The organism is Sulfuricurvum sp. (assembly GCF_049277495.1).
GTDB lineage: Bacteria > Campylobacterota > Campylobacteria > Campylobacterales > Sulfurimonadaceae > Sulfuricurvum.
Window position 1 is genome coordinate 1 of the sequence record NZ_JBASYM010000069.1, and the last position, 57,671, is coordinate 57,671.

Genomic DNA, 57,671 nt, shown 5'->3' on the forward strand with positions numbered 1-57,671 from the left:
GTTGCAGGGAGCGACACAGTTCGAAATACATTTGATTGAAGGACCGGTTCGTGTATCAATAAGATCGCGCAGATTGGTGCGTACCCCTCGCGCCGGATAACCGACGGGAGATTTCATCAGGGTAATATCTTCTTCTTTGGCGTCCATAAGGACTTGTTTGAAGTTTTCATGGGCATCACACTCATACGTACCGATAAAACGGGTCCCCATCTGTACACCCAAAGCACCGAGCTCCATCATGGCCTCAATATCCTTTTTGTCCCATATACCGCCTGCAGCGATTACAGGAATATTTCCCCATAGAGCCGCCTCTTCGACAACAGGACGAACAAGGTTTTCGAGCTGATATTCTTCCATTTCGCACTGTTCGTACGTAAAGCCCTGATGTCCGCCGCTTTTCGGTCCTTCAAGTATGACCGCATCCGGAAGGCGATTGTAACGTTTTTGCCAGCGTTTACAGATGATAGAGAGCGCTTTAGCCGATGAGACGATAGGGACAAGAGCAACATCAGGATAATCGGCGGTGAACTCCGGCATATTCGTCGGCAGCCCCGCACCCGTAATAATGATGTCGATACCGGCTTCACATGCATCATGCACGACACGGCCATAATCATTGATCGCATACAAGACGTTACACGCGAGCGGAGCACTTCCGCATATCTTGCGTGCATTCTCTGTGATTGCGATCAATCCTTTTTTCGAATAAAAGTTTTCGGCATCCAACGGTCGATTCGCAACCAGTTTATCCGCATACGCTTTATCACCGTAATATCCCGTACCTACAGAGCTGATAACACCCAGCCCTCCCTCTGCAGAGACGGTCCCTGCCAATTTATCCCAGCTGATTCCGACACCCATACCTCCCTGAACGATAGGGATTCGTACCGTATGTTTGCCGATTTGAAGTGGTTGAAAGTTCATTGGGTTACCTTTAATCGTGCAAATTTTCGTTTTCCAACTTGGAGGATGTATTCACCCCCATCCAATTGGTATTGTTCATCGCTTAGTTTATTTTGGTCGATTTTAACAGAGCCTTGCTTAATCTCCCGACGGGCTTGAGAGGTAGATGGACTAAGGGCACAATCGACAAGCGCTTTCGCAATCCAGATCGGCCCTTCAAGGGTAAATTCGTCCATTTCAGTCGGTATTTCACTTTGTGCATGCACCCGTTCAAACTCTGCTTGAGCCGTTAGTGCCGCTTCATGCGAATGGAATCTTTCAATGATTTCCAAAGCTAATGCTTCTTTCACTTTTTTAGGATGCAATGTTCCATTCTCAACACCGGTTTTCAATGCTTCAATCGCATCGAGACTTTGGGCGCTCAGCAACTCATAATAACGCCACATCAACGTGTCGCTGATGCTGAGTATTTTGCCAAACATTTCACCCGGAACATCCGCAACGGCGATATAGTTGCCTAATGATTTGGACATTTTTTGGACACCGTCAAGACCTTCCAAGATCGGCATCATCAATACCGATTGCTCTTTCCCGATCTCATAAACCCGCTGCAAGTGGCGGCCCATCAAAAGATTGAATTTTTGATCCGTTCCTCCGATTTCAATGTCACTCTTCAAATGGACACTGTCATACCCTTGAAGCAACGGGTACAAAAACTCGCTGATGGAAATCGAAATACCCGCTTTGTGCCGTTTATCGAAATCATCCCGTTCCAACATCCGTGCCACACTGAATGTCGTCGTAAGTTCCAGCATCCCGGCTGCACCGAGGGGATTGATCCAATCGGCATTAAACACAACCGTCGTTTTTTCAGGATCAAGTATTTTAAAGACCTGATCTTTGTAGCTTTGGGCGTTTTGTTGGATCTGTGCCGGGAGAAGTTTTTTGCGGGTTTCACTTTTGCCGGTAGGATCTCCGATCTGCGCCGTAAAATCCCCGATCAAAAACTGAATATGACCGCCGAACTTTTGAAAAATTGCCAATTTTTGAAGCAATACCGTGTGCCCCAAATGCAGATCGGGAGCGGTGGGATCAAATCCGGCCTTGACCGTGTATCCCTCCCCTTTTTCATAAAAGTTTTTGAGAAGTGTTTCGAGACGTGCTTCATCAATGATTTCGGCACATCCCCGTCTGATTTCTCGTAAGGCTGTTTGTATCATGGTTTATCCTTGGTTTCGGTACGCATCATCGGTCCGAAAAAATTGTATGATTTTCCCTTTTTTCTCCAGTTTGGAGCGAAGCCGATTGATATCGGCCTCCAGAGTTTGGAACTCCATCTCACAGTATTGAGTATGTTCAGATTTCTCTTTACCCAATTCGATACTGTTGATATCGGCACCCATTTTTGCCATATAGGTAAGCAGATCGGCCAGTGCCCCCTGAGCGCTTTGCATACTGATAATGAGATGGTATCGGTAATAATGTTGTGCTTTCCATCGTACAAATACCATCGGTTCACGCCGATCAATCATCCCTGCGGCATTTTTACACATCTTGTGATGTATATGGGCTTTGCCGTCTTGCAAAAAGGCAACGATTTCATCCCCGGTTTTAGGATGGCAGCAATAATCAAATACCGCATCGTTGACACTGCTGTTTGCGTACACTTCCAGCGAAGCAAAAACATACGGTTTGAGCCGGAAACGGTTGCGGGACAAAAATGCGCTGAATCGATTACTCTCACGAATTTCCTGAGTAAATCGGTTGATTGTCTCTTTGAGCAAATCGAGTTCACTCGGAATACGGCTCCGCTGCTCTTCTAAATGGGTTTGAGCGAATAACTCTTCCGTCCGTTCGGAGGCTAAATTAAAAATTGTCGACAGTATATTGATCCCTGTCTCGGTATCGATGGCACGGATACGCTGATTACAGTTAGCCCGCATACTGGCTTTTGCCCGTGATGTTTTAACGGCATCGATCCAGCTGCAGCGGTTGATTTTTTTAGAGGCTGTCGTAATTTTGACAATATCTCCATTGTGCAGTTCGCTGAGCAACGAAGCTTTCTCTTTATTAATCAAACATCCCTCGGCACTGTCTCCGATTTCAGTATGTACCGCATAGGCAAAATCAAGAGCCACCGCACCGCGAGGAAGCGTGAACGGTTTCCCTTTTGGAGAAAAAACACTGATGTCTTCACTGAAAAGGTCATTTTTAATCAACTCATAAAACGCTTCGACCGACTCGTTCTGATACTGAAGATTATGGAGCCAGTCCAGGCTTATCGGGTTATTCCCGCCGCTTTTATATTTCCAATGTGCCGCAACACCGAGCTCTGCGGTTGTGTGCATTTCATAGGTACGAATCTGTACTTCAAAAATCGCCGTAGAATCAAAAACAGAGGTATGGAGTGTCTGATAGCCATTCTCTTTTGGGATAGCGATATAATCTTTAAACCGCGAGCTGAGCGGCTGAAAGTTTAAATGCACCATCCCGAAAACACGATAGCAGTCGAGCGGTTTTTTGACCAATATCCTGACCGCCAGAAGGTCAAGAATCTCATCGATACTGATCCCTTTTCGCTGCATTTTAAGATAAATGGAATAGTGATGCTTGACCCGGCTGAGGATTTCAAAATCATCCTGACAAAAACCGTTTTCGAGCATCATTTTGGTCAATTTTTCGCAAAAATCACTTAAACGTGTATTGATTGAGCGAAAATTTTCTTCCATATACAGATCGATGGCACGTTTCTCTTCCGTAAAAAGATATTGAAAACTCAAATCTTCCAAAATATTCTTGAGGTAAGAGATTCCCAAACGATGGGCAACCGGTGCATAAACAACGAGAGTCTCTTCGGCAATGCGGTGCTGTTTTGCAGGAGCCAATGCACCCAAGGTAAGCATATTATGGAGACGGTCGCATAGTTTAACGACCAACACCCGGACATCTTCAATAGAGGCAACCAACATCTTCCGGAACGATAACGCCGATGCGACCAGTTTTTCATCCGAATTAGAAGGAATAAGCTGTGCATCGCGAATCGTATCGATTTTGGTGAGCCCCTCAACCAAATGAGCCACATCATCACCGTAATCACGTGCAATCTCTTCAATCGTTATATGGGTGTCTTCCACGACATCATGCAGCAAGGCCGCAATGACCATTGCTTCGTCTCCGGTGATATTAGCGACAATCGATGCAACTAAAACAGGATGGACGATATAGGGTTCACCGCTTTTACGAAACTGATTATGATGAGCTTGTTGTGAAAATGCAAGGGCGTTTTGGATAGCGCTGGAGGTACTGATATGGGTAAAGAGGTGTGCAATTGCACCCTCAACATCATTGATCCCGGTTACTTTTTCTATGTCGATGGCGTTCAATGATGCAACTTTAAAATAAAATTAGTCTCGGTCTACGAAACCTTTGATAGTGATGTGCCCTTCAGCAATCTCCATCAAAGCGATATCAGCTGTTTTAGCTTTCTTCACATCTACATTCAACTTTGTCGTTGCTCCGTTTAAAAGCTCTTCTGAGCGTTTTGCTACAGCGATAGCCAATTGGTAACGGTCGATATTTGCAGTTTCAAGTGCTTTTGCAGTTAATTGTTCGAGTCTCATTTATTTTCCTTTTGAGAGATTTATTTTACGATAGAGCAACGAGTGAGGTTACCCTGAATGATTTCAAGAAGATTACCCGGAGTGAACATATCACACACGATAATCGGAAGCTTATTCTCTTTTGCCAAGGCAATCGACGTATCGTCCATTACTTTGATATGGTCTTGCAACGCCTGCTCATAGCCGAGGCTAGGAAGCTTGATCGCATCATCATATTTTTTAGGGTCTTTATCGTAGACACCGTCTACTTTGGTCGCTTTGATAATAACTTCGGCACCGATTTCAATCGCACGCAGCGTGGCCGCAGTATCGGTCGTAAAAAACGGATTTCCGGTTCCCGCCGCAAAAATAACGACACGGCCGCGTTCTAAATGACGGGTTGCACGGCGGACGATAAACGCTTCCGCGATTTGTTCCATCTTGATAGCACTTTGAACGCGAACCAGCATCCCTTCGTGTTCACAAGCTTCTTGCATCGCGATTGCATTGATTACGGTCGCCAACATCCCCATATAATCGCCCGAAGTACGTCGGATGATTCCATCCGCCGCAGCGGTAACACCTCGGATAATGTTTCCGCCGCCGATAACGATACCCACTTCAATTCCTGCATCGACGAGAGTTTTAATCTCTCCTGCAATAAATTTGAGAATTTTCGTATCGATGCCGTGACCGTTTTCACCGGCTAGCGCCTCACCGGAGAATTTTACCAAAACGCGTTTATAGCCCATACAACTCCCTGTAAAGCATCTCTGATGTGCCTTTTAAATTACGCGCATTATACTTTATCGTCGCTTTAAGGTTGCTTTGATTACACTTAATACTTAATTTTACCGATTGGCTAAAGGAAACGCAGAGGTGGAACTCTTCGAAATGATCAAAGCATGGTTCAACCCGGTAGCGATGCATCGCGTTCCGCGCTATGGGAGGGGTACTCATGCACTTCCGAACCCTGAAGAAAAAGAGTTGTTCGATCGTGCGTCAGACGCACTGATACGTGGTGATATTTTGAGCGGATATGAGTATTTTTTATCCTCATTAATCCACCAAGACAACACTTTTCCCACTGCGCATCTGACGATCGAACGTTCTGAAGAATCCCTAAGATTTTCTCTTTATCAAGGCTATGCCCTCATCAAAGGTTTCGTCACCCCGACCTCTTTGGAAGCGTATGCCGATATTGCACTGAGCGAGACACTTCATGTTGCACTCAAACGCCGTTTTTTAGAACGCGATTTTCAACTTACCTATTGCCGTTTTAGTGATGAATCCGGAGTGATCAAACTCTCAATACGGTTGGATAACGCAACGATTACTCCCCAAAAAATCTTTTTTCCGCTCCGGGAAATTGCGCTGAATGCCGATTTTGAAAAAGAATTTATTGCCGGAGAATTTGATGAATCCGCTCTTCTCGACACGGAACATCTCCTCCCTATTGCTACTGCAAAAATCGATTCCAATTACGCTTTTATGCATCAATGGATACACGACACCAAACAGAGTCTGATCGGCCTGCTATCCAATGATAATACAGGAATGGCTTCGTTCAGTTATCTCTCTTTGCTCCTCCAAATCGACTATCTTTTCCTTCCGCACAAAAAAATGGCCAAAAATATCAGTGAAAAAATTAATGGCTACTTTATGGAAGATGAGAAACTGACCGAAGACAAAAATGCCGATTTGGAAAAATATCTGCATGACCTCGAAGCTATGGACAAAGAGTCATTTGCAACACAGTTTTACAATTCGGCCTATACATTCTCACCTTTTGAACAGGCGATGCACGAAGAGGTTGCTTTGTTTATCGAAGAGTCATTAAACAAAGTACGCTGGTACAAAAACAACCGTTCCAACTACGTCATCCCGGTTATTTACCGATACATTGCCCTCTACCTTCTTTACAATTACGGGCTTCATCCTTCGTTGCGTGCATTGCTGCATCTGCATGTCGAAGTCTATGCATACGATTTTTTCCAATCGGAGGGAGAAGTGCCCTTATATGATCCGATTAGCCAAACCTTTAAACAAAATCTCATTGCTAAACGTATCCGTGAGGCGATAGAACCGTATATGGACCGGTACAAAGGACTCCGCAATTTTTCCGATCTCATCAACTACAGTGATTTGGATCATTTCAGCCAAAGCTTTTATCTCCAAGTCAAAAATCTCGATTATACGGAAGACTAAACGTGAATACAGCTACTCAAAAAATGGTCGAGCAAACGATCGAAAGCATCGTCCAGATTACCAATCCCTACGGGAGCGGAAGCGGATTTCTGATCGATGAGCTTATTATCACCAACTCACACGTGGTCAGCGGGCTAAAAGAGGTTCTGATCAGTACCAAAACTCTTCCGAAAACGATAGGAACTGTTGTCTATGACGATCCGGCCTTTGATCTCGCCTTTATCCGCTCCCCGCTTCCGATTGAACATAAAAATTCTTTGCTTCTCTCCTCTCTCCCCGTACAAGACGGTGATGGAGTTATCGCCATAGGGCATCCCTACGGGCTAAACTACTCCACAACGGAGGGTATCGTCTCTAAAGCATCCCGCCTTCAGGGGGAAGTCGAATACATTCAATTTGATGCCGCCATCAATCCCGGAAACAGCGGGGGGCCGCTGCTCAATGACTCGGCAGAGGTGATCGGTGTTAATACGTTTATCATCCAAAACTCTAATAATCTGGGATTTGCCCTCCCCGCGTATACACTCAAGGAAGCATTAGAACAATTTCGTGCACTTCATAAAGATGATATTATCCGCTGTGTATCGTGCAAAAATCTCATCCATGAACCAACCATTCAAAATGATTATTGTCCTAAATGCGGTATCAAACTTGATGTCGCAAAACGCCGTCGTGAAGGGTATAAACCCTCCGGTGTCGTAGCCTTGATTGAAAAGATTTTAGAGCAGCTCGGGATCAATGTCACATTATCACGCCGCAGCCAACGCAGCTGGCGGTTTGAGACAAAAACGACCCGCATTGATATCAATTATTATGATAATGGGATCATTATCGCCGATTCAGCGCTCTGCCGTATTCCGCAGGAGAATATCGATGCCTTGTATGATTACCTGCTGCATGAAAACGGTTCATTGGAACGGTTACAGTTTTCGATCAATGAGAATACTGTCTATCTTTCCTACATTGTTGTAGATTCTTCCCTGAGTGAGGAATACGGGACTTCCGCCTTACGTAACCTTTTCACTAACGCACCGCGATATCAGACCCTCTTACTGGAAGAGTTTAAAGCGCTTGAGCCGAAGTTCGATGAGTTTGAATAAGTGCAGAAACATTCTCTTTTTGAGCGAAATCGGCACCCATACTGATAATAAAAGATGATACTTCCTGCAAGTTTAACGATGTTTTTTTAATCAGGGATTCATCTACCAATACCGTATACCCGCTTGTAGGATTCGGAGAGGTCGGGATAAACAATACGCAGATATTTTCATGGCGATTGAGCAGATACGCCGGAACCCATAGCCCCTCTTTTGGGTACTCGACGAGTACAACCTCTTTTTTTGTCCCGTCTTCGCCGCCGCTGAGCATGGCTGCGAGTTTTTTCGATACCGAATAGACCGAACGGATGGCCGGGATTTTTTCAAACGTACTGTCAATCATCGAAACGAAAATGGAACGCCCGTATTTTTCAATGGAAAAACCGAGCAATGCGAACACCGCGATAACCCCTGCCATCAACCCCAATGTCAATTCAAACGAATCGGTATAATCATGCAATGACAGATAGGCACTGATTCCGAGATTTTTCAGATAATTGACAACGACGATTACCAGAATCAACGGGAATAAAGATAACGCCCCAACAAAAATAAAACGAAGCAGTAATTTAATTTTCGAACTCATAAGATAAACCTTTATAGTATGACAAATTGTCGAATTATAGAATACTTTTTGAAACTCTTTACTACAATAACACAACTATAGGAGAAACTATGCAGCCTTTTGCCGATTTTAAACTCAATTTAGAGACATTTATCTCTGATTTGAACACCCTGATTGCAATTAACCACCAAACCATTACCGATTTGTTAGCCGTTACCGACAAAACCTATGCTAATTTTGTCCGTCCGTTTGATTTGATGGAAGAAGATTTGGAGCTTTTATTTACCCCGCTTTCCCATATCAATGCCGTTAAAAACTCCGAAGAGAGCCAAAAGGTCTATGCGGATGCCCTTCCGATCCTTACCGACTATTCAACATTTGTCGGACAAAACCTCGCTATTTATGAAGCATTCAAAGTGATTAAAGAGAATGAATACGATGCTCTCAATACCGAAGAACAACGTATTCTGGATCTTAACATTCTCCATTTTGAGCTTGCGGGAGCCCACCTCGATGAAATATCCAAACAACGCCTTTCGGAAATAAACCTCCGCAAAAGTACCCTTACGAACGACTTTTCCCAAAATGTTTTAGATGCAACAAATGCCTATGAAAAAATCATAACCGATAAAGCCGATGTAGAAGGGATTCCCGAAAGTGATTTAGAAAATGCCCGTTTTGAAGAAAATGGGGTCATTCACTACCGTTTTACCCTCCAAATGCCCTCCTATATCGCCTACATGACCTATGGGCCCAACCGTACTATCCGCGAGGAGCTTTACCGTGCCTACACAACCCGTGCGCCTCAAAACAGTGCGATTATCGATGAGCTTATGTCACTTCGTCAAGAGAGTGCCAAACTTTTAGGATTTGAAAACTATGCAGAATATTCTCTTGCTTCCAAAATGGCACCGAGTACCCAAAGTGTTTTGACCTTTTTAAACGGACTTGTCGAAGCTTCCCGAAAACAGGGAATGCGTGAATTGGATGAATTGCGGGCTATCGCACCGGATATTGAACTGCAAAGCTACGATACCGCCTATTACGGTGAAATTCTCAAAAAAGCCCAATACGATATTGACGAAGAAGAGTATCGTCCTTATTTCGAACAGCGCAGCGTCATGGAGGGGATGTTTACCTTTTTAGAAAACCTGTTCGGTCTCCGTTTTGTTCGTCAAAACATCGAGCTATGGGATGAAAAAGCAACCGTCTATGATATTTATGATGAGGACACGCTCACGGCTCGGGTCTATTTCGACCTCGAAGCCCGAAAAAATAAACGCGGCGGTGCGTGGATGCATAATTTTCAAACCCACCACTGTGACAGTGAGGGATGCATCCATCTCTCCAGTGCTTTTGTCGTCTGCAATTTTCCCCCTTCTTCCGAGACTTCACCGTCGCTTCTTCGGCATGATGACGTCGTCACCCTCTTTCATGAAATGGGACACACCATTCACCATCTTCTAAGCCGTGTCAAAGAGCATGGTGTGAGCGGTGTCAACGGTGTCGAATGGGATGCCGTGGAATTTCCTTCCCAATTTTTGGAAAACTTTGCGTATGAACCGAAAGTTCTGAAACTGTTTGCAAAACATTATCAAAGCGGAGAGATTCTCAATGACGACATGATCGCCAAACTGATTCGTGCGAAAAATTTCCAAAGCGGTATGTTTATGTTACGGCAGATCGAGTTTTCACTTTTTGATTTCGAGCTTCATTCAAAGCTCTATCAAGGAGAGGAGATACAAAACCTTTTGAATAGTATCCGGGCAAAAACTGCGCTGATCAAACCGCCTGAATACAACAAATTCCAAAACGGATTCAGCCATATTTTCAGCGGAGGCTACAGTGCCGGATATTACAGCTATAAATGGGCAGAAGTCCTCAGCGCCGATGCTTATTATGCGATTGTCGATGAGGGAGTATTCGGCTCTGAACTTGCGCGCAAATACAAAGAGATCGTCTTGGCCAAAGGAGGATCGCAAAGTATGCAGGAACTCTTTGTCGAAATGATGGGACGTGAATGCGACAGTAAAAATCTTCTTCGTCTGAGCGGAATAGAATAAATGCGATTTTTATGGCTATTGTCATTAATGATGTCACTTTTAGGAGGAGTCGAAGTGAAAATAGCAACTTATAACGTCGAAAATCTATTTGATATGAATGATGACGGCAATGAATATGAAGAGTATATCCCTAACGGTACCTGGGGATGGGACGAAGCGATGTATCGAACCAAACTGCGTCACACCGCAACAGTTATACAGGGCATCGGTGCCGATATTATCGGCCTGCAGGAGATCGAATCCGAGAGTGCCCTCAAAGACCTCAAAGCGGAGCTCAATCGCCAGGGAATCTATTACCCTTATTATGCCTTTGCCCGAGGTAAAAATTCTACCGTCAATACCGCATTGCTAAGCCGTTATCCCATCCAAAGTGCCCTTAAAATTCCGGTGAGTTACAATCGAAGATACCGTGATATTTTAGATGCCAAAGTCAATATTAACGGTACCTTTTTACATGTATTTGTCAATCACTGGAAATCAAAAAGCGGGCCGGAGAGTGAACGGATTTTATCGGCGAAACGGCTCATGCTTCGCTTGGATGAACTCCCCGCCAACGAGCCGTTTGTATTGATCGGTGATTTTAACTCCCATTTTGAAGAGTACAGAACCTTTCTCAAGAGCCGCAAGCATAACGACACTGAGGGGATTACAGGGATCAACCATATTCTTAAAACGATCGATACCGACGGGAATCCCGTTACCTATACATCTTTGCAAAATCACAGTGGGTACCTCTATAATCTCTGGTATGATCTGCCCGAAGAGAAACGCTGGAGCCACCGGTACAAAGGACATGGCGAAGGGCTTGACAATATCATCATCTCGCCGGCTTTAGCCGATGATCAAGGTTTGGAGTATGTCCAAGGAAGCTTTGCGCGTTATGATCCGCCCTATCTCTTTCAAAAAGGGAAAGTCTTCCGCTGGCAGCAAAGCCGGAAATATCCGAAACATCATCTTGGCGAAGGGTATTCGGATCATCTTCCGATTTATGCGGTATTTGAAATAAAACCCTGAATGGCTATAATACTTTTATGCAGCTGTCACCTTTAACCAAATATCTTACGTATCAGGTTTATCAAGCACTTCTTATGGTGCGAAAAATCGGACCGGATGAAGAAATCAGCTATCTGCACCAATTTCGTGTAGCACTTCGCCGGGTACGATCCTTACAAACACTCTATCTGCCCGATTCTTTTTCCTTTCCCCCTGAGCTTAAAACATTTCTAAAAACAACCAATCCTCTGCGCGAGTTTGATATTTTTTTACTTTCGGTTGATCCGAATATTCATAAACACTCCTTGAAAGAATTACGATCGATCCGTTATCAGCAATACGAAACTGCCGTTACCAAAGAGTTTAGACTCAAACTGTATACGCTGCTGAATACTTTTTACGATTCACTCATCCAATCCAATCCTGCTATCGATGAATTTCAGTGTGAACAAATGACGCAAGATCATTACCGAGTGGGCTTGGAACGCTATTTTGCCCTTTCTGAAAAATCAACAAGAAAAGAGCTTCATAAAGTACGAATTCATTTCAAAACATCCCGATATGCACTTGAATTTCTCAATGAAGCTTTTCTCAAAAATGAAGCAAAAAAAATCGATGAATGTAAAAAGATCCAAGACAAGCTCGGGAATATTCATGATCTTTATAACCAGGTCGAGTGGCTCAAAATACTCTGCCGTGAGCATCCCCAAAAAGAGTTCAAACAGCTTCTTATGGAACGGAAAAAGGCACTCAAAAAGATCAGAGGCACCAGCTAATCGGTAAAATACTATTTTCCTGCAAATAAGCATTCGTTTGCGAAAATGGCTTAGAACCGAAAAATCCCCGATATGAAGAAAGCGGAGAAGGATGCGGTGCTTTTAAAACCAGGTGTTTACGGGTATCGATCAGTGCCTCTTTTTTCCCTGCAGGAGCTCCCCAGAGGATAAAGACGATATGTTCTCGCTGCTCGCTTAGCGCTCGAATAACCTGATCGGTAAAACGTTCCCATCCCTGCTCTTTATGGGAAAACGGCTCACCCGATCGGACACTTAACAGAGTGTTTAGAAGCAATACTCCCTCTTTGGCCCAATGGCTCAAATCACCGCTTTTAGGATAGGGACATCCGATATCGCTTACCAGTTCTTTAAAAATATTTTGAAGGGAGGGAGGAAGAGGCGTTCCGTGTTGAACCGAAAATGAGAGTCCATGCGCCTGACCGGGGCCGTGATAAGGGTCTTGCCCTAAAATAACTGCTTTGACGGAGGAAAAAGGGGTAGAGTTGAAGGCATTGAAAATATTGCTTCCCTGTGGAAAAATCGTATGATTTTTTTTCTCTTCCACCAAAAAGGCTTTAAGTTTTTCCATATAGGGGTGAGCGAATTCGGCATGCAGTGCCTCTTCCCAGCTTTCATGAATATTCGGATGGACGCTCACACTATTACTTTAGAATATCATCTTCAAAAATGACCATCTCATAAATACTTCGTTTCGTGACCAATGATTTTTCAGGCGGCACTCCGGAACTGCTGCGGATACGTGCGACTTCCATTCGAAGTTCAGCAAGCTCATTTTCCATCATTTCCATTTTGTCCTTGAGACGCATCACGACGTCTACTCCGGCTAGATTCACGCCCAATTCACGTGTGAGACGGAGAATCGTTTTGATTTTTTCGATATCACGCTGAGAATAAAGGCGAATGCGGCCATCCGAACGCGATGGTGCGATCAGATTTTCCCGCTCATACTGTCGAAGGGTTTGAGGATGAATATCCAGAATCTTCGCTACGATGCTGATCATGTAAACCGGTTCGTCAAAATGGTGCATCTGTTACTCCTGCGGCAGTGATTTTTTCATTTGCTCAACTAAGTCTGCATCTATTTTATCAACAGCAGGGAGCACAATATTCGCTTTGAGGTACAAATCCCCGCGTACATTACTCTGGCGGTTCACGACTCCCATCTCTTTCAGGCGGAAACGCTGTCCATTTTTAGTATTTTCGGGAACTTTTAGAGTTACCTCTTTTTCCAAGGTCTGAATCACCACTTTCCCCCCGAAAAGTGCCGCATAGAGAGGAACATTGAAAGTTTTGACGAGATTGTCCCCTTCGCGCTCATATTCACTATTAGGGGAGATATCGATACGCAGGTACAAATCACCCGCTTGATTTCCGGCACGTTTTCCTTTGCCGCGAACGCGGAGTTTCTCACCGTTTTTGATCCCGGCCGGGATTTTGATGTCGAAACTCTCACCGCTGAGGCTGATCGAATGCTTACCGCCCAATACCGCAACCGCAAACGGAATCGTAACATTGGCATCAATGTCAAGATTCATTCCACCGCCGAAACCGCCGCCCCCGAATCCGGATTGTCCGCCAAAGCCGCCGAAGCCGCCACCCCCAAATCCGCCGCCGCCTTGGCCGAAAATATTACGTAAGATATCATCTAAGTCAACATTTCCGCCCTGCCCTCGCGCAAAATCATGGAAGTTCTGTCCGCCGAACATTGAATCGCCGTACTGATCATATTTGGAGCGTTTTTCTTTGTCACTGAGAACTTCATAGGCCGCATTGATCTCTTTGAATTTTTCTTCGGCTTTGGGATCTTTATTAACGTCGGGATGGTACTGTCGGGCAAGTTTGCGATAAGCTTTTTTAATCTCTGCTTCGCTTGCTCCCGGAGCAACTTCAAGTGTTGTATATAAACTTTTAGACATTTTTCAATCCTGTTACAATCATAGTTAATTATTTAGCAAAGATTATAGCACTAAGTTTGAGTCAATGTCAATCAAGGTTAAAAAGGAAATCGCGGAGTATAGGGGTATAAAGAGAATTAGAACTTGCGTCTACCAGACGCAAGCAATTTTAGTGGAGAAAGTGACGAATTCCGGTAAAATAGAGAGACATACCATGTTCATCCGCCGCTGCGATAACTTCTTCATCACGCACTGAACCACCCGGCTGGATGACGGTTTTAACTCCCGCACCCGCCGCCGCATCGATAGAGTCACGGAACGGGAAGAATGCTTCTGAAGCGAGCGCTGAACCGCTCACATCCAGACCCATTTCTTCTGCTTTTTTAAGCGCACAGCGTGCCGCATCGACGCGAGACGTCATGCCCATACCGACTGCTACCATCGCGGCGTCTTTGACGTAAACGACACAGTTGGATTTGGTCAATGAAGCTACTTTATACGCGATCTCCGCATCTTTCATAGCCGCATCGCTCGCAACATGCTTCGTCACGAGTTTCGCATTTTTCACTTCATCCGCACCGACACGGTCGGCATCTTGGAAAACGAATCCGCCGTCGATATGTTTGAAATCGATCGCGTCATTGCTTAGTGCAATACGGTCGGCTCCGTATTCGAAAAGCTTAAGACGTTTTTTCGGCTCGAACACCGCACGCGCTTCGTCATCAATGCGTCCTGCAATGATCACTTCGAGAAACATCTCGTTCATTTTCTCTGCAAGCTCTTTGGTCACAATACCGTTAACCGCTACGACACCTCCGAATGCCGAAATAGGATCGCATTTAAGTGCTTCGTTATAGGCATCAAGGAGATTATCACGGATTGCAAAACCGCACGGATTTCCGTGTTTGACGATACAGATAGCATTTTCGTCCCCAAATGCCGCCGCGATTTTTACCGCACCGCTGATGTCGGTAAGGTTATTGAAGCTCGCTTCCCCTTTAAGGGTTTTGAAGTTTTTGCTGAAGAAAGTGTCAAACTCGTATAAACCACCCTTTTGGTGAGGGTTTTCGCCGTAACGAGTATCCATCACTTTGTTTCCGACGATGAACTGCTTTGCACCCATGCCGTTGTTGAAACGTTTGTTCATATAGTTGGCAATCATTGAATCGTATGCCGCGGTATGCTCATACGCTTTGATCATCAAATCGCGACGAAACTCCATCGTGTTTTCACCGTTGGCAATCGCATTGAGAACCAAAGAATAATCTGAAGGATCCGTAAGAATAATAACGCTATCGAAGTTTTTCGCCGCAGAACGCACCATCGCAGGACCGCCGATATCGATGTTTTCAATGATCTCTTCAAAATCATCCGTTTTTTCGATCGTCGCTTTGAACGGATAAAGGTTCACACATACCAAATCGATCGCTTCGACACCGAGTTCGACCGCCTGATCAAGATGCGATTGTTTGTCACGTCGGTGCAAGATACCGCCATGAATATACGGGTTCAATGTTTTAACACGCCCTTCGAAACATTCCGGAAACTTTGTTACCTCATCAATCTCGATGGCACTTACACCTGCATCACGCAGCATTTTGTACGTTCCGCCCGTAGAGATGATCTGATAATCCAAACCGATAAGAGATTTGGCAAACTCAACGATATTGCTCTTATCGCTGACACTGAGCAGTGCACGCTTCATGCAGTTCCTTTGATTGGGTTTCAACCCAGAATTAATGGCGGAATTGTAACAAATGATGGTTTAGGGGAAGGTAAATTGAGGTAAAATTATTCCATGCAACCCTACATCCACCCCTTTCCACCCATTCTCGATCACAATACTCGCATCCTGTTTCTCGGAAGTTTCCCCAGTATCGCCTCGTTTGAGCAGTCATTCTATTATGCCCATCCACGCAATGCCTTCTGGCCGATCCTCGAAGAGATCTTCAATGTACCTTTGGGCACCAATGAAGCCAAAAAAGTCTTTTGTCTGGAAAAAGGGATCGGGCTATGGGACGTCATCGGCTCATGCGAACGGAGCAATTCGAGTGATACCAATCTCAAAAACTGTATACCGAATGATTTTGAAAAGCTATTAGATGAGTATCCCAATATCCGGGCACTCGGATTTACGGGGAAAAAAAGCCATGATCTGTTTATGAAGTATTTTAAGGGTTTAGACGTTGAAAAAGTGTTGCTTCCCTCCACTTCACCTGCACATGCGGCGATGAAATTTGAAGAGAAAAAAGAGATTTATAAAAAGTTTTTGGATACCTTTTTAACTGTTTAAAACCTGTTCAAAAATACTTTTTGCCGTCTTCCATCGATCCCCTTTGGCATTCATCATCACGATAACGCAGTCTCGCCCGTCTTTTTTCGCGCGTGCAATCAGACATGGTCCCGCTTTGGCGGTATATCCCGTTTTTACTCCGACTGCATATTGGTAACGGTTAAGGAGACGATTATGCGTGTAGGCATAAAATTTCCGATGCTTATTAAGAGAATAATAGGTATGTTCGTTCAATCGGCTGATATCGTTAAATTTTTTATTTTTAATGGCGTACTCCGTCATTTTCAGAAGATCTTGGGGAGTCGAATAATGTTTTTTATCGTCATATCCGCAGGGATTGGTAAAATGGGTGTGCTTCATGCCGATTTTTTTAACTTTTGCATTCATCATCTCGACAAAATGCTCTTCAGTTCCTCCGACGGTAATCGCAATTGCCATTGCCGCATCATTGTCCGATTTGATCATCGCCGCTTTGACCAGATCTTCCATAATTATGACATCACCGCGTTTATATCCGGCAATCGTCGGTTCTACCCGCAGCATCTCACGTGTAATTGTTACCGGAGTGTTTAGACGGCCATGTTCAATTGCCAGCATCACGGTCATCACTTTGGTAAGACTTGCCGGGCGAAGCTCTTTAAACGGTTCTTTCGAGTAAAGCATCTTCTTGGAATTCATATCTTTGACCAACAATGCTTCGATGTCGAGTTTATTTAATTTTTCTTTATCAATATTGGCAAAAAGACTCACGGAACCGATCAAACATAAAGCAGCTATTTTTTTTATCATAGGAAATACCTTCTCATTTTTCTATCGCAATTTTGTCAATTCTAGCAAACCCTATACCAGAACATGCTTTATCTCTGTTATTTATACTTCAGGCATACGATCGGTGAGACATTGTTCATATTAAAGACCAAATCACATTTTGCAATAAATTTTCGTTACAATAGAGTATGCAAAGTTCAAGATATGCTTCTATTGAAATTGTTCAAGACGGTTCTCATACGCTATTACAGTGCAGTGGGTCATGGACTTTACCGTATTTAAGCCATATCGCCGGTTTGCTGGAAACATTTCATCCCCAATCTTCGGTTACATGGGATGTATCCAAGGTAAGTGGAATCGATTCCGCCGGCGTAGCACTGTGGCAACTCTATCATAGAGCCTTTGAAAAAGAAAAAATCACGTCCAACCTCATCGGGGCGAATGCAGAACAAGGCAAACTCTACCAGCTCCTTTATTCACATCCGCTTGAAATACCGAAACCGCCGAAAAAACTTTCATGGCTCTATCTACTGGGACGTGAAACCCATCATAACGTGCAGGGAATAAAAGCTTTTTTAGCTTTTTTTGGAGAGGCGTTTGTCCTCTTGTTCTATACCCTTCTTCACCCTACGCAGATCCGTTACCGCTCCATCACTGCCCATATTTTTGCAACAGGGGCCAGTGCTTTGCCCATTATCGCATTAAGTGCTTTTTTAATCGGGGTTGTTGTAGCCTACCAAAGCATCGTTCAACTGCAAAAATTCGGAGCTGATATCTTTATCGTCGATATGATCGGTATCTCACTCACCCGTGAGCTTGCTCCGCTCATCACGGCTATCGTTGTAGCAGGACGGAGCGGTTCGGCATTTACGGCTCAAATCGGAGCCATGAAAATGACCCAAGAGATCGATGCGATGAAAACGATGGGATTTGATCCCTTCACGTTTCTCGTGTGGCCACGGGTCATCGCATTGATGATCGTCATGCCTCTGCTCATCTTTTTTGCCGATATCATCGGAATATTCGGCGGGATGGTGATCGCACAGGCTCAATCTCACTTGAGTTTTAGCGAATTCATCCACCGCCTTCAGGGAGCATTGCCCATCAAACATTACATCATCGGTATTGTTAAAGGGCCATTTTTTGCTTTTTTAATTGCAATGGTAAGTACTTACCGAGGGTTTCAAGTCTCTTTAAATACGGAAAGCATAGGCCATTACACAACCAAAAGCGTCGTCAATGCCATCTTTTTAGTGATCGCATGTGATGCAATCTTCTCAGTTCTCCTCACCGAGTTGAAACTATGAATAATATCATTATCGAAGCACGCGATATCGTTTCCGTATTCGGGGAAAATATCATCCATGATCATATCAGCTGCACTATTCGTGAAAATGAGATTTATGCATTATTAGGTGGGAGCGGATCGGGGAAATCAACCCTTCTTCGGGAGATGATCCTCCTCCAGCGCCCTCAAAGCGGAAGTTTAAAAGTACTAGGATTTGATTTAGAAACGATTACCCCTCTACAAGCGCAAAGTCTTCGACGCCAGTGGGGAGTATTGTTCCAATCAGGTGCCCTGTTTTCTTCACTTACGGTCGGGGAGAACATCGCGATGCTCTACCGCGAGTATACGGATATTCCTCCCAAACTTATCGACGAACTCATCGCCATTAAAATTGACCTTGTCGGTCTGCCGGCACATGCACGCTTTCTCTACCCCAGTGAACTGAGCGGCGGAATGATCAAACGTGCCGCCCTGGCGCGGGCTTTGGCACTTGATCCGAAATTGCTTTTTTTAGATGAACCGACTTCCGGCCTTGACCCGTTTAGTTCACGGCAGTTCGACACACTGATCCGGCAACTGCGTGATCTCTTAGGGCTTACGGTCGTTATGGTGACACATGATTTGGATACCATACATCATAGCATCGATCGTTTCGCATTACTGGGGGACAAAAAGATAATTGCCGAGGGGACATTGAATGAAGTCCTACAGATCGATCATCCGATTGTCGATTATTTCTTCCAAAAGGGGTCTTATGGAATCCAGGGTTAACTACACAGTCGTAGGGATTTTTGTCCTGTTCTTAGCTTCATCTCTTATCGCTTTTGCATTTTGGCTCGGCAAATACAATCAAGACGACGGAAACTATCACCGTTACCGTACTTTCATCACCGAGTCGGTCTCAGGCCTTGCTCCCGAAGCAGCCGTAAAGTTTAACGGAGTCGACGTCGGAATGGTCGAATCGATCCGCATCAATCCGCGCAACAGCGAAGAAGTGGAACTCATCCTCAAGATCAAAAAAGAGACCCCCATTAAGACCGATTCCAGAACCGTCCTCAAATTTTACGGGATAACAGGTCTGGCATTTATCGAAATCATCGGAGGCAGTAAAAATGCATCTCTCCTGAGTAGCGATACCAATGCCATCGCAACAATTCCCGCTTCCCCATCACTGATCACGCGGCTGGATGAATCATTAAGCAATGTTGCTTCCAAACTCTCTGTCACGTTGGATCGCGCCGATCGTCTTTTCAGTGACCAAAATGTAAACAATATCGCACAATCCTTAGAGCACTTACGCTCACTCACGGCACAAATAGACGGCTATCAGCAACAGGTGAAACAACTGTTGAAACAAAGCAGAGTACTTGAGAATAATGCAACCGAATCATTAATAGCCATGAAAGAGGCTGCCGGAAGCGTCAAAAACAGTTCTGAAAACTTTAACACCCTGATTCAGACTAAAATGTCGTCTACCCTCGAATCACTCACGGCCACATCCCGTGAAAGCCATACCCTCATCCGTAAAATCGAAGATTCCATCGACCGCGGTGATTATAATCTCCAAACAATTGCATCTCCCGCATCCAGTGAACTGGGTGATCTTATCTCTCAGACACGGGCTCTTACAATCGAAATGGAATCTACGCTGCGCAGTCTTCGGGAAAGTCCTTCGGATCTGCTGTTTAAAAAATCGGCTCCCAAGCCCGGACCAGGAGAATAACCATGCGCCACCTCACCCTAATAATCCCGACAGCCCTGTTGATACTCGGATGTTCGACGGCAATGACCCCGCCCATCCAGGAATATACGATTTACCCATCAGTTGAAAGTTCCGCCGCACTCACCGTACGTTCACCCAAGACGCTTCGTATTTCATCCACGAAAACGATCCCCTCATTGGCCTCTAAAAATCTTTATTATCTCCGGAGCAAAGGGGAAAGCGGCAGCTATCTCTACAGCCGATGGAGTGATAGCCCCGCGATCTTCATCGAACGTTCTCTCACCGCCGCTTTGGAAGAAAAAAAGATGTTTACGGCTCTGCTGACTCCGCTCTCCACCGCCCATGCCGACTGGATTCTCGAAGCGGATTTAAGTGCTTTTTATCACCGAATTGAGCAAAATGATAAAAGTTCAGGGGTCATTGACATCACTTACCGGCTTATCGATACCAAAACCAAACTTCCTCTGGCTTCTAAACGCTTTATCATCACGGTTGAATCAGCAAGCGCGGATGCAGCCGGTGGAGTCAATGCCTTAACCAATGCAACACAAGAGCTGACGGATCAGTTGATCCAGTGGCTCAATATCCAAATTCAGGAGAAAAAATGAAGCAAAAAATAGCCATCCTCTGCTCCGGAGGCGATGTATCGGGAATGAACCCTGCCCTCAAACGGTTTGTCGAATACGCCTATGCCCGCGATCTTCAACCATACTTCGTCCATAACGGATTCGAAGGATTGATCGACAACAATATTACTCCGGCCGATTATCATGATGTAGCCGGGATCATTACCCGAGGCGGTACGAAAATAGGCTCGGCACGCTCCAAACGATTCATGGAAGAGTCTTTTCGCGCAGTAGCGGCTGATAACTTAAAATCGCGAGGCATTGACCGATTGATCGTGTTGGGGGGAGACGGAAGTTTTCGGGGGATGGAACGTTTTTATGCCGAAACCGGGATTGCATTTTGCGGGATACCTTCCACGATCGACAATGATATCAACGGCACTGATTATTGTCTGGGAGTGGATACGGCATTGGGCGTCATCAAAAATGCGATCGATCAGATTCGCGATACGGCATCCTCGTTCCGCCGGGCTTTTGTCATCGAAACGATGGGGCGAAACTGCGGCTATCTCGCATTAGTTTCGGCGATCACCTCCGGTGCCGAAGTGTGCCTTATTCCCGAAATTCCGATTAATATCAACGATTATAAAGGGTGTTTTCAATCTCAGATATCCAAAGGACGCGATTATTTTATTGCCATTGTTTCTGAAGCACTTCAAAACAGTGCAGAAATTTCCCTATGGTTTGAAAAAGAGCTGGGTATAGAATCACGGGTATCGGTGTTAGGACATATTCAACGAGGCGGCAATCCGAGCGTATATGACCGTCTCATGGCCTATCGATTCGTTACCTATGCGATTGATGCTCTGCTAGAAGGAAAAAGCCATTCGGTCATCTGCTATACAAAGAGCCATTTTACTTTTAAAACGATTGATGAAGTAGCCCTTCATCCCTACAAAATCGATGAGGAACTCCTCACCCTCGGTCGTGAACAATTTGCTCCATCGCACTGTCAAATGTAGGATAGTTAAAGACAAATCCGGCCTCTTGTAAAATCCGGGGATAAACTTCTTTGGATTCCAGCATCACAATAGAACCCTCTCCAAAGATGAGTTTGACCAACCATGCAGGAAGATCAAACAATGTGGGACGACCCAATATCCGTCCCATTGCTTTCGTCTGTTCTAAATTGCTGATGGGTTCAGGAGAAGTAAGATTGACAACTCCGCTGATCTCTCGGTGATCAATCAAAAAAGCGCAGGCTCGAACCAAATCTTCCAAATGTACCCATGAGATCATTTGGAATCCATCTCCCATTTTTCCCCCGAGCCCGAGTTGAAACGGAGGGAGCATTTTCGATATTGCACCGCCGCCCTCGCCGTAAACAACACCAAACCGCATTACACATACACGTGTTAGTTCAGATTCGGCTTTCATAGCGGCATATTCCCAGTCACGGACTAACGCTGCTAAAAAATCGTCTCCCATGTTTTGGGAAGATTCATCATGCTGGTGATACGCATCGTATATTCCGACAGCAGATGCATTGAGCCACGTATGGGGAGGATTCATACATTGCTTCAGTGCTTCTACCAATTTACGGGTTGTTTCCAAACGGCTTTGGCGCAATACACCCTTATATTCGCTGCTCCAGCGACCCAAGATATTGGCGCCTGCAAGATTGATGATGACATCTGCCTCTTCCATTTTTTCCGATAACGCATCAACCGAAGTAGATGAACGAACACTAAGTGCGATTATTTCATCTCCGCGTTCCGTAAAAAAATGTTCTAATGCACTTCCCACAAATCCGCTCATTCCGCAAATGACTATTTTCATATTTTACCCTTGTCTAATGCATCGTACGATTGTAGCTTAAAGGGTGCATGCAAGGATTAAAGATATAATTGATAGCCATATTTAATTTAAATATAATAGAGGAAAACACATGTTCTATCTACTTTACGTCTATGTTCCGATTTTAGCATCTGAAAATCTTAAAAATGCCCTTTTTGATGCCGGTGCCGGGCGTTATAAGTACTATGACCGGTGCAGTTGGGAAAGTATCGGAACGGGGCAATTCAGGCCTCTGGAAGGATCAAACCCCTCTTTAGGAACCTTGGAAGCTCTCGAAAAAGTAGAAGAGATAAAAATAGAGATGATCTGTACCGCTGAAAAAATAAAAGAAGTTTTGGAAAAATTAAAAGAAGTACATCCGTATGAAGAACCGGCGTATGGAGTAATAGAGATTAAAACGTTGGAAGATTTTTGATACTTCCCCTAAAGGGGAAATAGCATTAGCCGCAAGAAGGAACGTTGCCTGAATCAGAACCGTATTCAAACAAGAAATCGCGCAAATCTTGTGATTGTGCTTTAAACATATCACCATTAAAATATGCAGCAGATTTATCCCCTGCGTGTTTTTTGATAATCAATTCGCCATTGTTAGCGAAAAGTTCATCCCACTCATCTTGTGTATGCATAGCAGCACCTTTGGTACCGTTACCATGACAATTTTTACATGTTTTCAAATAGGCTTTTTGACCTTTTTTGATATCGGCAGATGCCGATGTACTCATCATCCCTACAGCAACAAGTGCTGCGAGGAAACATGAAGCTGACTTTTTCATGCTGTTCTCCTTCGAAATTATTGATTTAAGACACCTTCAACATTTTCGAAAAAACAGTGAAGGTGTCTTGGACCCTTTAATCATATCGACTAAAGGGTAAATAGCGGTTTAACATCTGATTAATTTGATACTTTTTTTTGTTTTTTTATCAAAAACGTATCAAATTATCCCACTTTTATTCGGCTTCCGTCTCTGATACAATCTCTTCTTTTGCTTTGCTCGCACGAACTTCCAAACGAATTTTATCTTGTCGAAGTTTACGATATGCTTTGTATTGTGCTTTCGTCAATTCTTCCCCGCTTAAGCCTACTTCGGCACCGATTTCCTCAGGTGAAAGTCCCGCTTCGTTCATCATAATCATACGAAACTCTTTTTTGGTGAGGTGACGTTTAAGCGATGCATACAGTTCACGTTCATCATCACCGATCTCTATCGCACTGCACTCATATAACCGTGCCAAGACTTCGCGAATTGTTTTATTTGGGTTGTAACGCAACCAGAGTGAATTTTCAAGCATATTTTTCCTTTTTTTAATACGCCGACCGAACAAAGTCCGGCTCGGCTACGCTAACGCTGAGTTTCCCTCAGCGGGAAGCTCGCGCACGCTTGCGTGCTTTTACGCAAACACCTTTGTAATAATTTGAGTGAGATCCTTGGTATCAACGATAATATTTGCCTCTTTTTTGAGAATCTCTTTGGCACAAAATGCCACACGAGTTCCAGCATGGGCGAACATCGAGCGATCATTCGCCCCATCACCAACGACCATCGTCTCTTCTTCGGTAATTCCGAAAAGACCTTGCAGACGAAGCAGCATATCCCCTTTGGAAAAATCGAACATCATATCTCCGCCGACGAGTCCGGTGAGTTTCCCCTCTTTCTCATGCAAAACATTCGAAAAATCGGCATCGTATCCGAGAATATGTTTCGCATGCGACGTTGCCGAGCGAAACCCGCCGCTGAAACAGACGACTTTGATACCGCGCGATTTCAATGCGGCAATCGTCTCTATCGCTCCCGGCATATACGGAAGGTTATGGCAAATCTTTTCCACTTTGGAAAATTCCAGCCCTGTTAACAAACCGACACGCTGCTGCAGCGATTCAAAAAAATCGAGTTCCCCGTTCATCGCCCGTTCCGTAATGGCAGAGACTTCGGCACCGATTCCGAGTGCTTCGGCAAAAAAATCGATCGTCTCCCCATCCATCAAGGTTGAATCGAAATCAAATACACATAACTTTATCAAAATAGATTCCCTACATTTTGTTATAATGACGCAATTATATCCAAAGGCACCTTTTGTTCGAAACCTTTATCCATAAACTACGCAACAGCACTTATATCACCCTAGAGACTACCCCGTCGAGGTCAGCTCAATTTGTCCCGACGATTGAAAAAATCGCCGCTTTGGGTTTGGACAAACTAGTAGACGGATTCAGTACTACCGATAATCCCCTCGCAAAACTCAAATACAATGCCCTCTTTGCCGCGATGAAACTCCAGGATCGTTTTGGTAAACCGACACTCGCGACGATGAGTATGCGCGACCGTAACCGTATCGCTTTGCAAAGCGACCTTCTCGGTGCCAATGAGTCCAACGTACGCGCTATCCTCGCTCTGACCGGTGACAGTGCCCATTACTCCGATCAGCCTCATGCCAAAGGGGTATTCGAGGGAAACAGCAAATTGCTTCTCGATATCATCACAACCCTCAACAACGGAACCGATCTGGCGGAACAAAAATTGATCGCTCCTGTCCAGAAAATCTACCCTTTCGCCGTTATCGATGCCTATTCCAAAAGTGCCGCGACATTGCAGAAAAGAATGACGAAAAAAGTAGCCCACGGAGCCATCGCTATCATCTCCCAGCCCGTATACGATCTCGAAAATGCCCGCAAACTTTTAGAGATGATGGAAAATGCCAATAGCGAAAATGATGCTGAGTGCGTACTGGTTTTAGGCTATTTCCCGATTACCAAACTCCGAACCGCCCGCTTTTTGGATGAAAATGTTCCGGGGATTTTTGTTCCGAGCACATGGGTCGAAGCACTCGAAACCGCATCCTTGATCAGCCCCGAGGAAGAGTACCGTGTCGGTTTTGAACTGAGTAAAAACCTTTTTGAAGAGCTCAAAGCGCTCCATCCGAAAATCCACATCATGACCGCCAATCAGTTTGAGTTAGCCAAGGCGATTTTGAGCTAATTTCAGATTTTTTTACTCGCTCGTCATTCCCGACTTGATCAAGAATCCAGCTGAAAATTATTATGGTAATTGTATTTCTAATTGATTAAAACTGCATTGATCTTGAATCGGTGCAGCTGCTTCAGAATTCGTTTTAAACTCATAAATATTATAAACCCGAAATCGCATTTTATTGTCTATCAACTCAACATGGCTAATGGGATGCCAATCTCTTCCATCCAAAACAATATCTTTTGGCAGTGACACATATAACTCTTTAACAAATTGACCTGTTTTGGTAAATTGAATTATTCTTATATTCTTAGTTAATCTAAAAGTATAGAATGTATAAATGTCATTTTTTCCTGAATAAGAAAAAGCATTGTCATTCCATAAATTTTCATTATATGCTTGAATATCCTTCGAATATTTTGACAAAATTTTTGTTGAATAAGTTGTATTATTTGAATCAAATGAAAAAATATGAGGAAAGATTATTCGTGCAGATTTATCACTCGATTGATCTTTCCATTGATTAAACGCGTAATTTTTGTAATCATTTTTTTCATTTACAGAACAATATCCTTTTGCTTCAGTTTTTATCAATTTTCCTTCAATAAAATAGGTATTTTTGCTCCAATCTAAGTGCTTTACATGATATTTTATACTCTTATCTAAAAAATTATTAATGACATTGGAATTATTCGTAGTCAAATTTGTAGATAATAAAAACAATAACTCATTCCAAATGTTATGCCGTAGCATATATTCAAGCCTTAGATCAAAATTTTCTAATTCTCTGTCACTGATCGATGATTGAAAAGGTAGTTGATCTGATATTTTTAGAGAAGATACGAGTTTTGAATTAGATTTGAGTTGAATTTCTACTACATAAGCATTCATGTTTTTAGTAGAGATGATGTCGAGTGTGTAGGGAGAATTATTTTTTTGCGTATAGCTTATTTCTCTTTGCTGTAGTAATTCTGCAATATTTACTGATTCAAGTTTTGGGTATACCCAAAATCCGCCCCACCCCTCATTAGCACCAAAAGTTATAAAGTCATTTGGATTATAAGAAGACGGAACTTTAGTAGTATTGCCTGTAATTTTGACAAAATTGCCATCATTCAACGTTAAAACTTCATTTATTTTTTCTTCGAATGCATATTTTGGTTGTATAAAATCGATAATCTTTGTATTAAATCCGATCAATGCAGACAACAAAATGAATACAATAATTCTGGATATTAAGTGCATTTTTATAGGTATCAAGTGCATTAAAAGCAAAGCAATGAGCAAAACAACATATGTAGGGAAAGCATGAATAAAGAAAATAAAAATCTGTATATAAATGATAAAACCAATAAGCAGAAAGATTGAAACACCTATTACAGCTACAGTTGTCCAAAATCCTACCCATGTTAGTCGTTGTTTCAGTAAAAATAATATTAGTAACGGTAAGCCAAAAGTAAACGTAAACATTGCTGGCATGAATAATGCCGATGCTATAGAAATAATTAGTAAAATAGTAAGAAAAAGAATTGGATTATTTTTGTATAAATCTAAAAACCTAAAATTATTCAAAACGTCAATCCTTATTGTGTTAATTAAATAATTATAGTATTTTTTAGTGAAAAATACTCTTGATTTTTAAGATAGTCTCCTATTCCTAATGAGCTTGTCGAACCATGAACTCTCCCTTCGACAAGCTCAGGGCGAACGGAGGTGGTCGTGGAACGATTTTGACCTAATTTCAGCCTCTTTTGGCTATAATCGATCACTATATAAACGCAGGAATGACCCTTTATGATCGATGTAAAACTTCTCCAGAAAAATTTTGACGAAACCGCCGCTGCTCTTATGCGTAAAAAAGTGGACGCTTCCGTAATCACTGAACTCAAAACCGCCAATGAAAACCTCAAAACCGCCAAACTTGCTTATGAGACATTGCAAGCCAAACAAAACGAACTCAGCCGACTCTTCGGCCAATACAAAAAAGAGGGAAAAAGCACCGATGAGCTGAAAATCGAAGTCGATGCGAACAAAGCGACTTTGAGTGATCTCTTAGAGACTCAACGCTCTGCCGAAGAAGCCCTCGACGCGATCATCATGCGTGTCCCGAATATCCCTGATGCCGATGTCCCTGACGGCGAAGATGAAAATGACAATATCGAGCTTAAAAAAGTACTGACGCCTCCGACATTCGCCTTTACTCCGAAAGAGCATTGGGAACTCGCCGAGCAAAACGGCTGGATTGATTTCGAACGCGGAGTCAAACTCGCAAAAAGCCGTTTCAGTGTCGTCGGGGGAATGGGAGCACGACTAGAGCGCGCCCTTATCAATTTCATGCTCGATTTCAACCGTGAACGGGGATTTGAAGAATTTAGTGTTCCGATGCTCGTCAACCGCCGTGCATTAGAAGGGACGGGTCAACTTCCGAAATTTGAAGACGATCTGTTTAAAGTCGAAGAGGAAGAGCTTTATTTGATCCCGACGGCCGAAGTTCCCCTCACGAACCTCTTTCAAGATGAAATCATCAACGGTAGCGATCTTCCGATCAAAATGACGGGATATACCTCATGCTTCCGTAAAGAAGCGGGAAGCGGCGGACGTGACGTGCGCGGTATGATCCGCCAGCACCAGTTCCACAAAGTTGAACTCGTTTCTATTACCCGAGCCGATCAAAGCGACGAAGTATTTGAAGAGATGGTTGCTTGTGCTTCTGATCTTCTCGCCGCCCTTGAACTCCCGCACCGTCTTGTCACTCTCTGTACCGGAGATTTAGGATTCGGTGCGGCACGTACGGTGGATCTGGAAGTATGGCTTCCGGGACAAAACACTTATCGTGAGATCAGTTCCGTTTCCAATACAAGAGATTTCCAAGCCCGACGTGCCAAAATCCGTTACAAGGAAGAAGGGAAGAATCTCCTCGCACACACCCTGAACGGTTCAAGTTTAGCGGTCGGCCGGACGATGATAGCTATCATGGAAAATTTCCAGCAAGAAGACGGTTCCATCCGTATTCCTACTGTATTGCATAAATATCTCTAAAAGGTTAAAAAGACGCTATGGCTGAAGATCAAGAAGAGATAATCATTATCGAAGAATCGGATGCGGCCGGCATTATCAAAATGTCAGCATCCGAATCCGAATCTTCGGCCGAAAAAACAAGTCCGTTCAAAAATAAACGCCTCATCTTGCTAATCGCCGGTGTTCTTCTTTTACTCCTCATGCTGGGAACGGCATGGGTCATCTTTTTTTCCGCAACATCTGAAGAACCGACAAAACCTCTCGATCAGCCGATCGTCGAAAAAATCAACAAGACGGAAGAGACTCTCATAGAACCGAGCGCTCTAGAAAATATGATCGAACGGGCCAACTATCTCTACAGCAGCGGAAATCAAACCGAAGCGTTGAAATTGTATGAGAAAATCGCCCTCTATTCCGAAGCAATTTCCCAATATAACCTCGGAGTCGTCCAACTCAAAGAGGGAGAATATCAAGGAGCCTTGGAAAATTTTAAACGCTCCATCGCCAATAGCGAAAATCGATGTGTCAGTGCTATCAATGCCGCCGTATGCTGTCTCCATTTAAAACAAGAAGAAAATTTCAATTACTACATCGACATGGCTCAGGCGTATCTCCCCCAAGAGAGCAGCTCACCGATGTACTCATATTATTACGCGCTGATCAACTATTATAAAGGGCGTTATCTCGAAGCACTCAGCGCCCTTAAACACCCCACTGCCGATGAATACCAGGAAATACAAAACAAACTTCGCACCAGAATAGACTCTATGTTCGGAGATTATGACGACGCGATCAATTCACTTGAAAATCCTTTGCAGGAAGAGGACTCTTTTTCTCTCGGCCTTTTATATGCCAATATCGGTGATTTGACCTTGGCGAAAAAGTATTTAAATGAAGCAATGATTCAAAACGACACGCCGATTCAAGAACAATTGGCATTGGCTTATGTCTACCTCAAGTCAGGGCTTCATGAAAATGCGGCCAAATTACTCAAAGACACCACCGATGTCTATCCGGATCAGGTCTACACTCCCTACCCTATCCATGTTTATTTGAAGTCCTCACTTTTTAATCCTGATGACGTGCAGCACATTTATCGTGGCAATAAAAAAGACAATCGTGCCAAAATATATCAGAATCTCTTCTATTTTGCCCCGTATAAAATCTTTAATGCCGATCAAACGATCAGTTATATCCGAAAAGGAAATGCAAATATTTACATAGATGACATTACCAGTGCAAAAGAATACCTTCAAAAAGGGACTCGTGCTTCCAGCGTCGATTACGGTATTGCACTCGCCATCCAAAAAGCTCTGAAATTTCGCCTGAGAGATGCGAATGAAGCGCTTTTAGCACTTTTGAAAAATAATCCTCAACACTCAATTTTGCATTACAATTTAGCCCTGACCTATGCACAGTTAGGGGATATGTCCAAAGCATATGAACATTTCCTGCGCTCTTACCATCTTGATGCGCATAATTATATGTCCGGAATCTTTGCGATCATGAGCTCTGAAATAATCGGAAAAAGCAATCCGAAATTAACCTCGATTCTCAAAGACAATCTGGCACAAGAACCGGATAAAGAAGAGTTTGAACTGTATCGCACAATGCTCGATATCACCCAAAACAACCTGCCGAGTGCAGCTAAATGGCTCGACAACCCTTACAAAGAGCGCCCTCTCTATCTTGCGCTGAATATTTCGATCGCTTCAGCAACGGGAAGATCCGATACCGCACTGATAGAGGCCAAGAAACTCTCTGCCCTTCAACCCAACGATATCCTTCCGCACTTGATAGTTATCGATACCTCTTTCCACGATCAAAAGCCAAAAGCTTTTGCCTCATCGGCCATTAACTATCTCAAAAAACAGAAATTTCATTATGACGATCTATATTTTGGGCCCCAGCTTACACGGGATCGAAGTATTTTAATGGCAATGATGACCGGAGATCTAGACCCTTTCATCAAACGGCTTGAAAACAGACTCCAAACGACATCTGATCATACTGCCGACATTATGGGGGCATTGGCACAGGCTTATTTTTATCAACAGGATTTTGAAAAATCATATACGCTGTACAATCAGCTGATCGATACTTATAAAATACGGGATGAGCATACCCTCTTTATGAGTGCTTGTGCTTCTATCGGATCAGAACATTATGAAAATGCAATTGCGCTACTGGAACTTTCAAAACTCAAGAATCCTACGTACTTGGAGAGCCGTTATGCCCTTGGCTTGCTCAATATGCAGATACAAAACAATCCGGGAGCCATTATTGAATTCACTAAAATGGGAAATACCGGCTTCGTCTCACAGTATTTTGATTTTGGCATTGATACCGAAAAGCTTGCCAACGAACCTAAAAAATATCACCCTCTGTAAATAAGGCGCCGCAGCAGGTAAAAAGAAGCCCGCGAAGGGCCATAAAGCAAATACCCCGCTGCCAAGATTGCCATCCCTTCAATCGGATAGATAAAAACACCTAATGCGACTACAATCAATCCAACCAAAAAACGCATAAAATGAAAAGTTTTGAAGTTCATCTTTTTAAAACTCGGATAGCGGATATTGCTAACCATCAAAATAGATAAAACAACGGCGAGAGGAAGAACGAATACTTTAAGCGCCACGAATTCCGGATATTGCTCCAGTAATAAAATAGCGATTGAGATCATAATTGCGGCTGTCGGAATCGGAAGTCCGATAAATACACTCGGTTCTATTCTGGAAGTTGTCACATTAAAACGGGCAAGGCGCACCGCACCAAAAATGATAAAAAGAGCGCTCACAACGATTCCAATACGTCCGTAGCTTTCTCCCGCGTACAGATAGAGAAGCAATGCCGGAGCAACGCCGAATGCGACGATATCGGCAAGAGAATCAAACTCAACACCGAAATGGCTTGCCGTATTCGTCATCCTGGCGACACGTCCGTCCAGTCCGTCAAATACAAGGGCTAAAAAAATAAACCATGCTGCCGAGGCGAATGACCCCTCAAGCGCTAATGCAATGGTATAAAATCCGGTAAAAACAGAAGCTGCGGTAAAAAGGTTGGGAAGAAGATAGGCAATAGGCGGAGGAGATTGACGCATAGGAATTTCCTTTCAAGCGCGAAATGGCAAGGTCACGATCGGTTTAGGCCGCGTTTAAATAGCCTATAACACTCTCACCTGCACGAACGCTAGAACCGGCACCGACTAATAGACGGGTATGCTCAGGTAGGTAAAGAATACTGCGTCCTTTTGCTAAAAACCCGTAACGGTTCCCCTCTTTCAGTTTTTGGCTGTTTTCCAAGTCGATTCCGATTGAAAAACAGCTCTGTTCACTGAGATGCTCAATATAGATTTCATCCCCTTTTACCGAACGAAAAGAGATTACCGCTTTTTCATTCAGTCTCTCTGCCATTGGATTATAAAGAGGGAGAGAAGCCCCGTGACGTATTTTAAATCCTTCGACTACACCGTCAAACGGGGCACGAAGCATCGAAACATCCCAAAGCGAATTCATAATCGTCACTTTGGTCATTTTATGATCATCCACCAAAGCCTCTTCTATCGACAGAACAACGCCGTCAACACTGCTGATGATTCCATCTGTTTCTGTTTCTGATGTATTACGTTCGGGATTCCGGAAAATGGCCAATACTGCCAACAGCAATGCACCGATAACGAACTGAAACAAAGTCAATCCCGTCATTGTAAAAAACAAAAAAAGTGCGCCCAATACACCGGATAAAAGCCATCCTCGGCTTGAGAGGATAAAGGTATCATTTTGAACGCTCATACGGTGCCCCTTTTAATCATCAATGACGATTTTTTTACTTGAAGGCGTCTCTTTACGCTCTTCAAGCTTCGTCTCAATATTGTTTTCAATTTCAAATGCTTCAATGATTTCACGTACTTGATCGCCCGATATGTTCTCTTTGGCATACAGAAGCTCAACAATCTTTTCGATTGCACCGCGGTATTCTTCCAAACGTGCTTTGACTTCGACATAGCGGCTTTGGAGAGATTCTTTTATGAAAGTGTCCATATCTTCTGCCATTTTATCACTGTACTCACGCGCCTGAGACATACCGCCGCCTAAGAAGGTATTACGCTGTTTTTCAAGAACCATCAGTCCTGCAACATCACTCATACCGTACATTTGGACCATTGCTTTGATAATATCGGTAGAACGCTCTAAATCGTTTGCAGCTCCGGTGCTGATTTCACCGATAAAGACCTCTTCCGCAGCTCGTCCTCCGAGAAGAACATCAACTTCAGCCCACAATTCATGGCGCTGCATCAAATATTTATTCTCTTCAGGAGTATTGAGAGTATATCCCAATGCTGCCAATCCGCGGGGAACGATCGAAACTTTGGAAACTTTTTTGGCACCCTTCGTGGTCTCTGCAAGCAATGCATGTCCGCTTTCATGATAGGCAACAATGCGTTTCTCTTTTTCATCGATTCGGCGGCTTTTTTTGGACAATCCAGCGATTGCACGCTCTACCGCTTCTCTCAAATCGTCTTGACGAACAGTTTTTTGGCTTTTTCGTCCTGCGAGCAACGCGGCTTCATTAATGATATTAGCCAAATCGGCACCGGCTAGGCCGGCGGTCAGACGCGCAATCTCTTCTACATCCGTATCTTTGTCTCGCTTAACGGCTTTGATATGGACATTCAGGATATCGATTCGCCCTTGAAAATCAGGTTTATCCACCAAAACTTGGCGGTCGAATCGACCCGGACGAAGGAGAGCCGGATCGAGAATCTCAGGCCGGTTGGTTGCGGCCAAAATAATAATCGGCGTATCGGTACCGAAGCCGTCCATTTCGGCAAGGAGTTGATTGAGGGTCTGCTCACGTTCATCATTCCCCCCCATTACACCGCCGGCGGCACGGCTTTTCCCGATTGCATCAATCTCATCAATAAAGATAATAGACGGAGCGTCTTTTTTTGCTTGTTCAAACAAGTCCCGTACCCGAGCGGCACCGACTCCGACAAACATTTCGATAAAACTTGAACCTGATACCGAGAAAAACGGCACTTCGGCCTCTCCCGCAACAGCTTTTGCCAATAAAGTTTTACCGGTTCCCGGGCTACCGACCAAAAGTACCCCTTTTGGAATTTTCGCACCCAATTCAACATAACGATCCGGAAACTTCAAGAAATCGACAATCTCTAAAACTTCTTCTTTTGCTTCTTGAACACCGGCGACATCATCGAATTTGGTTTTTGGTTTTTCAGAATTGACCAATTTCTTTGAACTTCCCATTCCCAAAATACCGCCGCCCATGCTTTTTTGCATACGTCCCGCAAAAAACATCCAGATAGCGATGATGATCAAAAATGGGAAGAGCCATCCGAACATCTCCGTAAACCAATTGCTCTCGTTAAATCCGGTGTAGTTGATTTTTTGTTCATCAAGGAGCGGGATCAAGGTTGAATCCGGTCCGACGATACGTGTGGTGTAGGCAACTTTTCCTGTGCCGTCACTGCCGATTGCACGGATATAGGTTTGTCCGATAGATACTTTCTCGACCTGCTTTTCTTGGATAAGACGTTTCAGATCTGCATAGCTGATCTCTTGGGTTCGGGTAACATTTTGGCCGCTGATTTTTCCAGCTAACTCACTGTCATCTCCGATCACTGCCTTAAACAGGATGATTACGGCTATGGAGAAAAGGACAAACGTAATTAAAGGATTCTTATTAAAGAAATTGCCGTTTTTATCCGGATTCGGGTTCGATTCAGGTTGACTCATATTATTCATTTCCTTTTTGGGTTACCACAAGCGTTACCCATTCGTTTTCGACAAGACGTTCGGTTAATTCAAAATTTTTGTATGCGCGTAAAACTTTATCTTCATATTTGTCCATTATTCCTGAGAGGATTATAATGCCCCCTTCTCGTAACCGTTTTTTAAGATCGCTGGCAATGAATACCAACACGTCTGCAACGATATTGGCAATAATGACATCGTATTTTTCATTGCTTTCTGTGACGGGGCCTTCCCAAAGACGGCGGTAGGCAATATGATTTTGTGCACCATTGACAATGGCATTTTCGACGGAGAGAGGATCGGTATCGCACGCATCGACCACAGCACCTTTTTTGATGGCCGCAATCGCTAATATTCCGCTCCCGCACCCGACGTCCATCACTTCGTCGCCTTCTTTAACATATTTGGCAATTCCTCGGAGACAAGAAGCGGTCGTAGGATGGTGCCCGGTTCCAAAGGCGAGAGCAGGATCAATCGCGATATTGTACAATCCCTCTTTCGGTGCTTCCCATGTCGGATGGATATAGAAAGAATCGATTTGTACGGGGGTTATACCCTGCTGGTACTGCGCGATCCAATCATCATTTTTTTCTTTCGTGAGGGTAAGTTCAACATCGACTACTTGCCCCAGCGCCCGCTGTAACGCTTCGGAAAATTGTTCAATTCCCCACATTACGGTTTCAAGGTCTTCTTCACTGCGGATAATAAATCCGTCATCAATCTCTTCAAATCCGACCGGAACGACATCCACTAAAAAATCACTGAAGAGCTCCAAGTGGGAAGATGGTTTGACAACCAACATATAATAGTGATCTGTCATTAACCCTCGGTACCTAAAACGGCAGCAAGTTTTTCTTTTAAAACTTGAGGAGTAAACGGTTTAACAATATAATTATTGACGCCTGCTTTCAGGGCGGTAATAACTTCTGCTTTTCCCCCTTCCGTCGTCACCATAATGATTGGGAGATCGGTAAAACGTGCATCGGCACGTACTTTTTTAACCAATTCCAGACCATTCATTTCCGGCATATTCCAATCGGTAATAAGCATCCCGATATCGGTGTTTTCATCTAGAACAGTCCAACCTTGAAGCCCGTCTTCTCCTTCTAATACGTCTTCGTATCCGAGACGCGAGAGGGTATTCTTGATAATACGGCGCATTGTCGAGCTATCATCTACAACCAATAATTTCAAAGCGTGTCCTTTTGTCAATTCTTACTTAATAGAATAAATGTTCCTAATAATAACCTATCCATCTTTGTGATAAGTTTAAAGAAATTTTTTGAGGTCAATTCGCCCCTCATAAAATGCTTTACCGACGATTACACCGGAAACTTCACCACTTTGGATCAAAGCTTCAATATCACTTGCATCTTTCACTCCACCGCTGGCGATCGTCGGTATTCCGGATGCTCTGGCAATATCAAGGGTAAAATCGACATTGACTCCGGTGAGTGTTCCGTCACGCCCGACATCGGTGCAAATAATCGCTTGAACTCCCGCATCGGCAAACGCTCGCGCTAAATCCGTCGCTTTCATCGTACTCACTTCGCCCCATCCCTCAACGGCAACATAGCCATCAATCGCATCAATACCGACAACAATCGGATATTTTGCCGCCATGGTTTTCACAAACTCCGGATCCCGAAGAGCAATCGAGCCCAAAATCAATCGGTCAATTCCCAATTCCAAATAACGTTGAATCGTCGCTTCGTCGCGAATACCGCCGCCGAGCTGAAGTTTCACATTGCAATTTTCACGTATGGCGCGAATCTGCTCCAAATTGATCGGTTCTCCGGCAAACGCACCGTTAAGATCGACCAAATGAACCCATTCGGCTCCCATCTCTTCAAATGTCTTAACCAATTCCCACGGAGTATCAGAGTAGATTTTAGCGCTCTCCATCGCCCCTTTGGTTAAGCGGACCGCTTTACCGTCTTTTAGATCAATCGCCGGGAAAATAGTCATTGAATCGTCCTTTATAAGTTAATGAAGTTTTTAAGTATACGAAGCCCGTTTTGATGGCTTTTTTCAGGATGGGGCTGAATCCCCATAACGTTTTCATGAGCCACTGCACTCGTAAAGCGGTAACCGTAAACGCTTTCACCGATACTGTCTTGTTCATGGCGGCATAAAGCATGATACGAATGGACAAAATAAAGATAATGCGCTTCGTCCAAGCCGTCAAATAATGGGTGATTTTGGGTAAACATCCGGTTCCAGCCCATATGTGGCACTTTCAGCGGCGTAGAAAAACGGCTCGTATCAAATGCGACTACACGCCCTTCGATCAGTCCCAATCCTTCGCTTATCCCGAATTCTTCACTCGATTCGAATAAAAGCTGCATTCCCAGACAAATACCCAGCAAATATTTCCCGCTGGCGGCATATTCACGTACTGCAGCATCCATGCCACGTGCTTTAAGGTGTTCCATCGCATCTCCGAATGCTCCGACACCCGGCAAGATTATACGGTCATACGTTTTCAGTTTATCGGGATCGGATTCTACGACTACTTTCTCCCCCAACAGATCAAAAGCGTTTTTGACACTGGCGAGATTGCCCATGTTGTAATCGACTATTCCTATCACGAGACTTCCTTCGTATGGGTAAAATGGATATAAATGGCAAGTCCGACAAGCAATAATGCAACTGCACCGATGATATAGATAGCATTGATCAACATCGCAGGTTCTGTCATCGCAAATTTAAAGACGAGCATCAGAGCCTCAATCGAAAGGGCAATAATGATCGATCCTAAAAATCGAACCATCGTTTTGTGCATATCGGAGGACGGATCATGTTTCGGACGGCCTAGCACTTCCTCCTCAAAGAGGGTCTTGACCAAATCAAATATCGCTAACGACAAGGTTAGTAAAATGGTTGCTTCAAAAATATCTTTAATTTCGATACGCCCATAATCGCCGAATCCGTATGCCAGAAATCCTTCAATCCCCTTTACAAACAGCAACAATGATACGAATGCCAGTGCCAGGGTAAAAATCGCATAGGCGGTTCGAAAAAATTTCCCCGCCATCGATTCAGAAGCAAGAGGATGGGCAATACGAAGGACTTCGGCCAAGGGAATATCAAGACAAGCAACGTAGACGATTTCACCATGCTCATCAAAAATCGGCTGGGAAGCCGTTACCGTGAGTTCGTCATTCAGCAGCGAAGGATAAGGATCGGTGATCGTACAGCGGCGCTCGTTCATCGCTCGGTAATAATACGCCCGGGTTGAACGGCTTACCCCGGTATCGTCCTCTTTTTTTCCATCTTTCAGATAGGTCGGTCCGACTTGATTCCCTTTGGCATCCAAAAGGTAAACAGCGTCAAGTCCTTGAAGGTCACCGCGTATTTTGAGAAGACGGGCAGTAACCGATTCAACCGATACAGACGGAAGATGATTCGGGAGATTTTTGTGAAACAGGTAACAAAAATAGGCGCGCGCTTTTGGGCGAATTTCGGAATATTGGCGAATGTCTTGAACAACCATTTTGACTCCTAGCTTCTCTTGTATTTTGAGGGGGATTGTAGCTTAGTTGCGCTATAGTTACGCTTATGAACACTCGAAATTTCCGAATAGCCATTGTACGACTCAGCGCACTGGGAGACATTGTCAATACTGCCGTTGTCTTACAGATTATCCGCAAACATTACCCTGATGCGACGATCGACTGGTACGTAGAGGAGGCATTTGCACCGATTCTACAGGACCATCCGCTCATCAGCGAAGTGATACCCGTCCCCCTCAAACGCATCAAGAAAAACAAAAGTTTTTCCCTTCTTAGAGAGACTATTCAGAATCTTAAATCGCATTTACCCTATGATCAGATTATCGATGCGCAAGGGTTGCTCAAATCGGCGCTTGTTGCCTATTTTTTAAAAGGCCGGGTACACGGTTTTGATCGATACAGTATACGTGAAAAACTTGCCGCCTGTTTTTACGATACGGCCTCCCGTATCCCTTATGAGCAAAATGTCATTAAACGCAATGTCTTGGTCATTACCGAAGCGCTCAAGATACCTTACGATGAAAATGATATTCTCACCAAAGAGCCCCTTTTTCGTATTCACGATAAACCCGAATCTCTAAAGGGCAATGCAAAAGCGATTGCCTGTGTAATCGGCGCGTCATGGCCGAGCAAATGCTACCCCAAAGAACACTTTGCGGCACTCTGCTCAAACCTCCCCTACCCATGCTATTTGATTTGGGGAAGTGAAGCGGAACGGCTGGATGCCGAGTGGATAGCGGCCCATTCCTCCAATGCCGTCGTTGCACCGAAGATGTCGCTTGGAGAGCTTGTCAATTTTATTGCCCATTGCGATCTCGTTATCGGAAACGATACCGGCCCGACCCATATGGCCTGGGCAATGAACCGCCCTTCCATCACCCTCTTCGGTCCGACCAACGAACGGATGATTTTCCCCACATCGACCAATATCGGGATTAAATCTTCCTCGCCTGTCGATATTCTCAAAATCAACCGAAACGATTTTTCCATCCGTGATATCGATCCGGCAATGATTATCCAAAAAGCCAAGGAACTTTTATCATGATACTCTTTCGTCTCTTTTTAGTTTTGGATAGCTTCCTAATGGCATTACCGCGATCGTGGCGTAAATCTTTTTTTATTTTTTTAAGTACTTTGGCATACACTTTTGATCGAAAAAGAAAAAAAATAATTCAACAAAATCTGATGTTTGCTTTTGAAAATAGCCTTGATCCGCAAGAATATGAAACAATCTCGCGTTACTGCTACCGCAATCTTGCTCTCAACTTTTTGCAGGTTATGGAAAATCGCCGTAACAGTTCAGCCGATCTGAGGGCAAAAGTACATTTCAAAAATCCTGAAATCGTTGAAAAACTTTTACGTGAAGATCGGGGAATTATTTTTCTCTCTGCCCATTACGGAAATTGGGAAATAGGTGCGGCGGCCCTTGCCGATTTGATGACTCCGATCCACTCAATCTACAGGACTCTCAACAATAAAGCCTTTGCACCCTATCTGCTTGAAGCCAGAGCACGCCACCGAATGCATATGACCGAAAAATCCGGTGCCTTGAAACATTTAACCCGTACATTAAAAAACCGGCAAGCAGTTTCCTTGCTGATCGACCAGGCGAGTAATGCACGCAGCGGCGTTAAAATCAACTTTTTTGGTCATCCGACCTATCAGACCTCAACTCCGGCTATTTTATCGTATAAATATAATGCGCCTATTGTCGCTTTGTATATCCAAAGCGACGATGAAGAGCACTATACCATTACATTTGAAGAACCTATTGAGGTAGAAGGAGACGATGAAGCATCGATTCTGAAAGCGACGCAACGGCAAGCGGACCAACTCGAAAAAGTGATTCGGGCCGATCCTAAATTTTGGTTTTGGTGCCATAAACGGTGGAAGGGTGAATACAAAGAAATATATTCTGCCCGTTAGGAGGAAAAGCTTACGCGGGATAAGCCGCTTTTAACGCCGTATATAATTCATCGGGAGTCATATCCGGATTGTTTTCCCATGCGAGTTTCATTACCGCATTATCTTCTTGGCCGTTCCATATCTTGATGTAATGCCCCTCTTTGTAGCCGTGATCTTGACGGAATTGGTTGAGAATATTTTTACCGACATACAGGCGATACAATTGTGTCGCATTTAAAGCGCCCATATACGCTAGCTCAAAAAATTCTTCGATCATCGCTCCGACCATCTCCGGAGATATCGGGATAAGAGAGAGGCGCATAACATTTTCAATTTTTGTCATTAATGCATCATCGCTTCCGAACGGCAGCGGCGCATCGTTATTGATTTTCTGATATTCCGGCGTTTTGGAGATTCGCTCCGCCAGTTCTTCGATACTCTCAGCCCCGTTGTTATGGGTAAATTCCAAAACCAGACTCATGACAAAATGCCAAACATCCACAATTTCGATTTGCAGATTGGCGTAATCGGTCTCTTGAGCAATACTTTTCCAGTGTTTCCATCCGAATGAATCGATCATCTCGGCAGACTCCATCGTAATGCAGCGGCGCCAGTTGATTTTTTTGCCGTGTTTCGTAACCCCTTTTTCCCACCCTTTTCCGTTTGTGGAATCATTAAGCTGTTGTTGCAGTTCTAACATACAGAGTAATTTATTCATGCTTATCCTTTAAAAAGTTTCTAATTATACGGTAATATTTCATCCATGCAAAAAATTAACTGTCATCAATGTATTTACTATTTCGTCACATGGGAAGCCCATCAGCCACACGGATGCAAAGCGTACGGGTTTAAAGCAAAATTCATCCCCTCCCAAGTCGTTCTAAGCTCCAGCGGAAAACCATGCAGCTTGTTTTCCCCTAAGAAGAGCGTTTCCAGCTAAGTTTTTTTCCAAATCCGAGTGTATTGTCGGTCATCTTGATCTCAGAGAGCTGAATCTTCCACAGTGTCGGATTCATCACCCGTGCATACGGGAAACGGCTCATATAAAGCTCTTTGCTGATGGAATCCTCGGCAGGCACCATTGTTCCCGCAAACTGTATCCCCTGAATTTTCCCTACCAGCGACGTCTCTAACCCTACCGTTCCGGCCACCGAAGTATCGTGGTGGACATTGCGCATATGTTCGGTATCGGGATCGGAAGCTACGATAAAAGCTATCTCTTTCGTATCATAGGCAAAAAACATCGATGCACACCACAATCGTTCCCCCGATGTTGCCAAGGAGAGCAAATGGTGTTTGCCCAGAAAGGTCTCTACCGCCGTCAGGGTATCTCTCATATCTCCCCTTCCTACAGCGTATACGCGATGACAAATGTCACAAGAGAAAGAGCGCCGAGGGCACCCAAACTCATCCACCCTACTTTGCGCGATGCCAGAATAAGCGCACTGAACCCCTTGAAGAGATTATTGCTTCCAATCGCAATCAAAATCGCGGAAACGATCGTCTTTTGATCTATCGGATAGGCACCATTGATGAGCGAGAGGATAAAAGGGTCGATATCGGTAAAACCGATAATCAAGGAGAGGATATGAAGACCGGATATCCCATAATCGGTGATGAAATAGTGGGTAATCATACTCATCACCACAAACATAATCGCAAATACCAAAGCAACCCCTAGCTCAAGAGGATTGACATGGGCCGGCTTATATTCAGCCGCTGCATGAGAGACTTCCTGCTTTAGCCGCGACAAGAAAAATCCTCCGATTAAGGCCAATGCCCCGAGTGAAGCCAGCGGGATAAAGAGCATTTGCAGCAATGCAGCGTTCAAAAAACCGATGATGACGATGAGCCGTACATGCATCATTCCCGTCGCCAGTATGATGGCCGCCGTAAAAGTATATTCATCGCTTTGTACGACCTTGGCATTACGGGAGAGTACCACCGTGGTTGCCGTAGAGGAGTAGATTCCGCCCAAGACCCCGTTGACCAGAAATCCTTTTTCCTGGAAAAAATAGCGCTGCAGAAGGTATCCGATATACGATATCCCCGAAACGACGACAACGGCCATCCATACTTTGCTAAGCGACATCGGTATCCATGGTGAGATAGGAGTAGTCGGCAGCAGCGGCCATATCACGACGCTCAGAAGCACCAGTTTGGCAAAGGTCACCAATTCGGTATTGTCAACACACTGTATCAGCAGTTGTACCTGTGTTTTGGCATTGACGACAAAAATAACGGAGACAAAAACCAACGCGGTAAACCACAGCGGCTGCGTCATGATGATCGGAGCATAGGTATATACCAGCAAAGAGACCAGAATACTGATGATCCCTTTTTGCTCTCCTTGCAGTTTATGATAATAAAACAGTCCGAGCAGAAGCGACAAAACCCCAAATCCTGCGAGATAAAAACGATACGTTGGGTCAAGGATATAAAAGATATATCCCAAGATACCGATAAGGGTATACGTACGCACTGTTCCGATAAAATAAGGGTTCTTTAGCGTCCGTTTATACTCACGCAGTTCCAACCCGGTCAAAAAGCTCAGCACCACCGTCAGCAGAAAGCGGAAATAATCCGTTTGATAGAGTTCTAAGATGGACTCATACATATCCGTTTCCTTTCAAAGCACCCGAGATCTTGGCCAAAGCCATCTCCAGTTTTTCGGAGGCAACGGCAAAATTAAGCCGCATAAAACCGGACCCCTCTTTTCCGAAGCTAAGCCCTGGGCTCATCCCGATCCGTGCTTCACGGACAAAAAACTCCCTGAGTTCACGATCCCCCAACCCCATTTTTTTGCAATCAAGCCACGCCAGATACGTAGCTTCCGGAGGACGAAAACCAATGGCGGGATTATCGGCTGCCCACACTTCAATCCTCTCTGCATTATGACGCAGATGTTCCATCAACCGCTGATGCCATTGGGCTCCATTCGTATATGCCGTTTCAAAAGCCACATGTGACAGCACCGCACCGTCACCGAAGTGAACACGACCCGCCTCTTTTTCATACGCATCGCGAAGTTCTTTCGAGGCTATACACACGGTAGAAATCGAAAAACCTGCCATATTAAACGTTTTTCCCGGACCTATCAATGTCACGGTATTCTCTAATAATTCCTGCGATAGCGAGGCCATAGGTATGTGCCGGTGAGGTGTATAGACAATATCCGAATGAATCTCATCGCTGATAATGCGGATATTATGTTCCAGACACAAAGAACCGATCGCATTCAATTCATCATGACTCCATACCCTCCCGATCGGATTATGGGGCGAACATAACAGCAAAAGTTTAGTCTTGGGTGTTATCTGGGAGCGCAAAAGATCGATATCAAAACGGTATTTCCCCTCACTGTCTTGCTGCAGCGGATGGAGGAGGAGACGGCGGTGATTGTTTTTAACCATCGAATAAAACGGCGGATAGACGGGGTCCATCACGATCACCTCATCGTCTTCGTCACTCAGTGCGCGAATGGCGCATCCGATCGATGCAACTACCGAGGGGGAATACGATAACCACTCCCGCTTCATCATAAACCCGTGACGTTCCCGGATCCAACCGATCTGTGATTCATACGCGCGATCCGACATCATCTCATACCCGATGACAGGGTGAGACAGTCGCTCCCCGATAGCATTCAAAACGACTTCAGGGGTAGCGATATCCATATCGGCAACCCACATCGGTTCTACCTCTTTTGTGCCGAAGAGTTTTTCTCTGAGGGTATATTTTTCGGCATTGCTGCCACTGCGATCGATAAAACCGAATTCATCCATACCGTTTCAACCAAGCTTCATGCATCTGCTCTATATGAGCATATTTTTTCACCTCATTCTCGCCCTCACCCACCACATACCTAAATCCGGCATGCTGAATAAAATGGCGGCGAAAAGCGTACCGGGCATGTGCAACAATCTCATTGCCGGTTGAGATCCACGATCCCCCTTTGATCAGGTTATGTCTCCCGTCAAACGTCGGCTCGGAAAAATCATCATACCACGGATGTGTCGCGAAACCCTCGAATTTATCCATCTGCGTCTGAGTCCACTGCCAGACATTGCCGACAACATCGTAAAGCTCCCCGTGTGCAAAAGTATCCACCGGGACGGATGAGGCAAAATGGGCAAGATTGATATTGGATTTTTGATCATCAAAGATATCTTCCAAAACCTTCCCTTCTTGGGCCATAATGACCCATTCGGCTTCGCTCGGAAGACGAAAATTTGCCCCCTCCTGCGCACTTTTCCATCGGCAAAATGCTTCCGCTTCGAGTGCATTGACCTCTACCGGCCAATTATACGGCATATCGATCTCCTGCGCCAAAGCACGGTATTTGTAACTGCCGTCAGGTTGTAAAACCCAAAACGGCGGACAGGATGCCTTACGGATTTTCAGAAACTTCAACCCCTCCTCATCCCACCATCTCTGCGTTCCATACCCGTTTGCCATGACAAAATCCATAAATTCGCCGTTACTCACCAAATATTTAGAGGCCTGGAAATCCTCCACATTGCATCGTAAATATCCATACTCATTATCCCAGCCGTAGATTCCATTATCCTCAGAACCTTTGCCCATTTCGACCGTTCTTCCCTCAAAAAGAACCAGGCTGTTTTCCAGAGCATCTCCCCTCACGGGGCAGATAGGGAAATCCAGATCCGTTCGGACAAACTCCAACGGCATCTGACGGTGCAATACGCTAGAGGTTTCGATATGAATACGTTCATGCTCAATTCCCATCCATATCGCCCAAAACGGATCTTCTTTAGTTATCGGCAGAGACATGGGCAGTGTATCGATCAGCTGGTTTACCAATGCACGCACATGTCGTCGATATGCTCTTACCTCCTCAACACTTGGCCATCGCAAAGTGTCACTGGCGGCATCCCATGCCATTTCATCGACCCCGACGGCAAATAGTTCTTCAAAATGGGGGTTAAATCTCTCTTTCAATGCACCCGAAGCGATCAGTTTATTGATATAAAAAATTGCCGTATGCCCAAAATAAAAAATCATCGGGTGTCGGGTCGGTTCGGACTGACGGTAAAAAACCTCATCTGAATTCAATAGATCAAAGAGAGATTCAAACAGATCAAAACTCTGCTGAAAATAGGCTCTAAGCTCTTGGCGTTTAATGTCGATATCCTCTCCATCTAAACGTACCGATTTCATCTGTCTTTGCAACACCGCTCGATCCTTCTTCCATTTTTAGGATATTTTATCCAATTTTATAACGTGCTTCTATCTAAAAGTCAAAAAATCACTTGACTTAATAGTGCATTAATTTTTTAAGAGGCCGACTCAAATATTTTCACCGTCTCTGGAGAATTTTGCATACAGCAATGTGGAAACCCACCAATTCCATCCGTACAATCACCTACAAAGGAATGGATACAAAACAGTTTCTGCCCGTTTCTTTCGCCTGATACAAAGCCCTGTCGGCTGACTTTATCAAATCATTATATTCACTCGTATTATCGGGTACAAGGCTGCTGACTCCGAAACTCATGGTAATAGCGTCCAATTTAGCATCTTTATATTTGAACTTGCCGCTCGTTTCAAGATTTTTTTGGATATTAGTACATAATTCTTCTGCATCCTGAATGTCTGCATCATACAAAACAATCACAAACTCTTCACCGCCATATCGTGCGATAAAATCACTTTTTCTCTTCAGTGACGTTTTCAATATATCAGCGACATCTTTGAGAACTAAATCTCCGATTATGTGCCCATATTTATCATTGACCTGCTTGAAATAATCGATATCGCACATAATGACAGATATGACAATATGATTACGCTTAGCCAGCTCCCATATATTTTCTAAATGAAGTGCAAGATTTCTTCTATTCGATAAGTGTGTCAGCGAATCGGTCAATGAGAGTTCTTTAAGCTTTAAATTCGCATCTTGGAGTTCTTTAGTCCTCTCGTCGACTTTTACGGCCAATGATTGATTCAAATCATCCAAAAGTGTCGCATAAACATTGATCTTGGCTACCATGGAAATAATGGCATTATGGATGACTCCGACTTCATCCGTTCGGTCAGATTTTTGAAGTGTAAAGTTGTTGATCTGCGGATCATATTGCAAAACATTGTCACTGAGTCTTTTTAAAAATTTAAATTCACTTTTAATAAATAAGACAAAAAGGATGAGCCCAAAAAGACTGATTCCAAAAATTTTCATGGTAATCACTTTATTTTTTTGCACCATTGCCTGATATTCATGATCATCAAAATACAAATCAACCATCCCGACGTTTTCTCCGGTAACCGGGTCTTCAATGGATTGGCTGGCATAATAGATCCCATCAACCACCGTTTGAGGTTCTTTCAACGGATATTTTTCATAGTGGAAGATTTTGGTGCCCTTTGAATCCATTAAGTCAAACTTCAATAAGTCACTGTTTTGTTTTACGATTTGATTCAAATACTCCGCATTAGCATCATTTAGACCCAAAGAAATATTCAAACCGATTACGGGGGAAATGGTGTCGATTAATAATTTATTTTTCGACTTTTTGGATTCTAAAAACTGCTGAACAATATTTTCAGAAAACTGAAAACGTTCAAATCCCACCAGGATCAGGGTGAAGAAGATAACCCCTAGAATCATTTTGATTTCAATACTGATACCGCGCATTATTTGCCGTCTCCTTGCAAATAAATTTTTGATATTTGTACCAATGCATTATCAATCTCGATCCCGCTTTGTCGCACAGCACTCATATTAATATAGGGGACGACCTTTCTTCCTAAAAAGAGCGTGGCATCTACGCCGTTTACAAGGTACTTCGCATCATAGGACATGGTGAACACCCTATTGCCATTGAGTATACGCACCGAACTCTCTATATTTTTTTCATCCGTATCCAATAAAAATGCCAATTGGCTTTTACGACACATATTGATCTCAGAATAAGTACTGTTAATCAATTTAAGTTTATAGTTTTTAATCCCGTTTGGATAATTGCTATGGATTCTCTCCACCAAGGACAAGGCCGTTCTCTCATCCAGTTTATCATGTAAAATGCAGATTTCTATTTGGTTTTGAATCGTATTTTTTTGGGAACTCATTAAGATAAACCGGGGAATGATTTTTGAGAAAATTTCCAATGTATCATCATCGTACGAGGATGCGGACACTGCAGTGGATTGGAATAAAATAATAAAAATAGACAGAAAGAAAATTTTGTTTATCAATTTTTCCTGCTCCGTGTATAATTATTTATTCCAAAAAGTAATAAAACTTTCACCATATCTTTTCTACTTAACTGAAATATTATAATAACTTGTATAGTATATCACAACTATTACTATAGATAAACGTGTAAAAGAAAAGGTGATATTGATGTCCAAAAAGATTCTATTACACGCTATATTACTTTCATCACTTACCGCATCATACGCTGCAGACAATGATAGCGAACTCAATGATTTTAAGTCCCTTTTAGAAAATGTAAGCAATCTGGCAACGAAGAAATCTCTCAATGTGGATTATATGCCGTCTGTCGTCAGTATTGTGGATGGACAAACTTTTATGGATGCCGGTATACAAAATATCGGTGAAGCGTTGGGTATGCTCCCCGGAATCCAGATGCAGCTCAGTCCTATGGGTTATACGATGTCCACCGTTCGAGGTTTCAAAAATCCGAATGCCTATCTCTCGGATAAAATCAAAATCCTTGTAGACGGTGTCGCTATTAACAACGAAGTATCAGGCTCCAGCAATTTTTATATGGATTTTCCAATGCAGCTTGTCGAGAAAATCGAGGTACTGCGCGGACCGAACTCTACCACCCAAGGCTCCGGTGCTTTTTACGGTACCGTGAACATTATCACTAAACTAGGAAACACCAAAGAAGAAAATAGAGTTTTTTTCGGTACCGGCAGCTACAGCACCCTTACGGCAGGTGCAAATGTTTATAATGTTTCCGATAATTGGAAACTATTTGCCGATGGCTACATAGCTAAGAATAAGAAATCGCTGCCTGTTGAGGGGCGTACAGAAGGGACCGATGAAGCGATGCGTGACCTTTCCGTCGGTTTTAAAGCCGTCAATGGAGGTTTTGAATTTCTTTCGCGATATAAACGCAGTGTTTATGGAAACTTTTACAGTTTTGAAGAGGGTCTCGACCCGATCCCGACCAGTCCGAAAGAGCATATCAACTCCTATTTTTTCTCTCAGGCTTCGTATAAAAGCCATATCAATGATGTCGGTATTGAGACAAAGGCGAGTTTTTCTCATCGGGAATTGAATGAAGGTGCTAATATCAGTGATATTGCAGGAATAGCATCCCAATTTGCCGAGGTAGGGGTCATTATGCAAGACGGTTTCTATTTTACCGAGAAACTGAAAGAGCAAACTTTTGAAGCAGAAGCGATTTTCACACTGCCGAAGATGGCATCCAATGAGATCGTCGCGGGTATCGGAGCGCGGCATGTGAGAATACTGCAAGATGACTATTTCAACAGCGTAGAGAATGCCATAACGCAAAATCTTACGACGATTTTAGCCAGTCCAAACTATAGTTCCTTTCGCTACAGAGAAGCAAGAGAACCTGCATTTTGGGCTGATCCGACCACAAGTTTTATCAAAGCAAATCAAAGCCGAAGTATTGTGTACGGGTATCTTCAGGATTTAATTTCTGTTAATAGCGATGTGGATATTATTCTGGGAGTACGGCTGGACAACTACTCTGATATTGGGGCACAAGTCAGCAACAGAGCGGCTGTTGTTTATAGAGCAAATGATAAAACTATCTTCAAACTCCTTTACGGTTCCGCATTTCGGGCACCGACGTTTACCGAAGCATATGCCAACGGACATATAAACTACCGCGCCGGAGATCAAAACATCAAGCCCGAAGAGACCGATACCTATGAAGCTGTCGCGATCTATGCACCCGATTTCAACAATAAATTCACTTTAAATATTTTTTATTCCAAACTTCACAATGTCATAGACTTGGAAGAGTACTATGCTACCATTCCCGGATATCAGAATTATGATGACAGAACCAGCAAGGGGGTTGAGTTTGAGTACAACTACCAGTCAACACCTGAACATAATTTTTATTTCAACGCCTCGTATATTGATGCAGACTATACAACACCGCCGGAAGAGGATTCTGTCTCGGTTAACCAGTCTATGCCCGATATTTCCAATGTGATGCTGAAAGCGATCTATATCTACCGCCCGACAGACAAACTCTCATTCGGCACCGCATGGCAATATTATTCGCGGACAACCCAATCAAAATTGAATTGGCTCGGTGACACAGATACCACAGTCCACCCGCAACATATCGTCGATGAAACACTTACCTATCGATTTTCTGCTTCCAGCGAACTTCGGCTAACTGTTAAAAATCTTTTTAACGAAGACATTCGGTTGCCAAGTTATTACTACAATACAGAAGGCGGAATACAAAGAGAAGGGAGAAACTACCTTGTTAGCTTTGTTCAGAGTTTTTAGCAGCAACTCAGGGAAATTTTCTTTATGAGTTGGATAGATGTTCTATTTCTGAATCAAAAAACTCTTCCAGTCTTTTTTTCTCTTCGCTATTTAAAGCAGCGTTTTTATGCATCAAAAGATATTCATTTTTAGGCATCATCTCAATATTTACAAGCTGCTTTGCACGTTCTAACCGTTCTAATTTCACTTTGGCATCTATATTTGCCCAATTTGAAAAATCGAGGGCTTTGCGGCCGTTTACAATATTATTGGACATTACCCATGAGACCGGGGCAACATTATGGTACCAAGGATATTTTGTTTCATTGGAATGACAGTCATAGCACGAGTTTTTAAGTATCCCCATGACCTCTTGATCGGTATTCAGCGCAACCGTTGCATCAACTTTAGGATTTTGAAAATCAGGTCTAACAAACTGTATCACTATTGCGATACCTAACACCCAATACACTGTTTTATTCATTTTTCACCCTTTGAAAGACTGGGGAGATTATAGACTTTTTTACCTTTTTAAGGCCGGAGGAAATTAAAAAAGATTTTAAACATTCGTGTATAAACGATATCAGACTTTTTAAATCTATTTTGACATCACGATTAGAATAGAAGTATTTTGTCCAAGTTCTTCACAATGATTGAGATTTCAAGAAGTTATAAAAGCTGGTATTTGGAAGTTGATCACTGGTCGGAGCGACCTGACTCGAACAGGCGACCTCTACCACCCCAAGGTAGTGCGCTAGCCAAACTGCGCTACGCCCCGATGTAAAAAATGGAGTGAAAGAATAATTTAAAATTTATTAATCTCACCTAAAATCGGTACTCCCGATTATCGATTCCAAAACTATTTTCTATTGCTTTTCACTAACTTATTCATATCAGAATCTTTTTAAATAGATCCAAAAATGATATTAATTATTTGTATTTAATAATTTTTTGTTATAATATTTTAATAAATAACTATTCTTTACTTGATGAGGATTAATCATGACTATAAAACAGCAATTAACGTTTGGAATAGGATCCGTAATTTTTTTGGTTGTGCTCAATGCTACCATTGGTTCAATCAACAGTAATGCGGTAAAAGCTTTGGTAGAACAAACATCTACGGAATCAGTACCGCAAGCTTTTATGGCGGCAAATGCAAAATATCAGACATGCCAAATACAGCAGTACCTAACCGATGCTTCGTTAACCCAGGATAATGCTTCCCTAGAGGAAGCGGATAAAGCATACGCAACCTTTTTGGAAAACATGGCTTCGTTTGAAAAAATGTTTAAAGAAGAAGGAAATACCAAAGCGGTTTCGAAGATTGAAACGGCCAAAAAAGATGTAGAAGCCTTACTCGAATCCGGCAAACAAATGAAAAAAGCCTATGCTGTTGATAAAACAGAGGGTGACATCGCGATGAAAAAATTCGACCAAATGACGGCGGCTTTAGCGGATAATGTCAATGCACTCAAAGAAGAACAGATCAAAGAGGCATCCGATAATTTGATTACAGCCAGAAACAAATCCGAATCAACCTCAACTATCATGTTCTTGCTTGGAAGTTTTTCGACACTTATCGGTCTTTTGGTTGCCTATTTAACCATTACCATCATCAGCCGTACCGTTAAAACATTGAATGAAAATGTCCATACGATGGTAACCAATAAAGACCTTACCCATACGATAACACTTTCAGGAAAAAATGAATTAACCGAAATTGCGGATAATATTAATGCCTTGAGCGATTCTTTGCGGACTACGTTTGCTGCAAGTCAGCATTCTGCGACTGAAAACCTATCGGTAGCGACCGAACTCTCTGCCACGACGATATCGATTGGCAGACAAGCAGAAGATGCTTCTAAAATTGTTTTGGAAACAACCGAAAATGCGAACATTATCAAACGTGAAATGAATTTGGCCCTGGCACGGACGAATGAAGTCAGCCAAATGTCTGTCGATGCGCGAAATAATTTGGAAACGGCACAGTCCTCTCTTCGTGAAACCATTGATTCGCTTAACCAGACGATAGAAATTGAAGCCACGATGAACGAACGGCTTAATGCACTTACCCAAGAAGCCGAACAGGTCAAAAATGTCCTGACGGTGATTTCAGATATTGCTGACCAGACCAATCTTCTTGCGCTAAACGCGGCCATTGAAGCTGCTCGAGCCGGAGAACACGGACGCGGATTCGCCGTCGTCGCCGATGAAGTACGCAAACTGGCCGAAAGAACTCAAAAAAGCCTTATCGAAACAAATGCCACGGTCAATGTGATTGTTCAATCCATCATGGATATGTCCGAACAAATGAACGCCAATGTTTCCCGTATGCACAAGCTTTCAGATCTCTCAAGCGAAGTGGAAGCACAAACCGATATGGCGGTCAGCAGCCTTACCCATGCGGTAGAGGGAATGAATGAAGTAGCGCTCAAAGCGGAAACCAATACCAAACGCAACGATATCATCATTGATGAGATTAATAAAATAAGCGTTATGTCCACATCCAATGCCCGAAGTGTTGAAGAGATCGCTGCCGCTGCGGAACATCTGCACCATGTTGCCGAAAATATGACAGCACAGATTTCTACCTATAAATCATAACCTCCCCAAAAAGGTTATGCTCTATAAAAAAATATCTCTCAAACATATTTGAGCCTATTCCCTTTATGCTGCCTAAAAGCGACACTTGATATACTCTAGATTATGAAAACTATAGCGCCGTCTCTTTTATTGTCCTTTCCCAAAGTCACGGGCTGCTTTACTACGCGCTCAGGGGGAGTATCACGCACCCCTTATACAGATGCCAATCTTGCTTTTCATGTGGGAGATGATCCTCTGCATGTTTTAGAGAATCATATACGGCTGGCTCAAACAATAGAATATGATCATCACAGCTTGATTCATATGCGCCAAATCCATTCCGATCATATTGTCGTTGTCACGGAATCGTTAAACTTTGACACTCCTCCCGAATGTGATGCTCTCATTACAAATCATCTTCATACCCCGTTAATGGTTATGAGTGCTGATTGTACCCCTATCTTGCTCTATGACCCTGTTAATCATGCCTGTGCTGCTATCCATGCCGGACGAGCCGGTGCATTAAAGGAGATCCTTCCAAAAACGGTTGCCGCCATGCATCAAAATTTCGGGTCTTCCGCATCTGCTATCCATGCAATTCTGGGGCCGTCGATTCACGGGTGCTGCTATGAGATCAATCAAACGATCGCCGAGGAGACAAAGGACAGAGGATATTCCGAAGCATTGCATGTTGAGGGTGAGAAAATCTTTTTAGATGTCAATACTGTCCTGACAAACCAGCTAAAACAAATAGGCGTCACGAATATAGAGGTGATTGACGAATGTACCGCTTGCCATCATGACCGATATTTCTCATACCGGGCCGATAAACAGCTTACGGGGCGTCTTGCCGGAGTGATTATCCTCCGATAACTCTCAATGCCAATTGTGCAGGAAGAAGTCCGAGCGACTCTTCGACGAGTTTGGTATTCCCGTGCTTAATAAATTCATCATTATATTCAAAACTGACAACGCGCACATCCGTAATCTTCTCTTCCGAGAGCCATTCCAAAAGGGCACTGCCCACTCCGCCGAGACGTGCCGAATCACTAAACACATACCATTCTTTATGTTTGAGGGCCAATTGGCGCAACATCTGTGTATCCAAAGGCTTCACGAAACGCAGATCAAGAAGGGACGGGGTTTCTCCTATAAATTCCATCGTTTGCGCCGCACGGCCGACACCGTTGCCGTAACCGATGAATAATCGGTTGGAGTCATTGGAGACAAGCAATTGCGATTTTCCGGTCTCATACGGAATCGATTCCGGAAGATCCGCTGCGAAAAATGCCCCACGCGGATAACGGATTGCACAGGGATGTTCGTACTTGCTGGTAAAATCGATGATCTGGTGGAACGACAATTCATCGCGCGGAGCACATAGGGTCATATTCGGAATGAACCGTAAAAAGTTGATGTCATAGGCACCTTGGTGCGTTTCACCGTCTTCCCCCACGATTCCGGCTCTGTCCATCGCAAACACAACCGGCAGATCCATGAGACAGACATCATGGATAACTTGGTCAAATCCCCGCTGTAAAAAAGTGGAATAGATTGTACAAAACGGCTTAAACCCCTCTTTCGCTAATGCTGCCATCGAGGTTACCGCATGCTGCTCCGCAATCGCTACATCCCAAAAACGCTCCGGAAATTTTTCCATCAACTGTGTCAAACCGGTACCGCTCGGCATCGCGGCGGTAACTCCGACGATTTTATTATTTTTTAGTGCCTGTTCCATAAGAGCATCGGCATAAATCTGCGTTGCGCTTTTGAGCGAACTTTTGGCATTTGCCGTTCCGCTTTTGAGATCAAACGGTGAAACACCATGCCATTTTTCATGTTTCCCCTCGGCTATCTCATACCCTTTGCCCTTTATCGTCTGAACGTGAACCAATACCGGTTTTCCCATAGCCTTGGCCATCGTCAGGATGTCAATGAGTGATTTTAAATCATGCCCATCGACAGGCCCGATGTATTCAATCCCCATCTCTTCAAAAAGGATACCGGGAGTAATGAGTTTAAAGGATTCTTCAAACCGCTTTGCCAGATAATGGGCACCTTCTCCGAAATTATCGACAAATTGTTCGGTTTTTCTCTTGAAACGCTGATAGAAAGGGCTCGCCATAGCAGAACTGAGCATTCGGCTGATCGCTCCGATCGGTTTGGCGATACTCATTTCATTGTCGTTAAGGATAATAACCATCGGATATTTACGGTCCCCCAACTCGTTAAGGGCCTCATACGCCATCCCTGCAGACATGGCACCGTCTCCGATAACCACCACAGGGATGCGGCTCTCTTGCTCGTTTTTCAGCGCTATCGCTTTGGCCGCACCGACACCCAGGGAGATCGAGGTTGAACTATGCCCCGCCACAAAAAAATCAGCAGGAGATTCGGAAGGCTTTGTATACCCGCTGAGACCCCCGAATTGACGTAGGGTGGCAAAGTCATCCCAGCGATCGGTGAGGAGTTTATGGGCATAGGCTTGGTGGGAGACATCAAATATAAACGGGTCTTTAGAGACATCAAAGACTTTGTGCATAGCCACAATGATTTCCGTCGCTCCCAGTGTAGAGCTCAAATGCCCGCCATTGGTACTGACTACTTCTAAAATACGATTCCGTATTTTTTGGGATAGTTCTTCTAACTCCGGCAAGGTAAAATTTTTGATATTCATCGGTCTCCACTGTCCTAAAAATAATTATTTGTTCGAATACTGTAGTATAAAAGTGATTGTTAACAAAAATGCTTTACGATTCGAGCAACAATGATCGCTTAAGTCTCTCATAACGCTTTTTAATTTCCGAATCGATATTTCCCGCATCGCTGATAGCGACTACCCCTCCAGGACTTATGGCACGATCGGATAACACCTCGATATGAGAAAGCGAGCCTACTTTTTCAGATATAAATCCATGATCAGCAGGATTGACGCGCAAGGTGATTTTTGATGCGTCTTTGAGCTCTTCGATCAAATCACTCGAAAGTTTAGCCGCGATTTTAGAACTATGCTCGCCCGTTTCAATCCCGATAACCTCTTTGGCAATTTCCAGTGCGGTATGGGTAAGTTCTTTTTGGATTGACCCTAATGCACTTACGAACTCTGCAGCAGTATTTTCAAGAGTTTTGACCGACTGCGAAAGCTGATCATGCGATTGCGCGCTCTGCCCGGCATTCTGTGACTTCTCTTGTGCAATTCCGGCTATGACACCCTCGTCATACCCGGCTTTTTTGGCTTCATCCAGTGCAGCTGCATGTTCCTCCTGCATCGCTTCAAGGCGCATTTGCATTTTAATGACATTGGAACTCATTTCATCGGCTTTTTTCAGGAGCGATTCGATCAATGCATCTTTGGATGACGCGGCCGTATCCGTGCGTCGTTCTACTGCAGGTTCTTCTTCTCTTTGCATATTGTCAATTTCATGACTGGCTTCACCGATGCTCGCACCGGAGAGAGATGAAAGAATTTTAAACTGGTATTTGCTAATGGTATGGGCACTTTGAGTATTGTGCTGAATGACCACATCCATTTAGGCTACTCCACCATCTCTTCAGATTCGCCAAGCTGCAATACGCCCTGCTCGGCCAATGACTGAACTGCATCAACAATTTTACGCTGAGCACTTTCAACCTCTTTGACTTTGACCGCTCCGAGAAACTGCATCTCTTCGATGAAGGCATCTTTTGCCCGCTGAGACATATTGGCATAAAACTTCTCTTTAAGGTCATCCGCTGAACTTTTCAATGCCAGCATAAGATCATTTTTATCAACCGACTTGAGAATTTCACGGACACTGTTACCGTCAAGGTCAACAATATCTTCAAACGTAAACATCATCTCTTTAATCGATGCGGCAAGTTCTTGGTCAAGCTGCTCGATTTGCGACAAGGTCGATTTGGATGCTTTCGCACCCAAACGGTTGAAAACATCCGCAACTGCGCGCGGACCGCCGACTTCGACTTTATACGTCGCGAGTGCCTCAAGTTTGGATTCCAGTACCGCACTGACCCGTTTAATAATCGATGGTGAAATATCTCCTAATTTTGCCATACGCATCGCTACTTCGGCCCGCAGATCATCCGAAAAAATATAGAGAGTTTCTGCAGCCGCCGAGGGATCCATATGGGCCAGGATCAAGGCGATCGTCTGTGGATGCTCCGTCATAATAAAATCCGCCAACTGTTGCGGTTTGATTTTCGATAAATAAGCAAAGTTCTGCGTATTTTGCATCGTTTTGCTTAAGCGTTCCAACACTTTTTTGGCTTCGTCAGGCCCCAGCGCTTTATGCAAAATTTCCCGGGCGTATTCTAATCCTCCGGTATTGAGGTATTGATTCGATTGGACAATCGCATAAAACTCTTCCAATACTGCAGCACCGAGATTTTTTTCGATAGAGCGGTTATTCGCAATATATTTGGATATTTCGGTAATAGCTTCAACATTCATCCGTGAAAACACGGTGGCGGTAACATCTTCTCCCAGTTGGACTAAGAGAATTGCAACCTTTTGGGTCATTGTCATTTCATCGAAATTAGCTTGCTGGGACGGTGTTAAGTTCATATTCCCTCCTATCGCTTACTGATTTCACTGGGGACGCTCTCTTCATCGATCAATGTCTGAATCAAGGAGGCGATCTCTTCAGGGTGTTCTTCAGCTATTTCACGCACTTTTTCAAGCAGTACATCGTATTTAAGCTCATCTTCGTTGAAACTATCCCCAAGTCCAAGCTGATTTTCCACTTTTTTACGCATTTGCTGTACTTTTTCAACCAAATCTTCATCCTCATCGTCTGCGATTTCAAGATTCGGTTTTTCAAAAGCCTCTTCTTCGCGGCTGAATTCAAGCATACGCTCGGCAAAAGGAATAATAATCTTTTTATACGCAATAAACAAAATAATCGCAACAAAAATATATTTAAATACAGACGAAAACGGAGCCAAGTATTTATCGACAAATTCTGACGTTTTAGACGCCGCATCTTTAGGCTGCATTCCCGCTTTGGATGTTTGAAATTCAAAGTTTTTAATACTGACCAAATCGCCGCGCTGTTCATCCACACCGATCGACTGCTTCACTAACGCATCGATTGCCTGCAATTGCGTCTCATCCAAAGCAACATATTCAACCTCATCCGTCGGGATGCCTGCAGCATCTTTTTTCGGCTCATATTTACCGTCAACGACGACGGCGGCTGTCATCCGTTTAATGCGGGCGAACTCCATTTTGGTGGTTGAAACGGTCTTGGAAATTTCATAGTTGGTGGTTCCTGTCGTTTTCTCGTATTTCTCAGGCGTTCCGCCGCTTGCCAGACCCTCAACAGGACCGATATTGCTTACCGCGCCCGGAACACCGCCGACGGCGGCAGGGGATGCACCGTCACGCTTCTCTTCCGATGTCTGTTCACTTCGAACCACATTGTCAGGATCAAATTTTTCAGAGGTAGAACTTTGTTCCGAGAAATCATATTCAATGGTCACTTTAGCAACGATACGGTCTTTCCCTCCGATAAAAGGGGCTAGCACATTGACAATCTTCTCTTCTTGCTTTTTTTCTTCTTTGGTTTTGTACTGCTGCTGCATTGAAGAGAGTTCACCCATAGCCGCTGCAGCATCATCATCCCCCAGTGCTTCACCCTCTGAATTAATCAAAACGACGTTTTCCGGCGTTAATTTAGGGACAGCTGAGGCCACTAATTTTTTAATACCCCGAATTTGCTTGGATGAGAGTCGTCCGTCCGCATACAGCTGTACCATGACGGAAGCCGACGGAGGAACCGCTTCAGAGACGAAAAGCGTTTCTTTCGGCAAGGCAAGCGAGACGCT

General features: G+C 43.9%; 56 protein-coding genes and 1 tRNA gene (1 of these 57 running past the window's edge). 20 read left to right on the top strand and 37 right to left on the bottom strand.

What is annotated here, in order from left to right; all coding sequences use genetic code 11:
• The 5 genes from WAO38_RS12000 to pyrH all read right to left on the bottom strand — a co-directional run.
• Positions 1–924: nitronate monooxygenase (locus WAO38_RS12000; protein ID WP_422237408.1), on the bottom strand; the 924-nt coding region annotated here is incomplete at its 3' end.
• Entirely contained in the window at positions 921–2,123 is a 1,203-nt protein-coding gene (gene tyrS / locus WAO38_RS12005) for a tyrosine--tRNA ligase (RefSeq protein WP_422237410.1), read from the bottom strand. The genes tyrS and WAO38_RS12000, both read right to left, overlap by 4 nt.
• A 3-nt stretch (positions 2,124–2,126) precedes the next feature.
• The gene (locus tag WAO38_RS12010; protein ID WP_422237412.1) at positions 2,127–4,286 is read right to left on the bottom strand and encodes a RelA/SpoT family protein; all 2,160 of its coding nucleotides are present in this window, start codon (positions 4,284–4,286) and stop codon (positions 2,127–2,129) included.
• Between the two features lie 21 nt (positions 4,287–4,307).
• On the bottom strand, positions 4,308–4,523 hold the full coding sequence (locus WAO38_RS12015; protein ID WP_299987834.1) for a DNA-directed RNA polymerase subunit omega: 216 nt from the start codon (positions 4,521–4,523) through the stop codon (positions 4,308–4,310).
• Between the two features lie 20 nt (positions 4,524–4,543).
• Positions 4,544–5,254, bottom strand: coding sequence for a UMP kinase (gene pyrH / locus WAO38_RS12020; RefSeq protein ID WP_422237414.1), 711 nt, complete (start codon positions 5,252–5,254; stop codon positions 4,544–4,546).
• Between the two features lie 127 nt (positions 5,255–5,381).
• Between pyrH and WAO38_RS12025 the strand changes: the two genes are divergently transcribed.
• Positions 5,382–6,710, top strand: coding sequence for a hypothetical protein (locus WAO38_RS12025; RefSeq protein WP_422237415.1), 1,329 nt, complete (start codon positions 5,382–5,384; stop codon positions 6,708–6,710).
• A 2-nt stretch (positions 6,711–6,712) separates the two neighbouring features.
• Complete coding sequence (locus WAO38_RS12030; RefSeq protein ID WP_422237417.1) at positions 6,713–7,810, top strand: trypsin-like peptidase domain-containing protein; 1,098 nt, start codon at positions 6,713–6,715, stop codon at positions 7,808–7,810.
• On the opposite strand, the gene WAO38_RS12035 is transcribed toward WAO38_RS12030, so the two are convergent.
• Positions 7,773–8,393 (bottom strand): DUF502 domain-containing protein, encoded by a 621-nt coding sequence (locus tag WAO38_RS12035; RefSeq protein ID WP_422237419.1) that lies wholly within the window; start codon positions 8,391–8,393, stop codon positions 7,773–7,775. The genes WAO38_RS12030 and WAO38_RS12035 overlap by 38 nt on opposite strands.
• 89 nt (positions 8,394–8,482) lie before the next feature.
• On the opposite strand from WAO38_RS12035, the gene WAO38_RS12040 reads away from it, so the two are divergent.
• Genes WAO38_RS12040 through WAO38_RS12050 form a run of 3 tightly spaced genes read left to right on the top strand, consistent with a single transcriptional unit; the run spans position 8,483 to position 12,204 of the window.
• Positions 8,483–10,435 (top strand): M3 family metallopeptidase, encoded by a 1,953-nt coding sequence (locus WAO38_RS12040; protein WP_422237421.1) that lies wholly within the window; start codon positions 8,483–8,485, stop codon positions 10,433–10,435.
• A 54-nt stretch (positions 10,436–10,489) separates the two neighbouring features.
• Positions 10,490–11,449 carry an endonuclease/exonuclease/phosphatase family protein gene (locus WAO38_RS12045; RefSeq protein ID WP_422237423.1) on the top strand — a complete coding sequence of 320 codons (960 nt, stop codon included), beginning with the start codon at positions 10,490–10,492 and terminating at the stop codon, positions 11,447–11,449.
• A 17-nt stretch (positions 11,450–11,466) separates the two neighbouring features.
• Positions 11,467–12,204 carry a CHAD domain-containing protein gene (locus WAO38_RS12050; RefSeq protein WP_422237425.1) on the top strand — a complete coding sequence of 246 codons (738 nt, stop codon included), beginning with the start codon at positions 11,467–11,469 and terminating at the stop codon, positions 12,202–12,204.
• On the opposite strand, the gene ung is transcribed toward WAO38_RS12050, so the two are convergent.
• The 4 genes from ung to purH all read right to left on the bottom strand — a co-directional run bounded on the left by ung (position 12,188) and on the right by purH (position 15,825).
• Entirely contained in the window at positions 12,188–12,862 is a 675-nt protein-coding gene (ung, locus tag WAO38_RS12055) for a uracil-DNA glycosylase (protein WP_422237427.1), read from the bottom strand. The two genes, WAO38_RS12050 and ung, sit on opposite strands and share 17 nt — an antisense overlap.
• 4 nt (positions 12,863–12,866) lie before the next feature.
• Positions 12,867–13,253 carry a heat shock protein transcriptional repressor HspR gene (locus WAO38_RS12060; RefSeq protein ID WP_422237429.1) on the bottom strand — a complete coding sequence of 129 codons (387 nt, stop codon included), beginning with the start codon at positions 13,251–13,253 and terminating at the stop codon, positions 12,867–12,869.
• 3 nt (positions 13,254–13,256) lie between these two features.
• A complete protein-coding gene (locus WAO38_RS12065; RefSeq protein WP_422237431.1) occupies positions 13,257–14,141 on the bottom strand; it encodes a DnaJ C-terminal domain-containing protein in 885 nt (294 codons plus the stop codon).
• Between the two features lie 148 nt (positions 14,142–14,289).
• Positions 14,290–15,825 (bottom strand): bifunctional phosphoribosylaminoimidazolecarboxamide formyltransferase/IMP cyclohydrolase, encoded by a 1,536-nt coding sequence (purH, locus tag WAO38_RS12070; protein ID WP_422237433.1) that lies wholly within the window; start codon positions 15,823–15,825, stop codon positions 14,290–14,292.
• 93 nt (positions 15,826–15,918) lie between these two features.
• Between purH and WAO38_RS12075 the strand changes: the two genes are divergently transcribed.
• On the top strand, positions 15,919–16,413 hold the full coding sequence (locus WAO38_RS12075) for a DNA-deoxyinosine glycosylase (RefSeq protein WP_422237435.1): 495 nt from the start codon (positions 15,919–15,921) through the stop codon (positions 16,411–16,413).
• On the opposite strand, the gene WAO38_RS12080 is transcribed toward WAO38_RS12075, so the two are convergent.
• A complete protein-coding gene (locus tag WAO38_RS12080; RefSeq protein WP_422237437.1) occupies positions 16,402–17,202 on the bottom strand; it encodes a D-alanyl-D-alanine carboxypeptidase family protein in 801 nt (266 codons plus the stop codon). The two genes, WAO38_RS12075 and WAO38_RS12080, sit on opposite strands and share 12 nt — an antisense overlap.
• A gap of 167 nt (positions 17,203–17,369) precedes the next feature.
• Here WAO38_RS12080 and WAO38_RS12085 point away from each other — a divergent pair, with 167 nt between their 5' ends.
• Genes WAO38_RS12085 through WAO38_RS12105 form a run of 5 tightly spaced genes read left to right on the top strand, consistent with a single transcriptional unit; the run spans position 17,370 to position 21,780 of the window.
• On the top strand, positions 17,370–18,488 hold the full coding sequence (locus WAO38_RS12085; protein ID WP_422237439.1) for an MlaE family lipid ABC transporter permease subunit: 1,119 nt from the start codon (positions 17,370–17,372) through the stop codon (positions 18,486–18,488).
• Positions 18,485–19,240, top strand: a complete 756-nt coding sequence (locus WAO38_RS12090; protein ID WP_422237441.1) for an ABC transporter ATP-binding protein — start codon at positions 18,485–18,487, stop codon at positions 19,238–19,240. The genes WAO38_RS12085 and WAO38_RS12090 overlap by 4 nt, the downstream gene beginning before the upstream one ends.
• Entirely contained in the window at positions 19,224–20,192 is a 969-nt protein-coding gene (locus tag WAO38_RS12095; protein ID WP_422237443.1) for an MlaD family protein, read from the top strand. The genes WAO38_RS12090 and WAO38_RS12095 overlap by 17 nt, the downstream gene beginning before the upstream one ends.
• A 2-nt stretch (positions 20,193–20,194) precedes the next feature.
• On the top strand, positions 20,195–20,800 hold the full coding sequence (locus WAO38_RS12100; RefSeq protein WP_422237445.1) for an ABC-type transport auxiliary lipoprotein family protein: 606 nt from the start codon (positions 20,195–20,197) through the stop codon (positions 20,798–20,800).
• Positions 20,797–21,780: a 6-phosphofructokinase gene (locus tag WAO38_RS12105; protein WP_422237447.1), complete on the top strand. Its 984-nt coding sequence runs from the start codon at positions 20,797–20,799 to the stop codon at positions 21,778–21,780. The genes WAO38_RS12100 and WAO38_RS12105 overlap by 4 nt, the downstream gene beginning before the upstream one ends.
• Here the strand turns inward: WAO38_RS12105 and WAO38_RS12110 are convergent.
• Positions 21,734–22,597 (bottom strand): TIGR01777 family oxidoreductase, encoded by an 864-nt coding sequence (locus WAO38_RS12110; protein ID WP_422237449.1) that lies wholly within the window; start codon positions 22,595–22,597, stop codon positions 21,734–21,736. The two genes, WAO38_RS12105 and WAO38_RS12110, sit on opposite strands and share 47 nt — an antisense overlap.
• A 109-nt stretch (positions 22,598–22,706) precedes the next feature.
• Here WAO38_RS12110 and WAO38_RS12115 point away from each other — a divergent pair, with 109 nt between their 5' ends.
• On the top strand, positions 22,707–23,030 hold the full coding sequence (locus tag WAO38_RS12115) for an NGG1p interacting factor NIF3 (RefSeq protein ID WP_422237451.1): 324 nt from the start codon (positions 22,707–22,709) through the stop codon (positions 23,028–23,030).
• Between the two features lie 25 nt (positions 23,031–23,055).
• Here the strand turns inward: WAO38_RS12115 and WAO38_RS12120 are convergent, their stop codons facing one another.
• The 3 genes from WAO38_RS12120 to serB all read right to left on the bottom strand — a co-directional run bounded on the left by WAO38_RS12120 (position 23,056) and on the right by serB (position 24,634).
• A complete protein-coding gene (locus tag WAO38_RS12120) occupies positions 23,056–23,388 on the bottom strand; it encodes a c-type cytochrome (protein WP_422237452.1) in 333 nt (110 codons plus the stop codon).
• A gap of 175 nt (positions 23,389–23,563) precedes the next feature.
• Positions 23,564–23,905, bottom strand: coding sequence for a hypothetical protein (locus tag WAO38_RS12125; RefSeq protein WP_422237454.1), 342 nt, complete (start codon positions 23,903–23,905; stop codon positions 23,564–23,566).
• Between the two features lie 99 nt (positions 23,906–24,004).
• Complete coding sequence (serB, locus tag WAO38_RS12130) at positions 24,005–24,634, bottom strand: phosphoserine phosphatase SerB (protein WP_422237456.1); 630 nt, start codon at positions 24,632–24,634, stop codon at positions 24,005–24,007.
• A 53-nt stretch (positions 24,635–24,687) separates the two neighbouring features.
• Here serB and WAO38_RS12135 point away from each other — a divergent pair, with 53 nt between their 5' ends.
• A complete protein-coding gene (locus WAO38_RS12135) occupies positions 24,688–25,590 on the top strand; it encodes a methylenetetrahydrofolate reductase (protein WP_422237458.1) in 903 nt (300 codons plus the stop codon).
• A gap of 60 nt (positions 25,591–25,650) precedes the next feature.
• Here WAO38_RS12135 and WAO38_RS12140 read toward each other — a convergent pair whose 3' ends face one another.
• Complete coding sequence (locus WAO38_RS12140; RefSeq protein WP_422237460.1) at positions 25,651–27,153, bottom strand: hypothetical protein; 1,503 nt, start codon at positions 27,151–27,153, stop codon at positions 25,651–25,653.
• Between the two features lie 222 nt (positions 27,154–27,375).
• On the opposite strand from WAO38_RS12140, the gene serS reads away from it, so the two are divergent.
• Both serS and WAO38_RS12150 read left to right on the top strand, forming a co-directional pair.
• On the top strand, positions 27,376–28,620 hold the full coding sequence (gene serS, locus WAO38_RS12145; protein WP_422237462.1) for a serine--tRNA ligase: 1,245 nt from the start codon (positions 27,376–27,378) through the stop codon (positions 28,618–28,620).
• Positions 28,621–28,637: 17 nt separating this feature from the next.
• Entirely contained in the window at positions 28,638–30,989 is a 2,352-nt protein-coding gene (locus WAO38_RS12150) for a tetratricopeptide repeat protein (RefSeq protein WP_422237463.1), read from the top strand.
• On the opposite strand, the gene pssA is transcribed toward WAO38_RS12150, so the two are convergent.
• The 8 genes from pssA to WAO38_RS12190 all read right to left on the bottom strand — a co-directional run bounded on the left by pssA (position 30,977) and on the right by WAO38_RS12190 (position 37,869).
• On the bottom strand, positions 30,977–31,699 hold the full coding sequence (pssA, locus tag WAO38_RS12155) for a CDP-diacylglycerol--serine O-phosphatidyltransferase (protein WP_422237465.1): 723 nt from the start codon (positions 31,697–31,699) through the stop codon (positions 30,977–30,979). The genes WAO38_RS12150 and pssA overlap by 13 nt on opposite strands.
• A gap of 43 nt (positions 31,700–31,742) precedes the next feature.
• Positions 31,743–32,390, bottom strand: coding sequence for a phosphatidylserine decarboxylase (locus WAO38_RS12160; RefSeq protein WP_422237467.1), 648 nt, complete (start codon positions 32,388–32,390; stop codon positions 31,743–31,745).
• A 12-nt stretch (positions 32,391–32,402) separates the two neighbouring features.
• Positions 32,403–34,364 (bottom strand): ATP-dependent zinc metalloprotease FtsH, encoded by a 1,962-nt coding sequence (gene ftsH / locus WAO38_RS12165; protein WP_422237469.1) that lies wholly within the window; start codon positions 34,362–34,364, stop codon positions 32,403–32,405.
• Entirely contained in the window at positions 34,357–35,193 is an 837-nt protein-coding gene (locus WAO38_RS12170; RefSeq protein WP_422237471.1) for a 50S ribosomal protein L11 methyltransferase, read from the bottom strand. The genes ftsH and WAO38_RS12170 overlap by 8 nt, the downstream gene beginning before the upstream one ends.
• Entirely contained in the window at positions 35,193–35,567 is a 375-nt protein-coding gene (locus tag WAO38_RS12175) for a chemotaxis response regulator CheY (protein WP_422237473.1), read from the bottom strand. The genes WAO38_RS12170 and WAO38_RS12175 overlap by 1 nt, the downstream gene beginning before the upstream one ends.
• Positions 35,568–35,642: 75 nt before the next feature.
• Complete coding sequence (hisA, locus tag WAO38_RS12180; protein WP_422237475.1) at positions 35,643–36,341, bottom strand: 1-(5-phosphoribosyl)-5-[(5-phosphoribosylamino)methylideneamino]imidazole-4-carboxamide isomerase; 699 nt, start codon at positions 36,339–36,341, stop codon at positions 35,643–35,645.
• Between the two features lie 11 nt (positions 36,342–36,352).
• Complete coding sequence (hisH, locus tag WAO38_RS12185) at positions 36,353–36,964, bottom strand: imidazole glycerol phosphate synthase subunit HisH (RefSeq protein WP_422237477.1); 612 nt, start codon at positions 36,962–36,964, stop codon at positions 36,353–36,355.
• Positions 36,961–37,869, bottom strand: coding sequence for a PDC sensor domain-containing protein (locus WAO38_RS12190; RefSeq protein WP_422237479.1), 909 nt, complete (start codon positions 37,867–37,869; stop codon positions 36,961–36,963). Before WAO38_RS12190 ends, hisH begins: the two co-directional genes overlap by 4 nt.
• A gap of 65 nt (positions 37,870–37,934) precedes the next feature.
• Between WAO38_RS12190 and waaC the strand changes: the two genes are divergently transcribed.
• Both waaC and WAO38_RS12200 read left to right on the top strand, forming a co-directional pair.
• Positions 37,935–38,933, top strand: coding sequence for a lipopolysaccharide heptosyltransferase I (waaC, locus tag WAO38_RS12195; RefSeq protein WP_422237481.1), 999 nt, complete (start codon positions 37,935–37,937; stop codon positions 38,931–38,933).
• On the top strand, positions 38,930–39,814 hold the full coding sequence (locus tag WAO38_RS12200; protein WP_422237483.1) for a lipid A biosynthesis lauroyl acyltransferase: 885 nt from the start codon (positions 38,930–38,932) through the stop codon (positions 39,812–39,814). Before waaC ends, WAO38_RS12200 begins: the two co-directional genes overlap by 4 nt.
• 10 nt (positions 39,815–39,824) lie before the next feature.
• On the opposite strand, the gene WAO38_RS12205 is transcribed toward WAO38_RS12200, so the two are convergent.
• From WAO38_RS12205 to WAO38_RS12235, 7 genes are all read right to left on the bottom strand, one after another.
• Positions 39,825–40,511 carry a dUTP diphosphatase gene (locus tag WAO38_RS12205; protein WP_422237485.1) on the bottom strand — a complete coding sequence of 229 codons (687 nt, stop codon included), beginning with the start codon at positions 40,509–40,511 and terminating at the stop codon, positions 39,825–39,827.
• Positions 40,512–40,710: 199 nt separating this feature from the next.
• Positions 40,711–41,130 (bottom strand): hypothetical protein, encoded by a 420-nt coding sequence (locus tag WAO38_RS12210; protein ID WP_422237487.1) that lies wholly within the window; start codon positions 41,128–41,130, stop codon positions 40,711–40,713.
• Positions 41,131–41,141: 11 nt separating this feature from the next.
• Positions 41,142–42,410, bottom strand: coding sequence for an MgtC/SapB family protein (locus WAO38_RS12215; protein WP_422237489.1), 1,269 nt, complete (start codon positions 42,408–42,410; stop codon positions 41,142–41,144).
• Positions 42,403–43,578 (bottom strand): pyridoxal phosphate-dependent aminotransferase, encoded by a 1,176-nt coding sequence (locus WAO38_RS12220; RefSeq protein ID WP_422237491.1) that lies wholly within the window; start codon positions 43,576–43,578, stop codon positions 42,403–42,405. Before WAO38_RS12220 ends, WAO38_RS12215 begins: the two co-directional genes overlap by 8 nt.
• On the bottom strand, positions 43,571–44,989 hold the full coding sequence (ovoA, locus tag WAO38_RS12225; RefSeq protein ID WP_422237493.1) for a 5-histidylcysteine sulfoxide synthase: 1,419 nt from the start codon (positions 44,987–44,989) through the stop codon (positions 43,571–43,573). Before ovoA ends, WAO38_RS12220 begins: the two co-directional genes overlap by 8 nt.
• Positions 44,990–45,179: 190 nt before the next feature.
• Positions 45,180–46,448 carry a GGDEF domain-containing protein gene (locus tag WAO38_RS12230; protein ID WP_422237495.1) on the bottom strand — a complete coding sequence of 423 codons (1,269 nt, stop codon included), beginning with the start codon at positions 46,446–46,448 and terminating at the stop codon, positions 45,180–45,182.
• Positions 46,448–46,882 (bottom strand): hypothetical protein, encoded by a 435-nt coding sequence (locus tag WAO38_RS12235; RefSeq protein WP_422237496.1) that lies wholly within the window; start codon positions 46,880–46,882, stop codon positions 46,448–46,450. The genes WAO38_RS12230 and WAO38_RS12235 overlap by 1 nt, the downstream gene beginning before the upstream one ends.
• A gap of 274 nt (positions 46,883–47,156) precedes the next feature.
• Between WAO38_RS12235 and WAO38_RS12240 the strand changes: the two genes are divergently transcribed.
• On the top strand, positions 47,157–49,283 hold the full coding sequence (locus WAO38_RS12240; RefSeq protein WP_422237498.1) for a TonB-dependent receptor plug domain-containing protein: 2,127 nt from the start codon (positions 47,157–47,159) through the stop codon (positions 49,281–49,283).
• Positions 49,284–49,305: 22 nt separating this feature from the next.
• Here the strand turns inward: WAO38_RS12240 and WAO38_RS12245 are convergent, their stop codons facing one another.
• Entirely contained in the window at positions 49,306–49,746 is a 441-nt protein-coding gene (locus tag WAO38_RS12245) for a heme-binding domain-containing protein (RefSeq protein WP_422237500.1), read from the bottom strand.
• A 216-nt stretch (positions 49,747–49,962) separates the two neighbouring features.
• A tRNA-Pro gene (locus WAO38_RS12250) sits at positions 49,963–50,040 on the bottom strand.
• Positions 50,041–50,264: 224 nt separating this feature from the next.
• Here WAO38_RS12250 and WAO38_RS12255 point away from each other — a divergent pair.
• Together WAO38_RS12255 and pgeF are read left to right on the top strand one after the other, a co-directional pair.
• The gene (locus WAO38_RS12255; protein ID WP_422237502.1) at positions 50,265–51,869 is read left to right on the top strand and encodes a methyl-accepting chemotaxis protein; all 1,605 of its coding nucleotides are present in this window, start codon (positions 50,265–50,267) and stop codon (positions 51,867–51,869) included.
• Between the two features lie 102 nt (positions 51,870–51,971).
• On the top strand, positions 51,972–52,721 hold the full coding sequence (pgeF, locus tag WAO38_RS12260) for a peptidoglycan editing factor PgeF (RefSeq protein ID WP_422237504.1): 750 nt from the start codon (positions 51,972–51,974) through the stop codon (positions 52,719–52,721).
• Here the strand turns inward: pgeF and dxs are convergent.
• From dxs to fliF, 4 genes are all read right to left on the bottom strand, one after another.
• A complete protein-coding gene (gene dxs, locus WAO38_RS12265) occupies positions 52,708–54,525 on the bottom strand; it encodes a 1-deoxy-D-xylulose-5-phosphate synthase (RefSeq protein ID WP_422237506.1) in 1,818 nt (605 codons plus the stop codon). The two genes, pgeF and dxs, sit on opposite strands and share 14 nt — an antisense overlap.
• Before the next feature lie 73 nt (positions 54,526–54,598).
• On the bottom strand, positions 54,599–55,378 hold the full coding sequence (gene fliH, locus WAO38_RS12270) for a flagellar assembly protein FliH (protein WP_422237508.1): 780 nt from the start codon (positions 55,376–55,378) through the stop codon (positions 54,599–54,601).
• A gap of 5 nt (positions 55,379–55,383) precedes the next feature.
• Entirely contained in the window at positions 55,384–56,409 is a 1,026-nt protein-coding gene (gene fliG / locus WAO38_RS12275; RefSeq protein WP_422237510.1) for a flagellar motor switch protein FliG, read from the bottom strand.
• 8 nt (positions 56,410–56,417) lie between these two features.
• On the bottom strand, positions 56,418–57,671 hold the 3' portion of the coding sequence (gene fliF, locus WAO38_RS12280) for a flagellar basal-body MS-ring/collar protein FliF (RefSeq protein ID WP_422237512.1). The gene runs 471 nt beyond the window's last position; 1,254 of the gene's 1,725 nt are visible here — the last part of the coding sequence; its start codon lies off the right edge, out of view — the gene reads right to left on this strand; the stop codon is at positions 56,418–56,420.

What these genes read in the sequence shown, in the direction of transcription:
- tyrS (WP_422237410.1), bottom strand. Translation starts at nt 2,123, where the DNA reads ATGATACAAACAGCCTTACGAGAAATCAGACGGGGATGTGCCGAAATC.
- WAO38_RS12015 (WP_299987834.1), bottom strand. Translation starts at nt 4,523, where the DNA reads ATGAGACTCGAACAATTAACTGCAAAAGCACTTGAAACTGCAAATATC.
- pyrH (WP_422237414.1), bottom strand. Translation starts at nt 5,254, where the DNA reads ATGGGCTATAAACGCGTTTTGGTAAAATTCTCCGGTGAGGCGCTAGCC.
- WAO38_RS12035 (WP_422237419.1), bottom strand. Translation starts at nt 8,393, where the DNA reads ATGAGTTCGAAAATTAAATTACTGCTTCGTTTTATTTTTGTTGGGGCG.
- WAO38_RS12040 (WP_422237421.1), top strand. Translation starts at nt 8,483, where the DNA reads ATGCAGCCTTTTGCCGATTTTAAACTCAATTTAGAGACATTTATCTCT.
- WAO38_RS12050 (WP_422237425.1), top strand. Translation starts at nt 11,467, where the DNA reads ATGCAGCTGTCACCTTTAACCAAATATCTTACGTATCAGGTTTATCAA.
- WAO38_RS12060 (WP_422237429.1), bottom strand. Translation starts at nt 13,253, where the DNA reads ATGCACCATTTTGACGAACCGGTTTACATGATCAGCATCGTAGCGAAG.
- WAO38_RS12065 (WP_422237431.1), bottom strand. Translation starts at nt 14,141, where the DNA reads ATGTCTAAAAGTTTATATACAACACTTGAAGTTGCTCCGGGAGCAAGC.
- purH (WP_422237433.1), bottom strand. Translation starts at nt 15,825, where the DNA reads ATGAAGCGTGCACTGCTCAGTGTCAGCGATAAGAGCAATATCGTTGAG.
- WAO38_RS12075 (WP_422237435.1), top strand. Translation starts at nt 15,919, where the DNA reads ATGCAACCCTACATCCACCCCTTTCCACCCATTCTCGATCACAATACT.
- WAO38_RS12080 (WP_422237437.1), bottom strand. Translation starts at nt 17,202, where the DNA reads ATGATAAAAAAAATAGCTGCTTTATGTTTGATCGGTTCCGTGAGTCTT.
- WAO38_RS12085 (WP_422237439.1), top strand. Translation starts at nt 17,370, where the DNA reads ATGCAAAGTTCAAGATATGCTTCTATTGAAATTGTTCAAGACGGTTCT.
- WAO38_RS12090 (WP_422237441.1), top strand. Translation starts at nt 18,485, where the DNA reads ATGAATAATATCATTATCGAAGCACGCGATATCGTTTCCGTATTCGGG.
- WAO38_RS12095 (WP_422237443.1), top strand. Translation starts at nt 19,224, where the DNA reads ATGGAATCCAGGGTTAACTACACAGTCGTAGGGATTTTTGTCCTGTTC.
- WAO38_RS12100 (WP_422237445.1), top strand. Translation starts at nt 20,195, where the DNA reads ATGCGCCACCTCACCCTAATAATCCCGACAGCCCTGTTGATACTCGGA.
- WAO38_RS12105 (WP_422237447.1), top strand. Translation starts at nt 20,797, where the DNA reads ATGAAGCAAAAAATAGCCATCCTCTGCTCCGGAGGCGATGTATCGGGA.
- WAO38_RS12110 (WP_422237449.1), bottom strand. Translation starts at nt 22,597, where the DNA reads ATGAAAATAGTCATTTGCGGAATGAGCGGATTTGTGGGAAGTGCATTA.
- WAO38_RS12115 (WP_422237451.1), top strand. Translation starts at nt 22,707, where the DNA reads ATGTTCTATCTACTTTACGTCTATGTTCCGATTTTAGCATCTGAAAAT.
- WAO38_RS12120 (WP_422237452.1), bottom strand. Translation starts at nt 23,388, where the DNA reads ATGAAAAAGTCAGCTTCATGTTTCCTCGCAGCACTTGTTGCTGTAGGG.
- WAO38_RS12125 (WP_422237454.1), bottom strand. Translation starts at nt 23,905, where the DNA reads ATGCTTGAAAATTCACTCTGGTTGCGTTACAACCCAAATAAAACAATT.
- serS (WP_422237462.1), top strand. Translation starts at nt 27,376, where the DNA reads ATGATCGATGTAAAACTTCTCCAGAAAAATTTTGACGAAACCGCCGCT.
- WAO38_RS12150 (WP_422237463.1), top strand. Translation starts at nt 28,638, where the DNA reads ATGGCTGAAGATCAAGAAGAGATAATCATTATCGAAGAATCGGATGCG.
- pssA (WP_422237465.1), bottom strand. Translation starts at nt 31,699, where the DNA reads ATGCGTCAATCTCCTCCGCCTATTGCCTATCTTCTTCCCAACCTTTTT.
- WAO38_RS12160 (WP_422237467.1), bottom strand. Translation starts at nt 32,390, where the DNA reads ATGAGCGTTCAAAATGATACCTTTATCCTCTCAAGCCGAGGATGGCTT.
- ftsH (WP_422237469.1), bottom strand. Translation starts at nt 34,364, where the DNA reads ATGAATAATATGAGTCAACCTGAATCGAACCCGAATCCGGATAAAAAC.
- WAO38_RS12170 (WP_422237471.1), bottom strand. Translation starts at nt 35,193, where the DNA reads ATGACAGATCACTATTATATGTTGGTTGTCAAACCATCTTCCCACTTG.
- hisA (WP_422237475.1), bottom strand. Translation starts at nt 36,341, where the DNA reads ATGACTATTTTCCCGGCGATTGATCTAAAAGACGGTAAAGCGGTCCGC.
- WAO38_RS12190 (WP_422237479.1), bottom strand. Translation starts at nt 37,869, where the DNA reads ATGGTTGTTCAAGACATTCGCCAATATTCCGAAATTCGCCCAAAAGCG.
- waaC (WP_422237481.1), top strand. Translation starts at nt 37,935, where the DNA reads ATGAACACTCGAAATTTCCGAATAGCCATTGTACGACTCAGCGCACTG.
- WAO38_RS12200 (WP_422237483.1), top strand. Translation starts at nt 38,930, where the DNA reads ATGATACTCTTTCGTCTCTTTTTAGTTTTGGATAGCTTCCTAATGGCA.
- WAO38_RS12205 (WP_422237485.1), bottom strand. Translation starts at nt 40,511, where the DNA reads ATGAATAAATTACTCTGTATGTTAGAACTGCAACAACAGCTTAATGAT.
- WAO38_RS12210 (WP_422237487.1), bottom strand. Translation starts at nt 41,130, where the DNA reads ATGAGAGATACCCTGACGGCGGTAGAGACCTTTCTGGGCAAACACCAT.
- WAO38_RS12215 (WP_422237489.1), bottom strand. Translation starts at nt 42,410, where the DNA reads ATGTATGAGTCCATCTTAGAACTCTATCAAACGGATTATTTCCGCTTT.
- WAO38_RS12220 (WP_422237491.1), bottom strand. Translation starts at nt 43,578, where the DNA reads ATGGATGAATTCGGTTTTATCGATCGCAGTGGCAGCAATGCCGAAAAA.
- WAO38_RS12230 (WP_422237495.1), bottom strand. Translation starts at nt 46,448, where the DNA reads ATGCGCGGTATCAGTATTGAAATCAAAATGATTCTAGGGGTTATCTTC.
- WAO38_RS12235 (WP_422237496.1), bottom strand. Translation starts at nt 46,882, where the DNA reads ATGAGTTCCCAAAAAAATACGATTCAAAACCAAATAGAAATCTGCATT.
- WAO38_RS12240 (WP_422237498.1), top strand. Translation starts at nt 47,157, where the DNA reads ATGTCCAAAAAGATTCTATTACACGCTATATTACTTTCATCACTTACC.
- WAO38_RS12245 (WP_422237500.1), bottom strand. Translation starts at nt 49,746, where the DNA reads ATGAATAAAACAGTGTATTGGGTGTTAGGTATCGCAATAGTGATACAG.
- WAO38_RS12255 (WP_422237502.1), top strand. Translation starts at nt 50,265, where the DNA reads ATGACTATAAAACAGCAATTAACGTTTGGAATAGGATCCGTAATTTTT.
- pgeF (WP_422237504.1), top strand. Translation starts at nt 51,972, where the DNA reads ATGAAAACTATAGCGCCGTCTCTTTTATTGTCCTTTCCCAAAGTCACG.
- dxs (WP_422237506.1), bottom strand. Translation starts at nt 54,525, where the DNA reads ATGAATATCAAAAATTTTACCTTGCCGGAGTTAGAAGAACTATCCCAA.
- fliH (WP_422237508.1), bottom strand. Translation starts at nt 55,378, where the DNA reads ATGGATGTGGTCATTCAGCACAATACTCAAAGTGCCCATACCATTAGC.
- fliG (WP_422237510.1), bottom strand. Translation starts at nt 56,409, where the DNA reads ATGAACTTAACACCGTCCCAGCAAGCTAATTTCGATGAAATGACAATG.